Source organism: Pseudaquabacterium pictum (assembly GCF_005403045.1).
Lineage (GTDB): Bacteria > Pseudomonadota > Gammaproteobacteria > Burkholderiales > Burkholderiaceae_C > Pseudaquabacterium > Pseudaquabacterium pictum.
Genome location: NZ_BJCL01000023.1, coordinates 1 through 55,586, shown reverse-complemented (window position 1 = coordinate 55,586; position 55,586 = coordinate 1). Strand labels below are relative to the sequence as shown.

Annotated in this window: 51 protein-coding genes and 1 tRNA gene (1 of these 52 running past the window's edge); 24 read left to right on the top strand and 28 right to left on the bottom strand. The window is 71.0% G+C overall.

What is annotated here, in order from left to right; all coding sequences use genetic code 11:
* Nucleotides 1-1,765 carry the 3' portion of a bifunctional 2',3'-cyclic-nucleotide 2'-phosphodiesterase/3'-nucleotidase gene (locus FFT10_RS25585; protein WP_137735721.1) on the top strand. Its footprint begins 206 nt before the window's first position, so only the last 1,765 of its 1,971 coding nucleotides appear in the window; the start codon falls outside the window, past its left edge; it ends in the stop codon at nucleotides 1,763-1,765.
* 254 nt (nucleotides 1,766-2,019) lie between these two features.
* Here the strand turns inward: FFT10_RS25585 and FFT10_RS25580 are convergent, their stop codons facing one another.
* On the bottom strand, nucleotides 2,020-2,982 hold the full coding sequence (locus tag FFT10_RS25580; RefSeq protein ID WP_137735720.1) for a GlxA family transcriptional regulator: 963 nt from the start codon (nucleotides 2,980-2,982) through the stop codon (nucleotides 2,020-2,022).
* A gap of 108 nt (nucleotides 2,983-3,090) precedes the next feature.
* On the opposite strand from FFT10_RS25580, the gene FFT10_RS25575 reads away from it, so the two are divergent.
* Both FFT10_RS25575 and FFT10_RS25570 read left to right on the top strand, forming a co-directional pair.
* Nucleotides 3,091-3,393, top strand: coding sequence for a putative quinol monooxygenase (locus tag FFT10_RS25575; protein WP_137735719.1), 303 nt, complete (start codon nucleotides 3,091-3,093; stop codon nucleotides 3,391-3,393).
* A gap of 57 nt (nucleotides 3,394-3,450) precedes the next feature.
* Nucleotides 3,451-4,353 carry a dienelactone hydrolase family protein gene (locus FFT10_RS25570; protein WP_137735718.1) on the top strand — a complete coding sequence of 301 codons (903 nt, stop codon included), beginning with the start codon at nucleotides 3,451-3,453 and terminating at the stop codon, nucleotides 4,351-4,353.
* 255 nt (nucleotides 4,354-4,608) lie between these two features.
* Here the strand turns inward: FFT10_RS25570 and FFT10_RS25565 are convergent, their stop codons facing one another.
* From FFT10_RS25565 to FFT10_RS25540, 6 genes are all read right to left on the bottom strand, one after another.
* Nucleotides 4,609-5,634 carry an SDR family oxidoreductase gene (locus FFT10_RS25565; RefSeq protein WP_137735717.1) on the bottom strand — a complete coding sequence of 342 codons (1,026 nt, stop codon included), beginning with the start codon at nucleotides 5,632-5,634 and terminating at the stop codon, nucleotides 4,609-4,611.
* 10 nt (nucleotides 5,635-5,644) lie between these two features.
* Nucleotides 5,645-7,096 carry an exodeoxyribonuclease I gene (sbcB, locus tag FFT10_RS25560; protein WP_137735716.1) on the bottom strand — a complete coding sequence of 484 codons (1,452 nt, stop codon included), beginning with the start codon at nucleotides 7,094-7,096 and terminating at the stop codon, nucleotides 5,645-5,647.
* A gap of 42 nt (nucleotides 7,097-7,138) precedes the next feature.
* Nucleotides 7,139-7,828, bottom strand: coding sequence for a DUF6781 family protein (locus FFT10_RS25555; RefSeq protein ID WP_137735715.1), 690 nt, complete (start codon nucleotides 7,826-7,828; stop codon nucleotides 7,139-7,141).
* A gap of 98 nt (nucleotides 7,829-7,926) precedes the next feature.
* On the bottom strand, nucleotides 7,927-10,170 hold the full coding sequence (locus FFT10_RS25550) for a carbohydrate binding family 9 domain-containing protein (protein WP_137735714.1): 2,244 nt from the start codon (nucleotides 10,168-10,170) through the stop codon (nucleotides 7,927-7,929).
* A 43-nt stretch (nucleotides 10,171-10,213) separates the two neighbouring features.
* On the bottom strand, nucleotides 10,214-10,951 hold the full coding sequence (locus tag FFT10_RS25545; RefSeq protein ID WP_137735713.1) for a hotdog family protein: 738 nt from the start codon (nucleotides 10,949-10,951) through the stop codon (nucleotides 10,214-10,216).
* A gap of 12 nt (nucleotides 10,952-10,963) precedes the next feature.
* Nucleotides 10,964-12,220, bottom strand: coding sequence for an MFS transporter (locus FFT10_RS25540; protein WP_137735712.1), 1,257 nt, complete (start codon nucleotides 12,218-12,220; stop codon nucleotides 10,964-10,966).
* Nucleotides 12,221-12,304: 84 nt separating this feature from the next.
* Here FFT10_RS25540 and FFT10_RS25535 point away from each other — a divergent pair, with 84 nt between their 5' ends.
* The 3 genes from FFT10_RS25535 to FFT10_RS25525 all read left to right on the top strand — a co-directional run bounded on the left by FFT10_RS25535 (nucleotide 12,305) and on the right by FFT10_RS25525 (nucleotide 16,123).
* Nucleotides 12,305-13,087, top strand: coding sequence for an enoyl-CoA hydratase/isomerase family protein (locus FFT10_RS25535; protein ID WP_137735711.1), 783 nt, complete (start codon nucleotides 12,305-12,307; stop codon nucleotides 13,085-13,087).
* Between the two features lie 119 nt (nucleotides 13,088-13,206).
* Nucleotides 13,207-13,989, top strand: a complete 783-nt coding sequence (locus FFT10_RS25530; protein WP_137735710.1) for an SDR family oxidoreductase — start codon at nucleotides 13,207-13,209, stop codon at nucleotides 13,987-13,989.
* 16 nt (nucleotides 13,990-14,005) lie between these two features.
* Nucleotides 14,006-16,123, top strand: coding sequence for a molybdopterin-containing oxidoreductase family protein (locus tag FFT10_RS25525; RefSeq protein ID WP_137735709.1), 2,118 nt, complete (start codon nucleotides 14,006-14,008; stop codon nucleotides 16,121-16,123).
* Between the two features lie 15 nt (nucleotides 16,124-16,138).
* Here the strand turns inward: FFT10_RS25525 and FFT10_RS25520 are convergent, their stop codons facing one another.
* Nucleotides 16,139-17,278 carry an MBL fold metallo-hydrolase gene (locus FFT10_RS25520; RefSeq protein WP_137735708.1) on the bottom strand — a complete coding sequence of 380 codons (1,140 nt, stop codon included), beginning with the start codon at nucleotides 17,276-17,278 and terminating at the stop codon, nucleotides 16,139-16,141.
* 141 nt (nucleotides 17,279-17,419) lie between these two features.
* On the opposite strand from FFT10_RS25520, the gene FFT10_RS25515 reads away from it, so the two are divergent.
* The 10 genes from FFT10_RS25515 to sixA all read left to right on the top strand — a co-directional run bounded on the left by FFT10_RS25515 (nucleotide 17,420) and on the right by sixA (nucleotide 31,227).
* Complete coding sequence (locus FFT10_RS25515) at nucleotides 17,420-17,869, top strand: cache domain-containing protein (RefSeq protein WP_162520925.1); 450 nt, start codon at nucleotides 17,420-17,422, stop codon at nucleotides 17,867-17,869.
* A 67-nt stretch (nucleotides 17,870-17,936) separates the two neighbouring features.
* Nucleotides 17,937-20,750, top strand: coding sequence for a flagellar biosynthesis GTPase FlhF (gene flhF, locus FFT10_RS28785; RefSeq protein ID WP_137735706.1), 2,814 nt, complete (start codon nucleotides 17,937-17,939; stop codon nucleotides 20,748-20,750).
* Nucleotides 20,751-20,793: 43 nt separating this feature from the next.
* Entirely contained in the window at nucleotides 20,794-21,618 is an 825-nt protein-coding gene (locus FFT10_RS25505; protein ID WP_137735705.1) for a MinD/ParA family ATP-binding protein, read from the top strand.
* A gap of 21 nt (nucleotides 21,619-21,639) precedes the next feature.
* On the top strand, nucleotides 21,640-22,353 hold the full coding sequence (locus FFT10_RS25500) for an RNA polymerase sigma factor FliA (protein ID WP_137735704.1): 714 nt from the start codon (nucleotides 21,640-21,642) through the stop codon (nucleotides 22,351-22,353).
* A gap of 245 nt (nucleotides 22,354-22,598) precedes the next feature.
* A complete protein-coding gene (locus FFT10_RS25495; protein ID WP_162520924.1) occupies nucleotides 22,599-24,818 on the top strand; it encodes a S8 family serine peptidase in 2,220 nt (739 codons plus the stop codon).
* Nucleotides 24,819-25,006: 188 nt separating this feature from the next.
* On the top strand, nucleotides 25,007-27,598 hold the full coding sequence (locus tag FFT10_RS25490) for a putative bifunctional diguanylate cyclase/phosphodiesterase (RefSeq protein WP_162520923.1): 2,592 nt from the start codon (nucleotides 25,007-25,009) through the stop codon (nucleotides 27,596-27,598).
* Nucleotides 27,599-27,611: 13 nt separating this feature from the next.
* Entirely contained in the window at nucleotides 27,612-28,124 is a 513-nt protein-coding gene (locus FFT10_RS25485; protein ID WP_137735701.1) for a PilZ domain-containing protein, read from the top strand.
* Nucleotides 28,125-28,207: 83 nt separating this feature from the next.
* On the top strand, nucleotides 28,208-28,558 hold the full coding sequence (locus FFT10_RS25480; protein WP_137735700.1) for a hypothetical protein: 351 nt from the start codon (nucleotides 28,208-28,210) through the stop codon (nucleotides 28,556-28,558).
* Nucleotides 28,559-28,609: 51 nt separating this feature from the next.
* Nucleotides 28,610-30,715 carry a polyphosphate kinase 1 gene (ppk1, locus tag FFT10_RS25475; RefSeq protein WP_137735699.1) on the top strand — a complete coding sequence of 702 codons (2,106 nt, stop codon included), beginning with the start codon at nucleotides 28,610-28,612 and terminating at the stop codon, nucleotides 30,713-30,715.
* 23 nt (nucleotides 30,716-30,738) lie between these two features.
* Nucleotides 30,739-31,227 (top strand): phosphohistidine phosphatase SixA, encoded by a 489-nt coding sequence (gene sixA, locus FFT10_RS25470; protein ID WP_137735698.1) that lies wholly within the window; start codon nucleotides 30,739-30,741, stop codon nucleotides 31,225-31,227.
* A gap of 33 nt (nucleotides 31,228-31,260) precedes the next feature.
* On the opposite strand, the gene FFT10_RS25465 is transcribed toward sixA, so the two are convergent.
* On the bottom strand, nucleotides 31,261-32,793 hold the full coding sequence (locus FFT10_RS25465) for a Ppx/GppA phosphatase family protein (protein ID WP_137735697.1): 1,533 nt from the start codon (nucleotides 32,791-32,793) through the stop codon (nucleotides 31,261-31,263).
* Between the two features lie 110 nt (nucleotides 32,794-32,903).
* Between FFT10_RS25465 and FFT10_RS25460 the strand changes: the two genes are divergently transcribed.
* Entirely contained in the window at nucleotides 32,904-33,776 is an 873-nt protein-coding gene (locus FFT10_RS25460; protein WP_137735696.1) for a dienelactone hydrolase family protein, read from the top strand.
* A gap of 18 nt (nucleotides 33,777-33,794) precedes the next feature.
* Here FFT10_RS25460 and FFT10_RS25455 read toward each other — a convergent pair whose 3' ends face one another.
* A complete protein-coding gene (locus tag FFT10_RS25455) occupies nucleotides 33,795-34,229 on the bottom strand; it encodes a universal stress protein (protein WP_137735695.1) in 435 nt (144 codons plus the stop codon).
* A gap of 86 nt (nucleotides 34,230-34,315) precedes the next feature.
* Nucleotides 34,316-34,459, bottom strand: a complete 144-nt coding sequence (locus tag FFT10_RS27725; RefSeq protein ID WP_154694103.1) for a hypothetical protein — start codon at nucleotides 34,457-34,459, stop codon at nucleotides 34,316-34,318.
* A gap of 154 nt (nucleotides 34,460-34,613) precedes the next feature.
* On the opposite strand from FFT10_RS27725, the gene FFT10_RS25450 reads away from it, so the two are divergent.
* Together FFT10_RS25450 and FFT10_RS25445 are read left to right on the top strand one after the other, a co-directional pair.
* A tRNA-Asp gene (locus FFT10_RS25450) sits at nucleotides 34,614-34,690 on the top strand.
* Nucleotides 34,691-34,766: 76 nt separating this feature from the next.
* Entirely contained in the window at nucleotides 34,767-35,150 is a 384-nt protein-coding gene (locus FFT10_RS25445) for a flagellar basal body rod protein FlgC (protein ID WP_228027310.1), read from the top strand.
* Nucleotides 35,151-35,164: 14 nt separating this feature from the next.
* On the opposite strand, the gene ribD is transcribed toward FFT10_RS25445, so the two are convergent.
* The 10 genes from ribD to FFT10_RS25395 all read right to left on the bottom strand — a co-directional run bounded on the left by ribD (nucleotide 35,165) and on the right by FFT10_RS25395 (nucleotide 44,470).
* Nucleotides 35,165-36,313, bottom strand: a complete 1,149-nt coding sequence (ribD, locus tag FFT10_RS25440; protein ID WP_137735694.1) for a bifunctional diaminohydroxyphosphoribosylaminopyrimidine deaminase/5-amino-6-(5-phosphoribosylamino)uracil reductase RibD — start codon at nucleotides 36,311-36,313, stop codon at nucleotides 35,165-35,167.
* 1 nt (nucleotide 36,314) lies between these two features.
* Nucleotides 36,315-37,613, bottom strand: a complete 1,299-nt coding sequence (locus FFT10_RS25435) for a prepilin-type N-terminal cleavage/methylation domain-containing protein (protein ID WP_137735693.1) — start codon at nucleotides 37,611-37,613, stop codon at nucleotides 36,315-36,317.
* 2 nt (nucleotides 37,614-37,615) lie between these two features.
* On the bottom strand, nucleotides 37,616-38,932 hold the full coding sequence (locus FFT10_RS25430; RefSeq protein WP_137735692.1) for a pilus assembly PilX family protein: 1,317 nt from the start codon (nucleotides 38,930-38,932) through the stop codon (nucleotides 37,616-37,618).
* A complete protein-coding gene (locus tag FFT10_RS25425; RefSeq protein ID WP_162520922.1) occupies nucleotides 38,929-39,693 on the bottom strand; it encodes a PilW family protein in 765 nt (254 codons plus the stop codon). The genes FFT10_RS25430 and FFT10_RS25425 overlap by 4 nt, the downstream gene beginning before the upstream one ends.
* On the bottom strand, nucleotides 39,693-40,280 hold the full coding sequence (locus FFT10_RS25420) for a pilus assembly FimT family protein (protein ID WP_162520921.1): 588 nt from the start codon (nucleotides 40,278-40,280) through the stop codon (nucleotides 39,693-39,695). Before FFT10_RS25420 ends, FFT10_RS25425 begins: the two co-directional genes overlap by 1 nt.
* Nucleotides 40,281-40,285: 5 nt before the next feature.
* Complete coding sequence (locus tag FFT10_RS25415; protein ID WP_137735689.1) at nucleotides 40,286-40,804, bottom strand: type IV pilin protein; 519 nt, start codon at nucleotides 40,802-40,804, stop codon at nucleotides 40,286-40,288.
* A gap of 52 nt (nucleotides 40,805-40,856) precedes the next feature.
* Nucleotides 40,857-41,432, bottom strand: a complete 576-nt coding sequence (locus tag FFT10_RS25410; RefSeq protein WP_137735688.1) for a GspH/FimT family pseudopilin — start codon at nucleotides 41,430-41,432, stop codon at nucleotides 40,857-40,859.
* A 155-nt stretch (nucleotides 41,433-41,587) separates the two neighbouring features.
* On the bottom strand, nucleotides 41,588-42,031 hold the full coding sequence (gene nrdR, locus FFT10_RS25405) for a transcriptional regulator NrdR (protein ID WP_137735687.1): 444 nt from the start codon (nucleotides 42,029-42,031) through the stop codon (nucleotides 41,588-41,590).
* A 15-nt stretch (nucleotides 42,032-42,046) separates the two neighbouring features.
* Nucleotides 42,047-43,294 (bottom strand): serine hydroxymethyltransferase, encoded by a 1,248-nt coding sequence (gene glyA, locus FFT10_RS25400; protein WP_137735686.1) that lies wholly within the window; start codon nucleotides 43,292-43,294, stop codon nucleotides 42,047-42,049.
* A gap of 270 nt (nucleotides 43,295-43,564) precedes the next feature.
* Nucleotides 43,565-44,470: a lytic transglycosylase domain-containing protein gene (locus FFT10_RS25395; protein WP_137735685.1), complete on the bottom strand. Its 906-nt coding sequence runs from the start codon at nucleotides 44,468-44,470 to the stop codon at nucleotides 43,565-43,567.
* 261 nt (nucleotides 44,471-44,731) lie between these two features.
* On the opposite strand from FFT10_RS25395, the gene FFT10_RS25390 reads away from it, so the two are divergent.
* Nucleotides 44,732-46,285 carry a UbiD family decarboxylase domain-containing protein gene (locus FFT10_RS25390; RefSeq protein ID WP_137735684.1) on the top strand — a complete coding sequence of 518 codons (1,554 nt, stop codon included), beginning with the start codon at nucleotides 44,732-44,734 and terminating at the stop codon, nucleotides 46,283-46,285.
* Nucleotides 46,286-46,498: 213 nt separating this feature from the next.
* Here the strand turns inward: FFT10_RS25390 and FFT10_RS25385 are convergent, their stop codons facing one another.
* A complete protein-coding gene (locus FFT10_RS25385; RefSeq protein ID WP_137735683.1) occupies nucleotides 46,499-47,314 on the bottom strand; it encodes a YdcF family protein in 816 nt (271 codons plus the stop codon).
* A gap of 121 nt (nucleotides 47,315-47,435) precedes the next feature.
* Here FFT10_RS25385 and msrA point away from each other — a divergent pair, with 121 nt between their 5' ends.
* Nucleotides 47,436-47,969, top strand: coding sequence for a peptide-methionine (S)-S-oxide reductase MsrA (gene msrA / locus FFT10_RS25380; RefSeq protein ID WP_137735682.1), 534 nt, complete (start codon nucleotides 47,436-47,438; stop codon nucleotides 47,967-47,969).
* A 14-nt stretch (nucleotides 47,970-47,983) separates the two neighbouring features.
* On the opposite strand, the gene pdxH is transcribed toward msrA, so the two are convergent.
* Entirely contained in the window at nucleotides 47,984-48,622 is a 639-nt protein-coding gene (gene pdxH / locus FFT10_RS25375; protein WP_137735681.1) for a pyridoxamine 5'-phosphate oxidase, read from the bottom strand.
* A 197-nt stretch (nucleotides 48,623-48,819) separates the two neighbouring features.
* On the opposite strand from pdxH, the gene FFT10_RS25370 reads away from it, so the two are divergent.
* Nucleotides 48,820-49,449 (top strand): nucleotidyltransferase family protein, encoded by a 630-nt coding sequence (locus tag FFT10_RS25370; protein ID WP_137735680.1) that lies wholly within the window; start codon nucleotides 48,820-48,822, stop codon nucleotides 49,447-49,449.
* Nucleotides 49,450-49,502: 53 nt separating this feature from the next.
* On the opposite strand, the gene FFT10_RS25365 is transcribed toward FFT10_RS25370, so the two are convergent.
* Nucleotides 49,503-50,096 (bottom strand): gamma-glutamylcyclotransferase, encoded by a 594-nt coding sequence (locus FFT10_RS25365; protein WP_137735679.1) that lies wholly within the window; start codon nucleotides 50,094-50,096, stop codon nucleotides 49,503-49,505.
* Between the two features lie 115 nt (nucleotides 50,097-50,211).
* Between FFT10_RS25365 and edd the strand changes: the two genes are divergently transcribed.
* Nucleotides 50,212-52,026, top strand: a complete 1,815-nt coding sequence (edd, locus tag FFT10_RS25360; protein ID WP_137735678.1) for a phosphogluconate dehydratase — start codon at nucleotides 50,212-50,214, stop codon at nucleotides 52,024-52,026.
* A 43-nt stretch (nucleotides 52,027-52,069) separates the two neighbouring features.
* The gene (gene eda, locus FFT10_RS25355) at nucleotides 52,070-52,696 is read left to right on the top strand and encodes a bifunctional 4-hydroxy-2-oxoglutarate aldolase/2-dehydro-3-deoxy-phosphogluconate aldolase (RefSeq protein WP_137735677.1); all 627 of its coding nucleotides are present in this window, start codon (nucleotides 52,070-52,072) and stop codon (nucleotides 52,694-52,696) included.
* Nucleotides 52,697-52,702: 6 nt separating this feature from the next.
* Here the strand turns inward: eda and gloA are convergent, their stop codons facing one another.
* The 4 genes from gloA to FFT10_RS25335 all read right to left on the bottom strand — a co-directional run.
* Nucleotides 52,703-53,107 carry a lactoylglutathione lyase gene (gene gloA, locus FFT10_RS25350; protein ID WP_137735676.1) on the bottom strand — a complete coding sequence of 135 codons (405 nt, stop codon included), beginning with the start codon at nucleotides 53,105-53,107 and terminating at the stop codon, nucleotides 52,703-52,705.
* Between the two features lie 32 nt (nucleotides 53,108-53,139).
* Nucleotides 53,140-54,087, bottom strand: a complete 948-nt coding sequence (locus FFT10_RS25345; RefSeq protein WP_137735675.1) for an MBL fold metallo-hydrolase — start codon at nucleotides 54,085-54,087, stop codon at nucleotides 53,140-53,142.
* A gap of 91 nt (nucleotides 54,088-54,178) precedes the next feature.
* Complete coding sequence (locus FFT10_RS25340) at nucleotides 54,179-55,396, bottom strand: hypothetical protein (protein WP_137735674.1); 1,218 nt, start codon at nucleotides 55,394-55,396, stop codon at nucleotides 54,179-54,181.
* Between the two features lie 5 nt (nucleotides 55,397-55,401).
* On the bottom strand, nucleotides 55,402-55,586 hold a 185-nt coding region (locus FFT10_RS25335; RefSeq protein ID WP_174246149.1), incomplete at its 5' end, for an ExbD/TolR family protein.

The following is a 55,586-nucleotide window of genomic DNA, read 5'->3' as shown; positions in this document are numbered from 1 at the left end:
GAGCGCCCGGGCCGAGGTGAAGAACAGCCTGCTGTTCGACAACGGCGATCTGCTGCAGGGCAGCCCGATGGGCGACTGGGTGGCCCGCATCCAGCCGCTGCCGGTGGGCGCGGTGCACCCGGCCTACAAGGTGCTGAACGCGCTGGGCGTGGATGCCGCCAACATCGGCAACCACGAGTTCAACTACGGCCTGCCCTTCCTGCGCCAGGCCATCGCCGGCGCCAACTTTCCGTACGTCAGCGCCAACGTGCATGTGGACGATGGCGACGGCAACCCGGCCAACGACGCCCACGCCTTCACGCCCTGGGTGATCCTGGAGCGGCGCGTCACCGACGAGGCCGGCGCGCAGCACACCCTGAAGATCGGCGTGCTGGGCTTCGTTCCGCCGCAGATCCTGATGTGGGACAAGCAGCAGCTGGAGGGCAAGCTGACGGTGCGCGACATCCAGGAGACCGCCCGCCGCCTGGTGCCGCAGGTGCGCGCCGCCGGTGCCGACCTGGTGGTGCTGATCCCGCATTCGGGCTTCGAGCGGGGCGAGACGCCGCGCTTTGCCGAGAACTCGGTGGCCCGGCTGGCCGAGGTGCCGGGCGTGGATGCCATCCTGTTCGGCCATTCGCACGGTGAGTTTCCAGGCCCCTTCTTTGCCGCCTACCCCAAGGTGGACATCGCCCGCGGCACCATCAACGGCGTGCCGGCGGTGATGCCGGGGCGCTGGGGCGACCACCTGGGCGTGATCGACCTGACGCTGCGGCGTGTTGGCGGCGGCTCTGGCGAGGGCGCGGCCGCCCGCTGGCAGGTGGCCGACAGCCGCGCCGCGCTGCGCCCGATCACCGACCGCGCCACCCGGGCGCCGCTGGTGGCGGCCGACCCGATGGTGGCCCGCCTGGTGGCCGACGAGCATGCCGGCACGCTGGCCTATGTGCGCGGCGCGGTGGGCCGCACCACGGCGCCCATCACCAGCTACTTTGCCCAGGTGGCGGATGACCCCAGCGTGCAGATCGTGTCGCAGGCCCAGCTGGCCTATGCCAAACGGGCGCTGGCCGGCACCGAGTTCGAAGGCCTGCCGCTGCTGTCGGCCGCCGCGCCGTTCAAGGCCGGCGGGCGCATGGGCTGGAGCTACTACACCGACATCCCGGCCGGGCCGCTGAGCATCCGCCATGTGGCCGATCTCTACATCTACCCCAACACGGTGAAGGCGGTGCGGGTGAGCGGCGCCACGGTGCGTGAATGGCTGGAGCATTCGGCCGGCCAGTTCCGCCGCATCGATCCGGCCGGCCCGGCCACCCAGCCGCTGATCGACACACGCTTTCGCACCTACAACTTCGACACCATCGACGGCGTCAGCTACCAGGTCGACGTGACCCAGCCGGCCCGCTACGACCCCGACGGGAAGCTGATCGCCCCCGACGCGCGGCGCATCGTCAACCTGCAGCACCAGGGCAAGCCCCTGGACGACAACGCCCGCTTCATCGTGGTGACCAACAACTACCGCGCGTCGGGCGGCGGCGGCTTCCCCGGGTTGGACGGCAAGAACATCGTGGTTGACGCACCCGACGAGAACCGCGAGGCCCTGGTGCAGTACATGCGCGCCAGCGACACGCTGAACCCGGCGGCCGACGGCAACTGGCGCATCCTGCCAGTGAAGGGCGTGCGCCTGCGCTTCGAGTCCGGCGCCGGCGCCATCGCCCACCTGGCGCGCTATCCGCAGATCCGCCTGGTCAAGGACAATGGCGACGGATCGGCGACGTTCGAACTGGTGGATTGAGGGCTGGGCGGGTGGTGGGGCGGCGACTGCGCGGCGTGGTTGCGCGCTGAATCGTCATGGGGGAGTGACCGCAGTCGGCCACTACCGGCCGGTCGCCCCGCACGCGCAGTCATGGTCTCGGCGAGCTGCTGAACGACAGGTTTCCGGCGACGAGTCTGGGCATGTCTGCGGCTTGACCCGACCATCTGCAGATGTTTGGCAATGACAACTTTCGCGCTGTTCAACGCCCCAGCGCTTGCTCCGCGCGAAGCCGATCAGGCCCCCGCGCGCAACTCCCTGACGCCGCGGCCCAGCTTGCGTCGCAACAATGCACGCAGGGTCACGCCGTCCGAGTAGCCGATTTGCGCGGCGATCTGATCGACGCTGTCGTTGCTGGTGCGCAGCAGATGCACCGCGCGCTCGACGCGCAGGTCCTGAAAGTACGACAGGGGCGACTTGCCCAACACGCCCTGCAGGCGCCGCGCCAGGGTGCGTTCGCTGGCGCCCACGGCGACGGCCGCCTGGGCCAGCGAGAACCCGTGCGCGAGCTGCTTTCGGGCCCAGCCCTCAAAGCGCTCGACCAGCGGGTCTGCGTGCGCGAGGTGATCGGGGATCACAAACTCGGCTTGCGAGCCCCGTGCCTCGACCAGCAGGTAGCGAGCCGCCAGCGCCGCCAGCGTCGGGCTGCCAGTGCGCACCATGCCCAAGGCCAGATCGAGGTGAGCCAGTGCGGCACCGGCCGTGGTGAAGCCGGCCGAGTTCACGAGCATGCGGGATTCGTCGAGTGACACGCGCGGATAGCGCTGCCGAAACGCCGGCGCCAGCCACCAGGACGTCGTGGCGCGTTGACCGTCGAGCAGCGCGCTCTCCGCCAGCAAGAAGGTGCCGGTACAGGCAGCGCCGACCAGCGCGCCGGCGCCGGCCCACCGCCGCAACGCGACGGCGGCGTCGGCCACGTCCGCATGGGCCAGGCGCGCCGCGAGCGTGTCCGGCATGTTGGCGCCGAGCGCGGGCACGAGCACGGCGTCGGGGTTCATCACTTCGCCGACTGGCACCACAGGCACCGTCAAACCTTGCGCCGTGCGCACGCGCCGTCTTACACCGACCAAGGTGACCTCGATGGGTGCTGGCGCCTGACTCATCGAGCCAGCCAGTTGGTTGGCTGTGCTCAGCGTGTCGGTGAGGGCCGCGAGGCCGAGGTCGAACACGCCATCTAAAACAAGGAGATGGACTCGCATGGCAAAAATGATATCAATGTTGGCTTTCCTGCCACTCGTGATCGGGGCCGATGCCGCTTAATCTCCGGGCTCGCTCAAGCACCACCCGTCCAACCCAAGAAACAAGCCATGACCCGTTTTGCCCTGTTTGTGCGTCTCGAAGCCAAACCTGGTCAGGAGACCGCCGTGGCCGAATTCCTGGCCGGGGCGCTGCCGCTCGCCAACGCCGAGTCGGGCACCACCGCCTGGTTCGCCTTGAAGTTCGGCCCGTCGACGTTTGGCGTCTTCGACGCCTTTGCCGACGAGGCCGGTCGCCAGGCCCACCTGGACGGCCCAATCGCCGCCGCGTTGATGGCCAACGCAGTTGCCTTGCTCAGTGCGCCGCCGACCATCGAGAAGATCGATCTACTGGCAGCGAAGTTGCCAGGCTGACAAGCCGGACGCCAAACCCTTTTTCAACCCGCCATGTCAACCACGATAGGAGACTGCATGAAACTGATGGACTACGGACGCAAGCCGATCGACTTCAACCACCCCGCCACGAGTGCGGACCAAACCAATGCCGGCTTCTCGCGGCGCGGCTTCGTGATGACGTCGCTGGCGTCGGGCTTTGCCGTTGCGTCCAACCCGGTGTTGGCCCAGGCCATCACCACCGACAGCAAGGGCCTGGTGGCCGGCGAGGTCAGCATCCCAGTCGCCGACGGCAAGATCCCGGCCTACCGCGCCATGCCTGCCGGCACGGGCAAGTTCCCGGTGATGCTGGTGGTGCAGGAGATCTTCGGCGTGCACGAGCACATCAAGGACATGTGCCGCCGCTACGCCAAGATGGGCTACTACGCCATCGCGCCTGAGATGTTCGCCCGTCAGGGCGATGTCTCGAAGATGACCGACATCTCGACCATCCTGTCGCAGGTGGTGTCCAAGGTGCCCGACGCGCAGGTCTGCGCCGACCTCGACGCCACGCTTGCCTTTGCCCGCGCCAGTGGCCACGCCGACGCCAGGCGCAGCGGCCTGGTGGGTTACTGCTGGGGTGGCCGCACGGCCTGGGTCTACGCCCGCCACAACGGCAAGCTGAACGCGGCCGTGGCGTACTACGGCCTGCTCGAAGGCCTGAAGGCGCCTGAGTTGCGCCCACAGGACCCGATCGACTTTGCCGGTGAGATCAAGGTGCCGGTGCTGGGGCTGTATTCCGGCATCGACGCCTTCGTCAAGCAGGAGACCATCGCCAAGATGCGCGGCCAGATCAACCAGGGCGGCAGCGGTTCGGAGATCGTGGTCTTCCCGAACGTCGACCACGGCTTCAATGCCGACTACCGTCCCAGCTACGACAAGGCTGCGGCGACTTACGCGCAGAAACTGGCCAGCGACTGGTTCAAGAAATACCGCGTCTGAGACCCAGTCGCACGGCCCCGCCGGCGGGATTGCGGCCGGCGGCTTCAAGGCAGACAGGAATACCCGCCTTTGGCCGGGTCCCGGTGGCCACGAACGGCTGCTTTGTGGACGCCCAACCCGCAAAAGGCCGGTCCGAGCGTCCGGCGGCTTCAGGGGAGACTGACGGGCGGCTTTGGGTCGACAACAGGCGTTGCATCCTCTTCAATCCGCAACGCTCACCCAGCCTTGGCACCGCGCCAGCGGCGGCACCACCGCTCATACCGGCCGCATGCCCGCCAGCACCGCTGCCTCCCGCTCCGGCGCCAGCCCGGTGGCCGCGAACACCTGCTGCGCCGCCGGCAGCGCCTGCCACCAGGCCAACGTATCGGCCACTGTCTCGCCGATCGACCGGCAGCGCAGGCCGGCTGCCTGGGCGCGGCCCGACGGCACGGCCATGAAGGCGGCGCTGTCGGCCGCGTCGGGTCCGCTGGCCGGGATCCACAGCGGCAGTTCCATCCACGGGCCCACGCCGTGGGCCAGCAGCTGGTCATCGGGCACCCAGCGCAGATCGGGCAACACGCGCGCCGCCGCCGCACAGGCCTGCAGCAGACCACCCCAGGTGATGGCGCCGGGCGGCGACACCGCGTTGAAGGCACCCGCCGCGCCGTGGTCCAGCGCCTGCAGCAGCCAGGCCGCCAGGTCACGGGCGTCGATCACCTGCAACGGCCGGTCGGGCATGCCCGGCGCCAGCACCGGCTGGCCATCGGCCGCGGCCCGCGCCAGCCGCGCCGGCCACCATGTGAAGCGGCCGGTGGGGTCGTGCGGGCCGACGATCAGGCCCGGGCGCACCAGCAGGCAGCGCTGCAGGCCAAAGGCCTGTTGAACAGCCGCCTCGCACAGGGCCTTCAGCGGGCCGTAGGTGCGGCCATCGATGGTGGTGGTGTCGGGGTCGTCGATGGTGCCCAGCGGGGCGTCCTCGGCATTTGGCCGGGCCATGCTGGCATAAGCTGAGACGCTGCTGATGAACGCCAGCCGCCCCACCCGCCCGGCCAGCGCACGCGCCAGGCGGCCGGTGTCGGCGGGCAGGTAGCCGCAGGTGTCGATGGCTGCATCCCAGCCCGGGCCGCTGGCCAACGCCGCCAGGTCGCCGGCCCGGTCGCCCTGCAGCCAGTCCACGCCCGCGGGTGGCTGCGCCACCGACCGGCCGCGGTTGAACAGCGTCACGCTGTCGCCGCGCGCCAGCGCCGCCTCCACCAGGTGCCGGCCCAGGAAGCGGGTGCCGCCGATGACCAGCAGGCGCATGACGCTGGCCTCAGGGCGCCTCTGGCGCGATCGCCTCGGCGTGGTCGTACAGCGCGGCCAGGATGGCCTCGCCACGCTCGTCGACGGTCTCGCTCAGCACATCGATGCGCTCGAAGAACTGCGCCAGCGTCAGGCCGCCGCCCACGCCGTCGTGCAGGCGCTCCTGGCAGTGCTGCAGCCAGCGGGCCTGCTCGGCGGCGTCCAGCGTGTCGGGCCAGTTGCGGGCGCGCCAGCGGAAGAACAGCTCCTCCAGCCTGGCATCGTCGAACGCCGGCCGCTTGCCGGTCAGCGCATCGCCACCCAGGCCGCGCAGCCGGTCCAGCGTGCGCCGGTCCCCAGGGCCGATGAAGCCGCCGTACAGGTCTTCGTCCACATCCGGCGCGTGTGCCGGCGCGGGGCGCTGGAACACCACGCCCCAGGGCAGCGCATCCAGCTCGGCACCATGCGCCGCGGCCCAGGCGGCATGCTGCAGGCCCTGCGCCATGTCCAGGCCCCAGCGCTCGGCCAGCGCGGGCTGAAGCGTCTTCAGGTTGCCGATGACCACCGGGCTTTTGTTGATGTGGATGGTCTTGACCGGCAGGCGTGTCATGCCCTCGGGCAGGTCGGCCGTCTTGCTGAACATGCGCAGGCGCAGGGTGTCGGCGTCCAGCGCCAGCAGTTCGGCCGGATCATGGGCCAGGTCCCAGACGATCAGCTCGTTCTTGTTGGTGGGGTGCGGCGCCAGCGGCCACACCAGGCCCAGGCAGCCGCGCTCGGCCGGGTACATGCCGCTGATGTGCAGGAACGGTCGGCGCCCCTCGCCCAGCGGGCCGATCTCCTGCCACACCGCATCCTTCTTGCGCAGCTTCAGGCAGAAGTCGAACAGCCGCGGCTGGTGGTTGCGCACCAGGCGGGCCAGGGCCACGGTGGCGCGCACGTCGCTCAGCGCATCGTGGGCGGCTTCGTGCACCAGGCCGTTGGCCACGGTCAGGTGCTCCAGCTTGAAGGAGACGCGGCCGTCCTCGTGCCGCGGCCACTGCAGGCCGTCGGGCCGCAGGGCGTAGGCGCAGCGCACGGTGTCCAGCAGGTCCCAACGGCCGCAGCCGTTCTGCCATTCGCGGCCGTAGGGGTCGACCAAGTTGCGCCAGAACAGGTGGCGCGTCACCTCGTCGTCGAAGCGGATGGTGTTGTAGCCCACGCCCACCGTGCCCGGCGCACCCAGGGCGGCCAGCACGGCGGCGGCGAACTGGTGCTCGGGCACGCCGTGCTGCTGGCAGTGCTGCGGCGTGATGCCGGTCAGCAGGCAGCTTTCCGGGTCAGGCAACGTGTCGGCGGGCGGCTGGCAGTACAGCATCACCGGATCGCCGATCTCGTTGAGTTCGGCATCGGTGCGCACGCCGGCAAACTGCGCCGGCCGGTCGCGCCGGGGCACGCGGCCGAAGGTCTCGTAGTCGTGCCAGAAGAAGCTGAAGTCGTCGCCCATGCCGGCACGATAACCGCGCCGGCGCAGGACAGACAGACGGGCTTACTTCTTCGTGCTCTTCTTGGCCGGCGCGGCCACCTGGCGCATCGCGTCGCTCATGCCGATCAGCACGCCCGAGACCAGGGCGGTGTAGCTGTCGGCCAGGGTCTGGGCGGCTTTCAGGCTGGCGGCGCGGGTGGCGCGCATGGCCGACTGCATCTGCTCCATCTGCGCGGTCAGCTGCTCGGCGGCGCCGCTGGCCTTCAGGCCGGTCTGGGTGCCGCTCAAGTTCAGCTTCTCCAGCACCGCGGCCCAGGGGCCGGCCATCGGGTCGCCCACCGCGGCGGCGCTCTTCTTCAGCGTGCCGATCAGCGCGTCCTCGAACTTGTCCATGTCGGCCAGCGCCTTCTTCAGCTGGGTCTCGCGCAGGTCCACGCCCTTGTCGACGAACTGCTGCAGCGCCACGCGGTTGGCCTCCACCGCCTTGATCAGCGCGTCGTCCATGCCGGCCACGGCGTTGTCGAGCAGGGCCTCGGCATCGACGTTGCCCAGCGGGTTCTGCGCCGCGCCGGTGCCGGCGGCCTGAGCCACCGTGCCCAGCACGGTGCGGATGTTCTTCAGGCTCAGCTCGCGGCCCTGCAGCGCGCCCAGCGTGGTCTTGAACACCGCCTCGCGCAGCTGCGCCGTCTGCTGCGCACTGGCGTTGGCGAACAGGTCGATCAGGGCTTGCTGGTCGATGCCGGACTTCATCATGGCGGGTTCCTTTGTGCGGTGGGGGGCGGTGGATGGATGCCCGACTGTGCCACGCCAGGCCCGCACCCAGCTGACAGCCGCAGCGGCCTGGCCGCGCGCTACCAGCGGCTGCGCAGTTCGTCCACGTCCACCTGCAGCTTGACGAAGGCCTCGTTGACCCGGCGCGTGGTGCCCACGCCCTCGCGGCTGCGCGCCGCGCCCAGGTACAGCACGTTGCCGGCCGATGGCCGCCAGGCCCAGGTCAGCGAGCCGGTGGTGGCCTGGTCCAGCGTGGCGCCGCTGCGCTCGGTGGCGGTGTAGCGCACGATGGCGCGCAGCGACTGGGTGGCGCTGAAGTGCCAGCGCGCCAGCAGCTGGTGGGCCGATTCGGCATACAGCGCCCGCCCGCCCTGGCGCAGCCAGCCGTAGCCCAGACGCGGCTCCAGCTCCAGCCGCGGCAGCAGCCGGGTGTTGAGCGACAGCTCCAGCTGCCCGCCGGGCCGCGGCAGGTCACCGGCCACATCGGCCAGGCGGCCCAGCTTCAGGTCGGCCTCCAGCAGCGGCGCCCAGGTGGCCGGCGTGACCACCAGGCCCGCAGACAGGTAGCGCTGCCGCTGCAGCGGCCGGCCGGCATCGGGCCGCATGTCGGCGGTGCCGCGCACCAGGCCATGCAGGTAGGCCCAGGCCTCCAGGTTGTGGGCGCCGGTCAGCCAGATGCCCGGGGTCAGGTCCTGCAGCACCACGGCGCCGGTGGCACGGTCGGTCACCCGCTCGCCTTCCAGGTTCAGCCAGAACTCGTTGAACGGCCCCCAGTTGCCCCAGCCCGTGCCCACCCGGCCCTTGGCGCGGCGCACGCCGGCCTGGGCGATGAAGCCGGTGTCGTCGCGGAAGCCGGCGCCCACGTCTTCCAGCGTCAGGTCGGCCTCGCTGCGGTTCTCGCCCTGGTACAACAGGCGGGCATGGGCCAGGTGGCCACGGCGGGTGGCGCCTTCGGTCAGGCCGCTGCCGGCGGCATCGGGCTGGGCCGTGGTGTCCGATTGCAGCCACTGCAGCCGCGCCCGCCAGCCGCCGCCGATCGACCAGCCCAGTTCGGGACCGACCACCTGGTTGCGGCCGGCGCCGTCATAGCGGCGCAGCGCCGCCAGCGCGCCCCACTGCAGCGGGCCGTCGGCCAGCTGGGCGCGGGCCAGCAGCGTGCGCGAGGCCGGCTGCGCCACCGCGCCGGTGCCGTAGGCGCCGGGCAGCAGCACCAGGCCGCCGCCGCGGTCGTCGATGGCCATGGCGGTGCCGGCCAGCCGGCCGCCGCGCCAGGTGCTGCGCAAGCCCCAGCGCGGCGCGGTGAGGCTGCGGGTGTACAGCGCCTCGGTGGGCGAGCGCAGCAGGTCGCTGCTCTCGAAGAAGAACGGCCGCTTCTCGGGGAAGAACAGCGCGAAGCGGGTGTTGCCGGCCAGCTGCGGCTCGTCCACCGCCACTTGCGAGAAATCGGGGTTCAGCGTGGCGTCGACCACCAATTCGGCCAGCGGCCGCCACTTCAGGTCGAGCGAGGCATCCCAGGCGTTGTCGGTCTGGCGCGGGCCGGCGCCGTCGCGGCTGCGCTGGGTGCGCCAGGTCAGGCTGGGCCGCAGCGTCAGGAACTGGTGCTGTTCCGGCAGACGCACACCGTCCAGCGGCTGCAGCGTGGCAATGAAGCTGGAGGCCTCGCGCGGGATCAGCACCGAGGTGTGCAGGTAGAACTGCGCCCGCGGCACCCGGCGGCCCACCATGATGCGCCAGGGCAGGGCCGCGCCGGCCGCCGGCTCGGCAAAGCGCAGCGACGCGAACGGGATGCGCAGCACCGCCGTCCAGCCCCCAGGCTGCCGGCTGGTGGCCGCGTCGAAGTCGAAGTCGGGCGAGAAATCCTCGCTGTCGTCAGAGGCGGTGTGCATGCCGTCGGCCAGGCTGCCGGCGGCATTGACGCGGAAGAACTGCGCCGACTGGCGCAGGCCGATGGCGTCGATGTAGACCACCACGAAATCCTGCGTGCGGTTGACGCCGTCGTAGCGCACCAGCGGCGCGCGGATCTGGTCCGGCGCATCGTCCAGCGACTCCACGCCCACCCACAGCGCCTGCTCGTCGAACAGCACCCGCACCCGGGTGGCATGGCGGGGCTGGCCGCCGGTGTCGGGCGCCTTCTCGATGAACTGGTCATGCACCGGCGCGGTCTGCCAGGCCGGGTGGGCCAGCGTGCCATCCAGCACCAGGCGGGCGCCGGCAGGCACCGGCCGGGCCTGGATGGCGGCGCCATCGACCGGTGGCACGGGCTGGCCGGCAACGCCGATGGCCAGCGACAGCAGGCCAGCGGCCAGCAGGGAACGGAACGTCATGGGAGCGGGATTCTGCCTGCCCCTGCAGGCCGGGTTGGCGGCGTCAGGCCGCGTCGCGCGGCAGCAGCCACAGCTGCTGCGAGCGGGCACACACCGTGCCGGCGGCGTCGACGATGGCGGTGCCGGCGTGCAGCTTGCGCCCGTCCTGCTGCAGCGGCCAGGCCAGCACGCGGTAGCGTGCGCCGGCCACCAGCGGCTGGTCGATGGTGGCGGTCATGCGCACCGTCATGATCGGCTGCGACCGGCCCAGCCGGTGGCTCCAGGCCATGCCGGCGGGGCAGTCGAGCGCAGCCCAGGTGGCCTCGGCCGACAAGCGCCCATCCGGCCCGGCCAGCACGGCCGGCGGTACCCAGGTGGTGGCCATCAGGCCGGTGTCTTCATCGACCGGGCCGACGATCACGCCCAGGCCGTCGGGCCGGGCGAAGCCGCAGACGAAGCACTGCGCATAGGCATCGCCCAGGCCGCGCTGCTGGTGGCGCAGGCGGGCGGCCACGCCGGCGGCCTCGGCCACGGCATCAGCGGGGGCAGCGGGCACGGTGATGTCCAGCGTGGCGCTGGCCGCCTCGGCCACCACGGTGTCTCCGTCGCACAGCGCCAGGCTGCCGTCGGGCTGCTGGCGCAGCGGCAGCGGCCGGCCCAGCGGCACGGGCGCGCGCAGCGCCACCGTGGCCACCGGGCCGCCGAGGCGGCGGGCCAGCGCGCCGGCCACCCAGCCGCCGTTGCCGCTGGTGCGCGGGCCGTTGTGGCGCGGGTCGATCTGCAGGGTGTCGGCGGTGGTCATGGGCGGGTTCCGTCAGGCGGCGGGCGCGCCGGCAGCCTGGCCAGCCGGCGGTGAGCCGGCCGCGCGCCGCACCCGCCACAGCAGGAACAGCGCCACGCTCAGGTTCAGCGCATTCCAGGCCGCGCCGTTGATGAAGGCGGCGTGGTAGCTGCCGGTCAGGTCGAACACCTTGCCGCTCATCCAGCCGCCCAGGGCCATGCCGAACAGCGTGCAGCTGATCACCGTGCCCACCCGGGCACCGGCCTCGGCCGGCGGGAAGTGCTCGCGCACGATGATGGCGTAGCTGGGCACGATGCCGCCCTGGAACAGGCCGAACATCGCCGACACCACATACAGCGACACCAGGCCGTCGAACGGGATGAACAGCAGCAGCGCCACGCCCTGCAGGAAGCTGCCCAGCAGCAGGGTGCGCACGCCGCCGATGCGGTCGCAGATGACGCCCGACACCAACCGGCTGACGATGCCGCAGGCCAGCATCAGGCTGAGCATCTCGGCGCCGCGGGCGGCGCCGTAGCCCAGGTCACCGCAGTAGGCCACGATGTGCACCTGCGGCATGGCCATGGCGACGCAGCAGGCCACGCCGGCCACGCACAGCAGGCCCTGGGCCTGGGCCAGGCTCAGGCCGAAGGGCCGGTTCGACGGCACCGGCCCGCCGGCCTTGAGGGGCGCATTGGTGGCCGCCGGCGACTTGGCACGCATGGCGCTGGCCAGCGCAACCATGGTGACCACGCTGAAGACGCCCAGGCCGATGCAGGTGGGCCGCCAGCCCACGCTGTCGACGAAGTGCTGCACCACCGGCGGCCAGATCGCGCCGGCCAGGTAGTTGCCGCTGGCGCACACCGCCACCGCGATGCCGCGCCGCTTGACGAACCACAGCGAGGTGTCGGCGATCAGCGGCACGAAGGTGGTGCTGCTGCCCAGGAAGCCGATCAGCAGCCCCTGCGCCACCGCATAGCCGGTGATGCTGCCCGCCATGCCGCAGGCCACGAACCCCAGCCCCAGGCTGACCGCGCCCAGCAGGATGACCGGCACGATGCCGAAGCGGTCGGCCAGCTTGCCCATCACCACGCAGCCCACGCCGAAACCGATCATCAGCAGCGTGTAGGGCATGGACGCCTGGGCACGGGTCACGCCGAAATCAGCCTGCACCGCCGGCAGCATGACCGACACCACGTACATGCCGGCCGAGCCGATGGTCATCAGCAGCAGGGTGGCCAGGAGGCGCCACCAAGCCTGGCGGGAATCGGGTTGCGGCAGACTGGGTTGCATCGCCCGATTGTGGTGCGCCGGCCGCACCGGCCGCATCGGCACCGGCCCGCATGCCGACACGGCGCCCACGCATACTTGCACTGCATGAACCCCGACGACACTGGCGGCCCGCCGCAGCTGCAGCTGCAGGACGGCCGCGCCACCCTGACGCTGAACCGGCCTGCCCACCACAACCGCCTGCATGTGGCCGACCTGCTGGCGCTGCAGCAGCACTTCCAGGCGCTGCAGACCGATCCCGCGGTGCGGCTGCTGGTGCTCACCGGCAGCGGCCGCAGCTTCTGCTCGGGCTTCCACCTGGGGGATTTCGACCACCAGCCGGCCCAGCCCGGCGCGGGGCCGCGGCTGTTCGAGGAGACGGTCGACGCGCTGGAAGCGCTGCCGCTGCCCACCATCTGCCGGCTCAACGGCAGCGTGTTCGGCGGCGCCACCGACCTGGCCCTGGCCTGCGACTTCCGCGTCGGTGTGCAGGGCCTGGTGCTGCGCATGCCGGCCGCGCGCCTGGGCCTGCACTACTACCCCAGCGGGCTGCAGCGCTTCGTGGCGCGGCTGGGGCTGGCCACCGCCAAGCGGCTGTTCCTGCTGGCCGACACCGTGCCGGCCGACGAGCTGTTGTCCCTGGGTTACCTGGACCGCCTGGTGCCACCGGACCAGCTGGACGCCACGGTGCAGCAGCTGGCCGACGCCCTGGCCGCCGGTGCGCCGCTGGCGCTGCGCGGCATGAAGCAGTCGCTCGACGAGATCGCCCGCGGCACGTTCGACCTGGCCACCGTGCGTGCGCGCGAGGCCCGCTGCGCCGCCAGCGCCGACCTGCGAGAAGGCCGCGCGGCCATCGCCGACAAGCGGGCGCCGCGCTTCACCGGCCGCTGAGCGGGGGTGCGGCCGCCGCCGCCTGTCGCCAGTGAGACGGCCGCCAGGGCCGCTTTGCGCCGAAGCTGGGCGGCGCCCGATTGCGGGCCCCTTCCCTTCACGCAGCCAACACCACAGCCATGATCATCGATTCGAACACCGCCGCCGTCGTCACCGGGGGCGCATCCGGCCTGGGCCGGGCCACGGCACAGGCCCTGGCCGCAGCCGGCGCCAAGGTGGCCATCTTCGACGTCAACGAAGCGCTGGGCCGCGAGGTGGCGCAGGCCATCGGCGGCCTGTTCTGCAAGGTCGACATCACCAGCGAGGACAGCGTGGTTGCCGGCTTCGCCCAGGCCCGTGCCGCCCACGGCCAGGAGCGGGTGCTGGTGCACTGCGCGATGACCTCGCGCCGCGGCAAGACCCTGGCCTTCGACAAGGAAGCCGGCAAGCTGAAGCGCCTGCCCACCGCCGATTTCGACTACGGCGTGCAGGGCATCCTGGTGGCCAGCTACCGGCTGGCCTCGCTGGCGGCCGAGGGCATGGCCAACACCGAGGCGCTGGAAGACGGCGAGCGCGGCGCCATCATCCTCACCGCCTCGGTGGCGGCGCAGGACGGGCAGATCGGCCAGGTGATCTATGCCTCGGCCAAGGCCGGCGTCAACGGCCTGGTGCTGCCGCTGGCGCGGGACCTGTCCGACCTGGGCATCCGCGTCAACTCGATCATGCCGGGCATCTTCGCCACGCCGCTGATGCTGGGCGCCAAGCAGAACGTGCTGGACAGCCTGAGTGCCTCGGTGCCCTTCCCCAAGCGGCTGGGCAAGCCGGAGGAATTCGCCAGCCTGGCGCTGGAGATGGCGCGCAACACCTACTTCAACGGCCAGTGCGTGCGGCTGGACGGTGCCATCCGCATGGCGCCGCGCTGACGCGCAGGGCACGCCGATGGCCGCGCAGGTGCGCACCTTCTGCCGGGTCTGCGAGCCGGCTTGCGGCCTGGTGGCCACGGTCGACAACGGCCGGCTGCTGGGCCTGGCCGCCGACCGCACGCACCCGGTGAGCCAGGGGTTCGTCTGCAACAAGGGCCTGTACGGCGCCGACCTGCACAACGACCCCGACCGCCTGAAGGTGCCGCTGAAGCGTGTGGCCCCCGGCCGCTTCGAGCCGGTGTCCTGGGACGACGCCCTGGCCGACATCGCCCAGCGCCTGCGTGCCACGCTGGATGCCCACGGCCCCGGCGCGGTGGCCAGCTACACCGGCAACCCGGCGGCCTTCAACAGCCTGTTCGGGCCGGCCTTCGGCGGCTTCCTGGCGCAGTTGGGCGTGCGCACCACGTTCAGCTCGGGCACGCAGGACTGCGCCAACAAGTTCGCCGGCGCCGAGGCGGTGTTCGGCACCCGCACGCTGCACCCGGTGCCCGACATCGACCAGGCCAGCATGATCGTGCTGTTCGGCGAGAACCCGGTGGTCTCGCACATGTCCTTCGTGTCGATGCCGCACCCGATGCAGCGGCTGAAGGCGGCGCAGGCCCGCGGCGCACGCATCGTCTACGTGAACCCGCGGCGCATCGAATCGGCCGCCACCGCTGGCGAGGTGCTGCTGATCAAGCCCGACACCGATGTCTACCTGCTGGCCGCCATGCTGCAGGCCATCGACAGCGGCCCCGGCTTCGACAGCGCGGCGCTGCAGCGGCATGGCCGCCATGTCGATGAACTGCGCGCCTTCATCGCACCCTGGACGCCCGAGCGGGTGGCGCCGGTCACCGGCATCCCTGCGGCCGAGATCCGCGCGCTGGCGCTGGCCTTTGCCGCCGCGCCGGCCGCCTGCGCGCACATGTCCACCGGCGTCAACATGGGCCGCCAGGGCACGCTGGCCTACTGGCTGCTGCAGATGCTGGCGTTCGTCACCGGCAACCTGGGCCGCGCGGGCGGCAACTACTACGCCCAGGGCTTCTACACCCGCAGCACCGCCGCCGGGGCGCATGGCCCGCGGGCGATGGTGGACGGCCCGTTCGGCCGCATGCGCCAGCCCGGCGGCGTGGGCATCAGCCTGCCCGGCACGCTGCTGGCCGACCATGTGCTGCGGCCCGAGGCGCCGATCCGGGCGATGTTCGTCAACTCGGGCAACCCGGTGCTGTCGATCGCCGGCGAGGCGCGGCTGCGCGAGGCCTTCGCCAGCCTGGACCTGCTGGTCTGCGTCGACCTCTACCGCAATGCCACGGCCGAGTACGCGCACTACATCCTGCCGGCCGCCGGCGCCTACGAGCGCGACGACATCAACATCACCGGCCTGGGCCTGCAGGACCAGCCCTCGGTGCAGTACACGCCGGCGGTGGTGCCGCCGGCCTACGAGCGCCGGCCCGAGTGGTGGATCTACGGCAGGCTGGCGCGGCAGATGGGCCTGGATTCGCCGCTGGACGCCATCGACCAGCAGGGCGAAGCCGCCGTGCTGTGGGCCCGCACCGATGCGATGCTGCGCTCCCGCGGGCACACCATGGCCGCGCTGCGCGAGGCCGGCGTGCTGGTGTTCCCGCGCACGCCGCCCGAGACCTTCTTCGACCAGCACCTGTGCACCGACGACCACCGGGTCGACTGCTGCCCCGACAGCTTTGCCGAGGCCATCGCCCGCATGCACACGCTGTTCGACGACCTGGCGGCCGAGCCGCCCGGCCAGCTCAAGCTGATCACCAAGCGTGATGCCTACATGTTCAACAGCTGGTATGCCAACCTGCCCAAGCTGAAGGCCCAGGGCCGCGACCACAACCCGCTGTTCATGCACCCGGCCGATGCCGCGGCCCGGCAGATCGCTGACGGCGACCAGGTGCGGGTGGCCAACCGCCATGGCCGGCTGCAAGTTGCAGTGAAGCTGAGCGACCAGCTGATGCCCGGCGTGGTGGCCATGGCCCATGGCTGGGGCCAGGGCGCCAGCCCCGGCATGGCGGTCGCGCAGCAGGCGGCCGGCGCCAACTGCAACGTGCTGCTGCCGTCGGGCCCCGGCGCCTTCGAGCCGATCAGCAACCAGGCCCACATGACCGGCATCCCGGTCGAGGTGCAGCGGGCCTGAGCCCGGCTGGCCGGTTCAATCCGCCGGCCAGGACATGCCCTTGGGCAGGGCCGGCGGCGGTGCATCGTCGGCCGGCGGCGTGGTCGGCAGCGCCGCGCTGTCCACGCCACGCCACCAGGGCTGGTCCAGCGGACCGTGGGCCGGCTCCACCGGCGCGCCCAGCTGCGGCAGCAGCAGCGGCACGCCCTGCTGCGGCGCCAGCTGCAGCAGCGTCTCCACCGGCGCATCCCAGGCATGCATCGCCAGGCTGAAGGTGCCCCAGTGCACCGGCAGGAACGCACCGCCGCCCAGCCCACCACCCAACAACTGCCAGGCCTTCAGGGCATTCTCCGGGCCCAGGTGGATGTCGCCCCAGCTGGGGTGGAAGGCGCCCACCTCCAGCATCACCAGGTCGAACGGGCCCAGGCGGCGGGCGATGTCGGCGTATTCGGTGGTCAGGCCGGTGTCGCCGCTGAAGAACACCTTGTGGTCGGGCGAGGCGATCACCATCGACGCCCACAGCGTGGCATTGCGGTCCTTCAGGCCGCGGCCGCTGAAGTGCTGCGACGGCGCGGCGGTGATGTGCAGCTCGCTGCCGGGCAGGTGGTGGGTCTCCCACCAATCCAGCTCGGTGATGCGGCTGGCGGGCACGCCCCAGGCCTCCAGGTGGGCGCCCACGCCCAGCGCGGTGACGAACGGCACCTCCGTCTTGGCCAGTGCGCGGATGGTGGGCAGGTCGAGGTGGTCGTAGTGGTCGTGCGAGATCACCACCACGTCGATGGGCGGCAGCGCGCGCAGCGCCACCGGCACCGGCTGGAAGCGCTTGGGGCCGACCAGCCGCGACGGTGAGGCCCGCGTTCCCCAGACCGGGTCGGTCAGCACCCGCTTGCCGGCGATCTCGACCAGCACGGTGGAATGGCCCAGCCAGGTGGCGCGCAGGCCGCTGCCGGGCGGGCGGCGCCAGGCGTCGCGCGGGTCTTGCGCCGGCAGCGGGCCGCGCGGCACGCGGTGCGCGCCGCCGCAGAGGAAATCGGTCAGCGTGGGCCGGGGCACGCTGGCATCACGCAGGCCGGGCAGCACCGGGTGGCGGTTGCGCAGGCCCTGCGGCGTCCACAGCGGGCTGGCCTGCAGGCGTTCCAGCCGCAGGCCCTGGGGGGCTTTTCCAAAGGATTGCATGGCGTCCTGCGTGGAGAGATGTGGGGAAGTCTGCCACCGCGCCCTCAAGAACCACCGCCGCCGCCCGATACCCCTCGGATGAACGCACCCGCGGTGGGTGCGCACGGGATCGCGCGGCTGCCTGCGCGGAAAGGACACCCCATGAAGCATTGGATGAAGCTGGGCGCCATCGTGGCGCTGTCCCTGGCCAGCACGGCCCTGCGCGCCGAGACGCCCGACGAGGCCAAGGCCCTGCTCGACCGCGCGCTGGCCGAGATCAAGGCCTCGGGCCTGGACAAGGCGGTGAAGGACTTCAACGCCGGCGGCAACTGGAAGAAGGGCGGCCTGTACGTGGTGGCGGTGCAGCTGGACGGCACCATGCTGGCCCACTCGGCCAACGACAAGCTGCCCGGCAAGAACATGCTGGAGGCCAAGGACGCTGGCGGCAAGAACTTCGTCAAGGACGCGATCAGCCTGGTCAAGACCAGCGGCGGCGGCCAGATCGACATGCGCTGGGGCAACCCGGTGACCAAGCAGATCGCCGACGCCACGATGTTCGTGCGCCGCGTGCCGGGGCAGGACGTCTACCTGGGCTCCGTGGTCTTCAAGTGATGCCTGGCCGCGCCCGTGGCGCGGCCGCCGCCCTGTTGGCCTGGCCTGAGGCCGCGTTGAGGATTCAATGAACAACCTGTCGATCAAGTTCAAGCTGGCACTGGCGCCGGCAATCTGCCTGCTGCTGCTGGGCCTGACCGCCGGCCTGGCGCTGTGGGGCTTTGCCCAGCAGCGCCAGGCCCTGGTGGCGGTGCACACCGCGCACCTGCCCAGCTACACCTTTGCCACCCGCTTCGAGTCCGGCCTGCGCGAAAGCAACGGCCTGATCAACCGGCTGCTGGGCGCCGAGGCCATGGGCTACAACGCCAAGGAACTGGCCGAGATCGAGAAGGAGCTGACGGCTGCGCAGGGTGCGCTGCGGCAGGCCCTGACCGAGCGCCAGGGCCTGGGCGACGCGCTGGGCGCCGAGGAGACCCAGAGCCTGGCCGGCCTGGCCACCGCACTGACCGGCTACGAGAAGGCGGTGAAGGACGTGAACGACATGCGCGCCAGCGGGCCGGCCATCGCGTCGACCTACCTGTCGCTGGCGCAGAAGTCCTACGCGACGCTGCTCAAGGGCGTGCAGGCCATCAGCGAGGCCAAGCTGGCCGCTGCCGCCCGCGAGGTGGACGACGCGGCCCGCGATGCCCAGCGTGGCCAGGCGGCCATTCTGGCGGCGGCGGCCGTGGCCCTGCTGCTGGGCGTGGCGCTGTCCACCGTGGTGGCGCGCGGCCTGCTGCAGCGCATGCGGCGGCTGTCCGACGGCGTGGCGGCCATGGCCGCGGGCGACCTGTCCAGCCCGGTGGCGGCCGCCGGCAGCGACGAGGTGGGCCGGCTGATGCAGGACGTGGAGACGGTGCGCAGCCAGCTGTCGCAGTCGCTGCGCGCGGTGCACGAGGCAGCAGCCTCGGTGCGCAGCGCCTCGGGCGAGATCGCCGCCGGCAATGCCGACCTGTCGCACCGCACCGAGCAGCAGGCCGGCAGCCTGCAGCAGACGGCCTCGTCGATGACCGAGCTGAGCGCCACGGTGCGCAACAGCGCCGACACCGCCCAGCAGGCCAACCAGCTGGCCAGCGCCGCCAGCGCGGTGGCCCGGCGCGGCGGCGACGTGGTGGGCGAAGTGGTGCGCACCATGGACGCCATCACCGACAGCAGCCGCCGCATCGCCGACATCATCGGCACCATCGACGGCATCGCCTTCCAGACCAACATCCTGGCGCTGAACGCGGCGGTGGAAGCCGCCCGCGCCGGCGAACAGGGCCGCGGCTTCGCGGTGGTGGCCGGCGAGGTGCGGGCCCTGGCCCAGCGCAGCGCCGAGGCCGCGCGCGAGATCAAGACCCTGATCAACGACAGCGTCGAGAAGGTGGACACCGGCTCGCGCCTGGTCGCGGAGGCCGGCGGCACCATGGGCGAGATCGTGGCCCAGGTGCAGCGGGTCAGCGACCTGATCGGCGAGATCAGTGCTGCTGCCGATGAACAGACCAGCGGCATCAGCCTGGTCGGCGGCGCCGTCGACCAACTCGACCAGGTGACCCAGCAGAACGCCGCGCTGGTGGAGCAGAGTGCCGCCGCCGCCGACAGCCTGCAGCAGCAGGCGGTGCGGCTGGTGGAAGCGGTGGGCGCCTTCCGCCTGGCCGGCAGCACGCCGACGGCCGCCGTGCCGGTGGCCGCCGCAGCGGCGCCGCCGCTGCGGGTGGTGCCGCGCACCGAGCGCCGGCCCGAGCTGGGCGGCGCCGAGCGCCACCCCGGCCTGCGCGACCGCATCCAGCCGCTGGCCGGCCCGCGCCGCGAGCCGCCGGTGCTGCGCGAGGAGATCCGCCTGTCCGGCCCGGGCCGGCACGACCTGCTGGGCGCCGGTGGTGCCAAGGCCATCACCGGGCCGGTGCCGCAGCTGGCCGACGCCGCCGGCCGCGGTGCCAGCGACGAAGCCCTGGGCGGCCTGCGCGACGAACTGCAATCGGTGCGGGCGCTGATCGACGAGCGCTTCGGCATGCTGGCCTTCATGGAGCGCCTGCAGCGCGACCCGCGCCAGGCCACGCTGTCGCAGCAGCTGTTCGACGCCGGCCTGTCCCCGGCCCTGGTGCGCAAGCTGGTGCAGGGCCTGCCGGCCGCGGCCACCGATGCCCTGGGCTGGGCCACCGGCGTGCTGGAACGCAATGTGCACACCGACGAACACGATGCGCCGCTGGAAGACCACGAGGGCGTGCTGGCGCTGATCGGCCCCACCGGCGTGGGCAAGACCACCAGCACCGCCAAGCTGGCGGCGGCCTTCGCCACCAAGCATGGCGCCGCCAACCTGGGCCTGATCACGCTGGACGCCTACCGCGTGGCCGCCCACGAGCAGCTGCGCACCTATGGCCGCATCCTGGGCGTGCCGGTGCACACCGCACACGACCGCGCCTCGCTGGAAGACCTGCTGGAGCTGCTGTCGGGCAAGAAGCTGGTGCTGATCGACACCGCCGGCATGGCCCAGCGTGATGCCCGCACCCGCGAGCTGCTGGAGATGCTGCAGCACCCGGCCATCCGCAAGCTGCTGGTCATCAATGCCGCCGCCCAGGGCGAGACGGTGGACGACGTGATGGTGGCCTACGGCGTGGCCCACTGCCTGGGCGTGATCGTCAGCAAGCTCGACGAGGCGGTCAAGCTGGGGCCGGCGCTGGATGCGCTGATCCGCCACCGCGCCCGCGTGGTGGGCGTGGCCAACGGCCAGCGCGTGCCCGAGGACTGGCACCGCCTGTCGGCCCAGGCCCTGGTGCAGCGGGCCCTGCGCGGCGGCGGCAACGCGGCCTGGAAGCTCGATGCCGCCGAGGTCAACCTGGTCTTCGCGGCCATCCACGGTGCCGGTTATCCCGGCAAGCCGCCGACCGCGACGCCGGGGCAGGGCGCCCCGGTGCCGGTCTGACACCCCCTCCCCAATCCACGACTTCATCCTGCCACCACCGCCCATGCCCGCCCAGCCCCTCCGCCGCTCTGCCGCCCCGCGTGACCAGGCCCATGGCCTGCGCCAGCTGTTCGCCGGCCAGGCCTTGCGCTTCCTGCCCCTGGTGCACAACCCGCATGTGCCGGGCGCCGGGGCGGTGATGGAGCGGCTGTGCGCCGCGCTGGCCGAGCTGGGCCTGCGCACCCTGGTGGTGGATGCGGCCGATTCCGCCTCGCGGGCGCACCAGCTGGCCACGGTGGACCTGGCCGCCTGCATCGAGCGCCTGTCGCCCCAGGTGGCCTACCTGGCCGCCGGCGGCTTGCCGATGCACTTCCTCGACAGCCGGGCCACGCTGGTCGGCTTCATCGAGGCGCTGGGCACGGCCGCCGGGCAGGTGCAGGCCGATGTGGTGCTGCTGCAGGCCGGTGCGCTGGACCTGCGGCGCATGTTTGCCGGCGCCACGCCGCGGCCGCTGCTGCTGGCCGGCAGCCGCCCCGACAGCCTGACCCATGCCTACACCTCGATGAAGCTGCTGTCGCAGCGCCTGGGTGCGCTGGCCTACGACCTGGTGGTGGCTGGCGATGTGAGCCAGCGCCGTGCCCGCCGCATGGGCGACCGCCTGGCCGACTGTGCCGACCACTTCCTCGGCGCGGCGCTGCGCCAGGTGGCGGTGGTCGATCCGATGTTGCCTGCGCAGGCGCCGCTGACGGCCGACCTGCGCACCCTGGTGGCCGACCGGATGGCCACCCCCGCCAGCGGCCCTGCGGCCAATCCGCTGGCCGAATTGCCCGTGTCCTCCCCTGTGCGGCCTGCCGCACGCCGGCCCGCGCCCGCCGGCCACTTGAACTGAAATGTCCGGAGCATGATGACCATGTACACCGCCAAGGGCCGCCTCGACGCCAACGCGTTGCTCAAGCAGTACAGCCCGCTGGTGCGCCGGCTGGCCCACCAGATGATCGCCAAGCTGCCTGCCAACGTGGAGCTGGACGATCTGATCCAGGTCGGCATGATCGGCTTGTCGGACGCGCTGACGCGCTTCGACTCCGCCCATGGCGTGCAGTTCGAGACCTTCGCCACCCAGCGCATCCGCGGCGCCATGCTCGACGAGCTGCGCGGCAACGACTGGATGAGCCGGGGCGACCGCCGCCAGCAGCGCAGCATCGAGAGTGCGGTGCACAAGCTCGAGCAGAAGCTGGGCCGCGCGCCGCAGGAGAGCGAGATCGCCGCCGAGATGGGCATGAGCCTGTCCGAATACCAGGATCTGCTGGGCAAGGTGCGCGGCACCCAGCTGGTCTACCTGGAAGACATGACCGGCGACGAGGGCGACGACGACTACCTCGACCGCCATGTGGCCGACGACGAGGCCAACCCGCTGGCCATGCTGCAGGACCGCCGCATGCGCGAGGCGCTGGTCGAGGCCATCAAGAACCTGCCCGAACGCGAGCAGTACGTGATGAGCATGTACTACGAGCACGACATGAACCTCAAGGAGATCGCGGCGGTGCTGAAGGTCACCGAGAGCCGCGTCTGCCAGCTGCACAGCCAGAGCATCGCCCGCCTGCGCAGCAAGCTGCGCGCCTGGTAGGCCCGGCCAACCACCACCGCCTGGCGTGACGCTTGTCACGCCGGCGCCGCTCAAGTTCGCCGCACAGCGGCCGAGGGCCCCAGCCGCCCTGGCCGGGCGTGAATTCCTCACGCGCAAATTGACACAGGTCCGGTGGCCCCCAGGCCCCTGGACAGGCCCTTTCTGCCCATCATCCGCCCCACGCAAATGCGGGGGGTGTGCTCCCGCGGCTGTCTCTGCCAAAGGACAAGAAGATGGGTTGGATCATGCCGTTCATCGTGCTCATCGAGCGCCGCCTGCTGCGCCCGATGTGGCTCATGCTGCTGGCCACCGTGGTGCTGGTCACCGGCATCGGTGCCCATGCCGGCAAGCCCGGCAAGCCGCGCAAGCTGGCCCGCGACATGGAAGTCGCGGTCAACTCGCCGGTGCAGCCCGGCGAGCGCTGGGTGCGCAACCGCGGCGGCCGGCGCATGGTCGACGCCATCATCGTCGGCAACGCCAGCGACCGCAGCATGGCGGAGCTGCGGGCCCATGTGGAACGCCTGGGTGGCACGGTCAACGCCGCCTTCTCCAGCGTGCAGGCGCTGTCGGTCACCGTGCCCACCCGGGCCGTGGCCGAGCTGGATGACCGCGACGACGTGGTCTCGATCTCGCCCAACCGCACCACCCGCCACAGCTTCAGCACGCTGGAGACCACCACCGGCGCCACCAGCGCCAGCGTGCGGCCCTACAGCAGCGCCACCAATTACACCGGCCTGGACGGCAAGGGCATCGGCATCGCGGTGCTGGATTCCGGCGTCATGTCCGGCCACAAGCACATGGCCAACGGCCTGCTGGGCAACCGCGTGGTGCGCCAGGTCAACATGGTGGGGCAGGGCGCCAAGCTGAGCTGGGCCGCATCGCTGCCGCCGGGCAGCATCGAGCGCAACCTGTACGAGACCTCGGTCAACAACAACCTGTCGGCCACGCCCGACGGCTACGGCCACGGCACCCATGTGGCGGCCATCGCCGCCGGCCGCGGCGGCTACCGTGCGCTGGACACGACCGGCATCGCTCCCGGCGCATCGATCGTCGACGTCAAGGTGCTGGGCGACGACGGCAGCGGCAATGTGGCCGACGTGATCGCTGGCCTGGACTGGGTGCTCTACAACGCCCGCCAGTACAACATCCGCATCGTCAACATGAGCCTGTCGGCCGGCTCCACCACCTCCTGGGTGCAGGATCCGCTGGCCCAGGCGGCCCGTGCGGTGGCGGCCACCGGCATCGTGGTGGTGGCTGCGGCCGGCAATTACGGCCAGGCCACCGGCAAGACCACCATGGGCACCATCGGTTCGCCGGGGCATGACCCGTCGGTGCTCACCGTCGGCTCGTCGAACATGAAGCTCACGCCGGGCCGCAGCGACGACGTTGTCAACAACTTCAGCTCGCGCGGGCCCACCCGCGGTGCGGTGGTCCTGTCCAACGGCCAGCGCATGGTCGACAACCTGATCAAGCCCGACCTGGTGGCCCCCGGCAATGCGCTGGTCAGCGCCGCCTCCACCTCCAGTCTGGGGCAGTGGAACCTGCTGGCCTCGCGCAACCCGGCCCTGCTGACCGGCCTGACAGGCCAGACCTTCAGCCAGACGCTGATGATGCTCAGCGGCACCTCGGTGTCGGCGCCGGTGGTCTCGGGCGCCGTGGCGCTGATGCTGCAGGCCAATCCGGGGCTGACGCCGCCGCTGGTCAAGGCCATCCTGCAGTACAGCGCCCAGCCGCTGCCCGGCGCCAGCCTGGTGGAGCAGGGCGCCGGCATGCTCAACATCGATGGCGCGGTGCGCATGGCACGCGCCCTGCGCACCGACATCGCCAGCCGCGTGGCGGCCGGCACCCTGCTGCCGGGCCAGCCGATCAACCTGACCGCGCTGCCCACGCCCACCTCCACCATCAACGGCCAGACCTTCAACTGGTCGCGCACGGTGATCGTCGGCGGCCGCCACATCGCCACCGGCACCGCGCTGTTCACCCAGTACCAGCCGATCTACAACCCGCGCATGAACTGGGTGGGCAACCAGGCGCGGCAGGTGCAGCTCGGCTACTGGCCGGCCAGCCTCACCTCGCCGGCCAACAGCGTGCCGCAGTGGTTCGATGAGGTGGTGGCGCCTTCGGGCGCGCTGCTGGGCCCGGGCGTTCGCCTGGCCACCAGCCTGGTGGGCACCAGCTCGCTGATCGGCAAGACCGGCATGTTCACGCCGACCACCACCTTGTCGCAATGGCTGATCAGCGGCAGCGGCCAGACGCTCGCCAGCGGCATCGTGCTGAGCGAAGGCGTCGTGCTGAGCGAGGGCATCGTGCTGAGCGAGGGCATCGTGCTGAGCGAGGGCATCGTGCTGAGCGAAGGCATCGTGCTGAGCGAGGGCGTGGTGCTGAGCGAAGGCGTCGTTCTGAGCGAGAGCACCAGCGGCAACACCCAGGCCCGCACCGCCGGCATGCCGGTGGCCGAGCCCTGATCGACGGCCGGCGCTCAAGTTGGCCCCACGGGAGCCGACAACCAGGGGAACTGCCCCTGTGAAGGCGGCGTCACGGTGCCCGGTCGGGGCCCGTCCGCCGTGGGGCCCGAGCGATGTCGACGCCCACTGAACCATCCGCCGCCCCCCCGCCGCCCCGCCATCCCTGGCAGCGGCTGCATGCGGCGCTGATGCCCGACTACAACGCCGGCGCCGCCACCTACTGGTGGGCGCTGGTGGGCCTGGGCGCCCTGGTGCTGCTGCACAGCCTGCAGCAGCTGGCCGGGCTGGGGCTGTCGATGCAGCTGCAGGTGCTGTTCGGCTGCGCGGTGGCCATGCTGGCCGGGCTGTTCCCGGTGCGCATCCCGGGCTCGAAGAACTCCTTCGCCGCCGGCGAGGTGTTCATCATGCTGCTGCTGCTGATGCAGGGGCCGGCCGCTGCCGCGGTGGCGGCGGCCGGCGAGGCCTTCATCGGCTCGGCCCGCACCTCCAAGCGCTGGACCAGCCGGCTGGTCAGCCCGGCCGCGGCCGCGGTGTCGATGACCGCGGTGGGCACGCTGCTGCACGCCATCACCGGCCGCCTGCACGACGGCAGCGGCCTGGCCGAGGCCCTGGCCCTGCTGCTGGCCATGGGCGCGGCCATCGTGCACTTCATCTTCAACACCCTGCTGATCACCGCGGTGGTGCACCTCAAGCGCAAGGAGCCGCTGCGCCTGGTGGCCTTCCTGTCCAGCTTCGGCTGGGTGGGCACCACCTTCGCGGCCAGCGCCTTCATCGCCGGTCTGCTGGTGCAGGCCTTCAAGACCAGCGGCGTGGGCGTGATGATCGGCGCCGTGCCCATCATCGTGCTGCTGCTGGTGATGCTGCACTACCACTTCCGCCAGCGGGAATCCGACGAGCAGGCCCAGGCGGTGCGCATCGAGGCCGCCGAGCGCGAGGCCCAGCAGTCGGCCCGCCACCTGCTGGAGCTGCGCGAGAGCGAGCAGCGCTTCCACAGCGCCTTCTCGCATGCGGCCATCGGCATGGCGCTGGTCGACGCCGCCGGCCTGGTGCTGCAGGCCAATGCGGCCATGGGCAAGCTGCTGGGCTGCGCCGAGACGGCACTGACCGGGCGCAACTTCAAGCAGCATGTGCACCCGGAAGACGTGGAGATGCTGACCCGCATCTGGCGCCACCTGCAGCAGGGCGACGGCCGCGACACCATGATGGAGCTGCGCTGCCAGCGCGGCGACGGCAGCGTGGTGCACGTGGCCATGCACAGCGGCTTCTTCAGCGACCGCAACGCCAGCGCGCCGCGGCTGATCCTGCAGGCGCAGGACATCACCGCCCGCCGCGAGGCCGAGACCCAGCTGCAGCACATCGCCTACCACGACAGCCTCACCTCACTGGCCAACCGCATCCGCTTCGGCACCTGCCTGGCCCTGGCCATCGAGCGCTGCCGCGTCGACCCGAAGCACCGCTTCGCGGTGATGTACCTGGACTTCGACCGCTTCAAGCTGATCAACGACACCCTGGGCCACAGCGCCGGCGACCGCTTCCTGACGCTGGTGGCCCAGCGCATCCGCCAGCATGTGCGGCCTGTGGACACGGTCGGCCGGCTGGGCGGCGACGAATTCGCCATCCTGGTCGAGCAGCTGGCGCAGGATGCCGACGTGATGCCGATGGCCGAGCGGCTGCAGAAGTCGCTGGCCCAGCCCTACAACCTGGACGGCACCGAGGTGACCAGCAGCGCCAGCATCGGCATCACCTTCAGCAGCATCGGCTACGAGACGCCGGGCGATGTGCTGCGCGATGCCGACATCGCGATGTACCGCGCCAAGGCCGCCGGCCGGGCGCGCATCGCGCTGTTCGATGCCAGCCTGCGCGCCCAGCTGGCCGCCCAGGTCAACCTGGAGCGCGACCTGCGCCGCGCCATCCCCGCCGCCGGGTCGGCCGGCAATGCCCAGTTGAGCCTCGCCTTCCAGCCGATCTACCGGCTGTCCACCGGCCGCATCGACAGTTTCGAGGCCCTGGTGCGCTGGAACCACCCCGAACTGGGTCCGGTGCCGCCGTCCACCTTCGTGCCCATTGCCGAGGAATCGGCGCAGATCGGCGCGCTCACCGCCTGGGTGCTGAGCACCGCCTGCGCCCAGCTCAAGGCCTTCCAGCAGATGGGCATGGAAAACCACAAGCCGCGGGTGCATGTCAATGTCTCGGGCACCGACATGTGCCGCGCCAGCTTCGTGCAGCAGGTGGCCGCGGCGCTGCTGGCCAACGGGCTGGAGCCGCGCCAGCTGACGCTGGAGATCACCGAGAGCACGCTGATGCACCGGCTCGACAGCGCGCTGGCGGTGATGGCGCAGCTGCGCGAGATCGGCGTGGGCCTGAGCGTCGACGACTTCGGGACCGGCTACTCGTCGCTGGCCTACCTGTCGACGCTGCCGATCACCAGCCTGAAGATCGACCGCAGCTTCGTGCAGCGCCTGCAGGAGGGCCAGGCCGAGAGCAAGGACACCGAGGTGGTGCGCGCCGTCATCACCCTGGGCCAGGCCTTGGGCAAGACGGTGATCGCCGAAGGCATCGAGACGCCGGCGCAGCTGGCGCAGCTGCGCAACCTGGGCTGCGAGTTCGGCCAGGGCTACCTGCTGGCCCGCCCGCTCAGCCCCGAGATGGCAGCCGCCACCGCCCTGGTCGATCTGCGCCGTGCCGAGGCCGGCGTGCCGCCGCTGCCGCAGCCAGACGGCGGCGGCACGCCGCTGACGCCCTGGGCGCACACCTCGCCAGCGCCGCTGGCGCTGCACTGACCGCGCTCCTGCCATGGCCGATCCCCCCGATCCCTCCGCCACGGCGGCCTGGCCGCTGGCCGGCCCGGCCGGTGCCGACCTGGCACCGGGTCTGCTGGAGGCGCTGCGCCGCTGCGCGCTGTGCCAGCACCCGGTGGTGCTGACGGCCCAGCACGATGCCCGCTGCCCGGTCTGCCACAGCCCGCTGGCGGCACTGCCCGGCCATGATGGCGCCGCGGCGCACGACGTGCTGGGCCGCCGCGGCGCGGTGCGCCGCGACCAGAGCCATGTGGCGCTGATCCATGTCGGCTGGCCGTCGCCGCCGGTGGCGGTGCGCTGGCGCGACCTGTCGCTCACCGGCCTGAGCCTGTACGTGCCGCTGGCGGTTCCCGCCGGCCAGCGCCTGCGGCTGATCGACAGCGCCATCGACGGCGTGGCCGAGGTGGTGCGCTGCCGGCCGCAGGGCCGGGTGCAGGTGCTGCACGCCCGGCTGCTGACGGCGCAGCTGCTGCAGCCCACCGGCGTGTTCATCTCGACCACCGCCTGACTCCCCACCGGCGCGCGGATGGGCATGTGGCATCATCCGCGCCCCTGCCCAGACGGCCGCTGCAGCGGCCAGAGTGATTCCTGATGGACCTGAAACTGCCGATCACCATCCACGATGAACTGAGCGACGAGGTGATCGAATCCACCGGCGTGCTCGACCTTGCCAGCGGCGAGATCCGTGACGTGAAGTATGTCGACTTCGATGTCGAGGCCGAGGGCTTCCCGGCGGAGAGCGAAGAGTACGACTTCACCTGCGGCACCCTCAGCAACGGCAGCAAGGAGGTGGAGTTCCGCATCGAGGTGGACGTGGTCGGCCGCAAGTACAGCATCACGCCCAGCGAGCTGCTGGAGCTGAAGGGCCGCGCCGCCAAGCTGTTTTCGGCGCCGCCCGGCGGCCATCCGCCGCCCGAGCCGCCGCGCCGCGGCCGCAAATAGGGCGTCACCGCTGTCACGCTCCTGTCGTCATGCGTTCATAAACTGGAGCGCATGACTTCAGCGCCAGCCCAGCCGGGCACCATGCCGGCCCTGCTCAACCGTGAGCGGGCCATCCTGGCCTTCAACCGCCGTGTGCTGGCCCAGGCCCGCCGGCCCGACCTGCCGCTGCTGGAGCGGCTGCGCTACATCACCATCGTCTCGTCCAACATGGACGAGTTCTTCGAGGTGCGTTTCGCCGACGCCATCGGCGCGATGCGGCTGGCGATGAACAGCGCCGGCGCCGGCAGCGACCCGCAGCGCGATGACCTGCGCGCCGTGGCCCAGGAGGCCCATGCGCTGATCGACCAGAAGTACGCCGTGTTCAACGACGAGCTGACACCGGCGCTGCAGCAGCACGGCATCTTCATCGTCAACCATGAAGAGCGCACCCCCGCCCAGCGCGACTGGGTGGCCCGCTTCTTCCAGCGCGAGGTGCAGCCGCTGCTGCTGCCGGTGGGGCTGGACCCTGCGCACCCGTTTCCGCTGGTGGCCAACAAGAGCCTGAACTTCATCGTCAAGCTCGGCGGGCAGGATGCCTTCGGCCGCGAGAACTCGATCGCCATCGTCAAGGTGCCGCGGGCGCTGCCCCGGGTCATCAAGCTGCCGGCCGAGGTGTGCGCGCCCGGCACCCAGGGCTTCGTGCTGCTGACCAGCGTGGTGCGGGCGCATCTGCAGGACCTGTTCGGCGGCCGGCCGGTGGAGAGCTTCTCGCAGTTCCGCGTCACCCGCGACTCCGACCTGGAAGTCGACGAGGAGGACGTGGCCAACCTGCGCCAGGCCTTGCGCAGCGGCCTGACCACCCGCCACTTCGGCGAGGCCATCCGCCTGGAGGTGGTGGCCAGCTGCCCCGAGCCGCTGTGGCGCTTCCTGCTGCAGCAGTTCGACCTGCCCGAGGCGGCGCTGTACCTGGTCAACGGTCCGGTCAACCTGGTGCGGCTGAACCAGCTGATCGACCAGGCCGACGCGCCAGCCCTGCGCTTCGCGCCGCTGGCGCCCAGCTGGCCCGAGGCCGACCTGCCGCGCGGCAGCAACATCTTCACCCGCCTGCAGCAGGGCGACATGCTGCTGCACCACCCGTTCCAGAGCTTCGAGGTGGTGGTCGAGTTCCTGCGCCAGGCGGTGCACGACCCGGCGGTGCTGGCCATCAAGCAGACCATCTACCGCACCGGCAGCCAGTCGGTGCTGATGGAGCTGCTGCTCGAGGCGGCCCGCCGCGGCAAGGATGTGTGCGTGGTCGTCGAGCTGAAGGCCCGTTTCGACGAGGAAGCCAACATCAACTGGGCCGAGCGGCTGGAGGCGGTGGGCGCCCAGGTGGTCTACGGCATCGTCGGTTTCAAGACCCATGCCAAGCTGCTGCTGGTGACCCGGCGCGAAGCCGGCCCGCGCCGGCAGACCCTGCTGCGACGCTACGCCCACCTGTCCACCGGCAACTACAACCCCAACACCGCCCGGCTGTACACCGATGTGGGCATGCTCACCGCCGACGCCCAGCTGACCGCCGATGCCGATGCGGTGTTCCACCAGCTGGCCAGTCTGACCAAGGTGCGCAACCCGCGCCACCTGCTGACCGCGCCGTTCGCGTTGCACCGCCGCCTGGTGGCCCACATCGACCAGGTGGCCGACGCGGCCCGCGCCGGCCGGCCCGCACGCATCGCTGCCAAGTTCAACTCGCTCACCGAGCCGTCGATGATCGAGGCCCTGGTGCGCGCCGGCCAGGCTGGCGCACAGATCGACCTGATCATCCGCGGCGCCTGCATGCTGCCGCCGGGCATCCCGGGCGTGACCGACCGCATCCGCGTGCGCTCGGTGGTCGGCCGCTTCCTCGAGCACACCCGGGTGCTGTACTTCCGCTGGGGCGAGGGCGAGGCCGACGAGGCGCTCTACCTGTCGTCGGCCGACTGGATGGGCCGCAACATGTTCCGCCGCATCGAGGTGGCTTGGCCGGTGCGCGATGCCGCGCTGCGCCAGCGGTTGATCGACGAATGCCTGGTGCCCTACCTGCACGACCGCTGCGATGCCTGGGTGCAGGCCAGCGACGGCAGCTACACCCGCCCCGCCGTGGACGGCCCCAGCGCCCAGGGCGCGCTGGCGGCCCGCTACATGGCGCCCGCCCATTGACGCCAACGACAAAGGCCCCGGTGATGGACCTGATCCTGTGGCGCCATGCCGAGGCCCGTGATCTGCCGGAGGACGCCCCCTTCGACGCCGCCGCCGATCTGGCGCGCCCGCTCACGCCCCGCGGCGACAAGCAGGCCCAGCGCATGGCCGATTGGCTGAACCGCTTCCTGCCCGAGACCACCAAGGTGCTGGTCAGTCCGGCGCTGCGCACCCGGCAGACGGCCGAGGCCCTGGGCCGCAAGATCCGCACGGTGGAATCGCTGGCGCCGGGCGCCACCCACACCCAGGCCCTGGCCGCCGCCCGCTGGCCCGACAGCCGCGAGCCGGTGCTGCTGGTGGGCCACCAGCCCACGCTGGGCCAGCTGGCCGCCTACCTGATGGGTGGCCCGGCCACGCTGGACGGCCCGCCCTGGGCGGTGCGCAAGGGCGCGGTGTGGTGGCTGCGGCACCGCCAGCGCGAGGGCATCGACGAGGTGGTGCTGGTCTCGGTGCGCACGCCCGACAAGCTCTAGCGGCGCGTCAGGCGGCGTGGCGGCCGCCCGGGCTCAGACCATCTCCAGCACCAGCCGCGGCTGCTCCTGCCGCGCCCAGGCCTCGGCCTCCTCGCGCAGCAGGTGCAGCGTGCGGGGGTGGCTGTCGGCCCACAGCCGGCGGAAACCCAGCCGCGCCAGCCGGCCGTCGCGCTTCAGGCGCAGGGCCTTGGTGTCCACCAGGCCGCGGGCATGGCACTTGATGACCGCCAGCCGCAGCGCCAGCACCTGCCAGGCGAAGCGCTCGCTGCACAGCTGCGCCTCGATCTTGCGCAAGCCGCCACGCTGGCCCAGCACCAGGTCGGCCATGCGGCGCTGCTGGCTCTGCGAGAATCCCGGCGCGTCCACATGGCCCAGCAGGTAGGCGCTGTGGCGGTGGTGGTCGTGGTGCGAGACCATCAGGCCGATCTCGTGCAGGTCGCAGGCCCAGCCCAGCTCGCGCAGGGCCTCGCCCTCGTCGACCTCGCCCAGCGCCGGCAGGGCGCCGCGCAACAGGGCCATGGCGACGCTGCGCACCCGCGCGGCCTGCTCGGTGTCGACGCCGAAGCGCGCCTGCAGCGCCGCCACCGACTGGTCGCGCACATCACCGCCATGGGCCTGGCGGCGGGCGGCATGGCGCTCATGCAGGTCGATCACCACGCCCTGGCGCAGCGCGCCCTTGGCAGGCCTCAGCGCGGTGATGCCGAAGTGCGTGGCCAGCGTGTACAGCAGGGCCAGGCCGCCACCGATGATCGCCTTGCGGTCGTCGCGCAGCGAGGGCAGCACCAGCTTGTCCACGCTGCCGGCGGCCAGGCATTGGCCGATGCACCAGCGCAGGCCCTCGGGCGTGATGGTGCCGTCGGTCAGGCCGGCGGCCTCCAGGATCTGCGACACCGCGCCGGCCGTCCCCGACGAGCCCAGCGCCTCCTGCCACAGGTGCGGCGCAAACAGCGTCAGCGCCTCCTCCAGCTCGGCGCCGGCGGCCACCTGGGCATCTCGGAAGCGCTGCTCGGTGAACTGGCCGTCGGGAAACCAGCGCATCGACAGGCTGACGCTGCCGACCTTGAAGGATTCGACCACCCGCGCCGTGCGGCCCTGGCCCAGGATCATCTCGGTGCTGCGCCCGCCGATGTCGATCACCAGCCGCTCGGCCGCGCCGGGCTGCAGGAAGGACACGCCGGCGTAGATCAGCCGGGCCTCCTCGCGGCCCGAGATCACCTCCACCGGATGGCCCAGGGCGGCTTCAGCGCGCACCAGGAAGGCGTCGCGGTTGCGGGCCTCGCGCAGCGTCTGCGTGGCCACCGCGCGCACCTGCGACGGCTCGAAGCCCTGCAGCCGGGCGGCGAACTGGCGCAGGCAGTCGAGCCCGCGCTGGGCGGCGGCTTCGGTCAGGTAGCCATTGGCATCGAGCCCGCCGCCCAGGCGCACGGTCTCCTTCAGGTAGGCGATGCGGCGGTAGCGGCCCTGCTGCAGGTGCGCCAGTTCCAGCCGGAAGCTGTTGGAGCCGATGTCGATGGCTGCCAAGGGGGCGGCAGCGCTGGGGGTGCCGCTGGGAAGGCGCTGGGACATGATGGGCGGCATGCTAACGGGGTTTGCAGGCGGTCCCATCGGCGCAGCGGGCGCTGCGGCCAGAATGCCAGTGCCGACGGCATCCCGCCCCATCCCTGGAGACCCACCGCATGTTGAAAGAATCGCTCGACAGCCTCACCCCCAGCCGCGATGTCAGCCGGCGCGACTTTGTCCGTGCCTCGGTGGGCACTGGCTTTGCCGCCGCCGTGCTGCCGGTGACAGCGCAGACGGTGATCAACACCGACACCACCGGCCTGGTGGCCGGCGAAGTCACCATCCCGGTTGGCGACTTCAAGCTGCCGGCCTACCGCGCCGCGCCGGCCGGTGTGGCCAATGCGCCGGTGGTGCTGGTGGTCAGCGAGATCTTCGGCGTGCATGCGCACATTGCCGATGTGGCGCGCCGCTTCGCCAAGGCCGGCTACTTCGCCATCGCGCCGGAGATGTTCGTGCGCCAGGGCGATGCCAAGGCCTACTCCGACATCCCGCGGCTGATCGCCGAGGTGGTCAGCAAGGCGCCCGACGCCCAGGTCATGGCCGACCTGGACGCCTGCCTGGCCTGGGCCAAGGGCCAGGGCGCGGACACGGGGCGCACTGCCGTCACCGGCTTCTGCTGGGGCGGGCGCATCACCTGGCTGTATGCCGCCCACAACCCGGCGGTGAAGGCCGGCGTGGCTTGGTACGGCCGCCTGGTCGGGGCGCCGTCGGCGCTGACGCCCGCGCACCCGGTCGACCTGGCCGGCAAGCTCAACGCCCCGGTGCTGGGCCTGTACGGCGGCCAGGACACCGGCATCCCGCTGGACACGGTCGACAAGATGAAGGCCGCGCTGGCTGCGGGCTCGCCGGCGGCGAAGAAGTCGGAGTTTGTCGTCTACCCGGACGCGCCGCACGCCTTCCATGCCGACTACCGGCCCAGCTACCGCAAGGAGGCGGCCGAGGACGGCTGGAAGCGCTGCCTGGCCTGGTTCAAGGCCCAAGGCGTCTGAGCCGCCCCGGACCGCGCCTCACTTGACCACCAGCACCGGCAGCGGGCTGTGGGTCAGCACCCGGCTGGTCTCGCTGCCGATCAGCAGCGCGGCCATGCCGCGGCGGCCGTGCGAGGCCATCACGATCAGGTCGCAGCCCTGCTGCTTGGCCAGGTCGAGGATGGCTTCCCAGGGATGCAGGGCCTCGACGGTGGAGCCGGTGCATTCGACGCCGGCAGCGGCTGCGGCGGCCATCACCGCCTTCACCCGCTCGGCGGCGATGCGCTCCTGCGCGTCGTAGAACTCCTGCGGCGGCACCGGCTGCATCTCGGAAATGGCGCTGTAGGGGAAGGGCTCCTTCACGCACAGCGTGCTCAGCGTGGCACCCGACAGCCTGGCCAGGGTCACCGCGGTGTCGACCGCCTTGGCGGTGATCTCCGAACCATCGGTGGGGACAAGAATGCGCTTGTACATGGTGGGCTCCTGGTGAGGGGCGGCGGGCCGATCCGGCCGCCTCGCAGCGAGTGTGCGCCTTGCACCGGTTGGCGTCTTGTCCAACGTCAAGCCTGGCGGCGGTTGCCGCACCGCCACATCAGCGTCGCGCCGAGGCCGGCAGCCACGATCAGCGCCATCATCACGCAGCCGATCGGGCGCCGGTAGAACACGATCTCGCCCGAGCCTTGTGGCGCAGAGGCCAGCGTCACCACATCGTCGCGAACAGTGCCGAGGCGGGCACCTGCATCCAGGCCGCTTGCATCGCCGCATGGTCACTGGCGCACCAACCGGTTTTGTCCGATCGCACACGAAATGCTTGCGGGCCCTGAAAAAGGTATGCTATAGTGCTAGCTTCACTACCAGGGAGTGGTAGTTCAGTTGGTTAGAATACCGGCCTGTCACGCCGGGGGTCGCGGGTTCGAGTCCCGTCCACTCCGCCAAAATTGAAGCCCCAAGTGGTCCTGCCACTTGGGGCTTTTCTCATTCCAGCGGCAGCCGCGCCGGGAGCCGTGACCGATGTCGCAGAGGCCGATAGCGGCGTGGTCGCTGCACTGCCGACAATCGGGCATCGGTTCAGAGTGGAACGCCGCCATGTCCTCGTTGTCGCCCATCGCCTCCGTCAGCCTGTCCGGCATGCGTGCCGCCTTGGCCGGCCTCGATGCGGCCGGCCACAACATCGCGAATCTGGCGACGCCGGACTTCCGGCGGCAGCAGGTGGTGTCGTCGACGCAGGTCTCCGGCGGCGTCCAGACCAGCTTCACCCAGGCAGCGCAACGGGGCAGCAACATCGAGGCCGACATGGTCGACCAGCTGGTGGCCAAGAATGCGTTTCTGGCCAATCTCGCCGTGTTCAAGACCGGCGACCAGCTGCTCGGCAGCCTGCTCGACATCCGCCGCTGAGCGGCGGCCGGTGATCAGCCCGGCTGCGCGCCGGGTTGCAGGAAGGCGTCGGCACCCTGGCGCCGTGCCAGCAGCCGCAGGTCCTCGCCGATCAGCTGGCAATCGATGAAACGGAAGCGCCGGGCCTGGTCCAGGCCGGGCAGCAGAGGCAGGTCGGCCATCGGGCGACCTGGCCCCAGCAGCTTGGGCGCGGTGTAGACCAGCAGCTCGTCCACCAGATCGGCGTTCAGCAGCGCGGCATTGAGCACCGCGCCGGCCTCCACATGCAGCTCGCTGACGCCGTCGGCTGCCAGCCGCTGCAGCAGGGCGGCCAAATCCACCCGGCCATCGGCGCCAGGCAACAGCAGCAATTCGGCGCCGGCCTGGCGCAGCGCGTCCATGCGCGCAGGTTGCGCCTGCGCGCCCACCACCAGCACGCGCCCATCGGCTTGCAGCAGGCGGGCGGCGGGCGGTGTCTGGAAGCTGGAGTCGAGCACCACCCGCAGTGGCTGGCGCTGGGTCGGCACCAGGCGCACATCGAGTTGCGGATCGTCGGCCAGCAGTGTGCCGCTGCCGGTCAGCACGGCGCCGGCACGCCGGCGCCACGCATGGCCGTCCTGGCGGGCGGCGCTGCCGGTGATCCACTGGCTGCGGCCATCGGGCAGGGCGGTGCGGCCGTCCAGCGATGCCGCCACCTTCAGCCGCAGCCATGGACGGCTGCGCTGCACCCGCGACAGGAATCCGATGTTCAAGGCCTGCGCTGCCTCGCGCGCCGGCCCGGGCGGTGCCAGATCGACCTGGATGCCTGCCGCGCGCAGGCGCTCCACACCGCGCCCAGCCACCTGGGCGTACGGGTCGACCAGGGCCACGACCACCCGCGCCAGTCCGGCATTGATCAGCGCGTCGGCGCAGGGCGGTGTGCGGCCATGGTGGGCACAGGGTTCCAGGCTGACCCAGGCCGTGCCACCGGCCAGCGGCAGGCCGGTGGCGATGGCGGCGCGCAGGGCCATCACCTCGGCATGCGGGCCGCCGGCCTGCTGGGTGAACCCCTCGCCAGCCAGCCGGCCGTCGGCGGTGTGCAGCACGCAGCCCACGCGCGGATTGGGGTCGGACAGGCCGATGGATTGCTCGGCCAGGGCCACCGCCCTCAGCAGCAGGGCCTGGTCGACATCGGAAAACGGCATCTCAGGGCGTCGGCTGGTGCTGGCGGGTGTTGACGAAGATCTGGTTACGGTTGTCGGTGAACTGCGCCGCTTTCGGATCCACCGGATCGTCGGCATTTTCCGTGGGGCAGAAGTGATCCCCGCGGATGATCAGGAAGTTCTGGTTGATCAGGTTGGTCTTGACGCGGGAGCCCGTGCAAGCCGAGCCGGCTTCGGCGGGATTGCGCGGCCGCTCCAGGCAGTACTTCAGGGGGTGGTTGGCGTTGCGGGTGTACTGGGCATGAAGATCCGCTTCGGTCACCGACGTGGTGGCCTCGTTCTCGGCGGTCGGCACGTCCGTCGTGTAGCGGCAGCTCTTGAACGACGATGCGACGTGGCCGAACTCCAGCGGCTCGCCAGCGGCATCCATCGGCACCGGATTGAGCCGTCCACCCCAGCCGGCGGCGTCCGAGGTGAGCACGGCGCAGAAGTAGACCACCCGTGTCTCCACCACCACCGAGTAACAGCGGGCATCGACCCCGGTGCCCACGGCATCGGCCAACGCCAACGCGTTCGGGCCGCCACGCAGCGCAAACACCGGTCCCAGGGGCTTCTCCGCGTTCTCGGCGGTCGGTTGACTGTCGCCGATGTGGTACTGGACCGTGCCCGACACCAGCGTGGCCAGCGGGCAGGTGGTGTAGTCGGTCACATCGCCGGCGCACACCCGCAACACACCGCTCAGGTTGTTGAAGTACCAGCCCACGCCGGTGGCGCCCGGTGGCACGAAACGGCTGTAGCCGTCGCCCAGGTCGACAGCGCCCTCCGGGATGCTGATGTGCCGGCCGCGGTTGCGGCTGGTCGCCGAGTCGCGGTGCGGCACCACCAGCAACGCGCCGAGCGTGGGGGCCGTGCCGTTGATGACGCTGTCCAGTGTCACCCGCTGCCGCAGGTCGGTGCGGTCGGTCCATTGCACCTGCACCGACAGCACCTTCTGCGGGCTGCCGGGCAGGTCCCTGACAGTGCGCACCACCCGGTAGGTGGTGTTGCCGATGCCGTCGGGCGGCACATAGCCTTCCACCACCCTGTCGACGATCTCGTCGTACGACGTGCCCGGACGGGCGATGTCCACCTCCAACGAGGCAAAGGAACGCAGCTGTTCGATCTCCTCGCTGGCGATGCGGGTGGCTTCGGTGCGCTGCTTGGCCAGATCGCTGTTGAGCCGCATGGTGCTCTGCACGCCCACCAGGGCCAGCATGCCGATCGACATGACGGCCAGTGCCACCAGGGCCTCGACCAGCGAGACCCCCCGGGTACGGGCAGGGCGCGGAGTGGGGTGGCGCATGGTCAGAAGAGGTTCCAGCCGCCGGGCACCCGCACGAACGAGCCGTAGCGCAGGCGGATGGTGTCGAGCGCGGCCTTGTCGTAGTTGACGGTGGCCACACCGGTCGCGTTGAAGGCGGTGGCCGCGACCAGTGCGCCGTTCCAGGTGGCTGCCGGCGCTGACCAGCTGATCTGGTTGGCGTGGACGAAGCCGGTGACATTGGCATTGCCCGACACGGTCAGCGTGCCCATGACGATCAGCATCATCGGGTCGGCCGCCGTGCCCAGCACGCCGGCGTCATTGAGGTCGACATTGCCGGTGGCCCAGATGGGGTTGCGCGGATTCAGCAGCAGCGCATTGGCAATGTCGGCGCTGGTGCAACCCGCCGCGCAGTCCAGCGACACCACCGCAGGCTGCCGCCGGTAGCTGGCGGTGTCCATCACGAACAACGCGCGAAACCAGGGTTCGACACCCTCGGCCGACAGGGCGGCCAGCGTGCCGTCACCGTCGACGCGCCCGTCGGCTCCGCTGCCCGGTGGCCCGGTCAACTGGCTGCCCGGCGCCGTGATCGCACCCCCCGCATGCAAAGTCAGGCCCGAGGCGAAATCGCCGTTGCTCACCCGCAGCTGCGCCGGTGCGTCGGCGGTGATCGTGGTACCCGCAGTGATGGCGGCCTTGGGTGCGACCGGCAGCGCACGCACCAGACCGACGGTGGCGATCACCGCCGTGGTGCCGTCGACGCTTGGCAGGGCATCGTTCTGCGCATAGCAGCCGGACTCGGCGTCACCCGGGTTGGCACACCCGCGCGACACGAACTGCACCGTACCGCCACGCACCGCGCTGACGTGGAAGTAGCGGAAGGTGATGCGGAAGGCGCTGCCGATGCCGTCGGCCGGCGCGTTGATCGCTGCCGGCGCCTCGCCCAGCGCCGGGCAGATGCAGCGCGGCCGACCGTCGACGATGATGCAGGCCGGGTAGACACGATTGGCGGGAACCTGGCCCCAGGGCAGTTCAAAGGCGCCCTCGCCGTTAGTTTCGTTCGTCGATGGCACCAGGTAGCGGCTGCGGAAATCAGTGAGGCCGCCCGCGCCAGCGGCGTCCGGCACGGCGCAATTGGCCGTCGTGCGGCCGCCGTTGAGCATGGCCAATGTCCATTCGACGCCCGCATCGGCGGCCTCGAGCGCGCGGGTGGCGCGGTAGCTGTTGGCCGAGATGCGCTGCTCGAACACCAGGTTGCGGTTGGTGTAGGCCGCGACCAGCGCCATCACGAAGAACAGCACCATCACCACCGTGAGGGCAGCCACGCCGCGGTGGCGGCTGCGCAGGCGCGGTTGCGTCATGGACACTGCTCTTCCGGCACGGTGTTGCGCAGGCGAACGTTCTCGCGCAGGCTGCGCCGGACGCCCGCATCATGCACCGCCTCGGCCACGATGACGAAGCTGACATCGCGTGAGCGGACCGTCACCGGCCCGTCGCAGACCGGGCCCTTCGCCTGGCAGTCGGCTGCCGCACATGGCACCGGCAAGGCCTGCGTGTTGATCGTCATGGTGAACTGCGTGACGCGCAGCACCGCCGGATCGGTCAGAGCCTGCCAGTTTCTGTTGCCCACCAGGTAATCGATGGTGCCGTTGTCCGCGTTCCATCGGAAGCCCACGCGTTCGCGTGGACGCGTGACGATGGCGTCGACCACGCCATCGTCACGGTTGATGTCGCCGCCGCCTTCTGCGTCGGTCGAGCGGTCGTAGACCAGCTCCGTGGTGTCGACCAGACCCGGCGCATCGGCCGGCGTCATCGTGTTGTACGGATTGCCACCGGGGCAGTTCGCCATGTCCTGCACCGCCGGCCACACATTGCAATAGGCCCGGCCCCAGTAGCCGGCGCGGCGCACATCGCGCGAGATCATGTCGGCGGCCGTGCGCAGGTCCTGCTGCAGTTGCGCTTCAAGCAGCAGCCGGCGGTTGTTGTCGAGCTGGCTGGTCAGCACCAGCGTGGCGCCCGCCAGGATGAACAGCGAGATGGCGATGCCGACCATCAACTCGACGATCGACAGGCCGGCCGCCGGCCGTTGCCGGCGATCCACCAGACCGCGCTGTGCCGCCATCACGACGGGCACGCCTTGATGCTGGCGAACACGCCTGACACTGCGCACACCGCCGGAACCCCGGTGGCGTTGGTCGTGATGCGGATTTCGCCGACATCGGTGCCAGTGACGGCGATGCTCAGGGTGCGGTTGAGCCGGGGCATGGCGTTGTAGCCGAGCATGTCCAGCGAGGTCCGGTTCGACGTGATGCGCACGCCACTGTCACGCGGGATGGTCACCTGCCGGATCGGTGACGGGCGCAGCCCCTCGGCATCTGCAGGGCCGCACAGCAGGTCTTCGGCTGCGGTGCAGTCGCAGTTCTCGACGTTGTCACCCTTGACGAACAGGATGTAGCAGCTCTTGCTGTCTGTGGTGCCGAAGCCGATGGCCGTGCCCGTGTTCGGCCGGTTCTGGATCTGGTGCGACTTGAGCAGGCGCAGGTCGGTGACCAACTCCTGGGCGATGCCCTCCAGCCGCTTGCGGGCGATGAACTCGCGCATCGACGGCAGCGTGATCGCCAGCAGCACCGCGACGATGGCCAACGTGACCATCAGTTCCACCAGCGTGACGCCGCCAGCGCCACCGCGTGCAGGGCGCCTGCGCGCCATGGGCTTCAGCGTACCCAGCATGGGTCGGGTGCCGCGTTGGCGCCGGTGCCAGAGCGCGAGCTGTAGGTGATGTTGCCGCCATTGACGGTGACCTGCAGCACCTGGCAGGTGCTGTCACCACTCTGCGGCGAGCCGCTGCGCACGGTTGCCCGGACGATGTACCCGGCGGCACTGGCACTGCCATCGACCACGCTCAGGTCATAGTGGCGATCCGGCGACGTGGCGGACTGGGCGCCGGGCAATTCGGCCAACGTGCCCTGGTACGACGGGTTGTTGGCCCGCCAGCGCTCTTGTGCCTGCATGATCTTGGACACCGCGGCCATGCCATCCGACCGGCGGCTCTTCTGCACGAACTGCTGCAACGCCGGCCAGGCCAGCGAAGCCAGGATGGCCATGATCGCGACTGCGATCATCAACTCGACCAGCGTGAAGCCGGCAAGGACACGGCGGGCTCTGGGCAGTTGAGACATCGCTCGATTATCAGCAAAGGGGCGCGGCCGTCTGCGGGGCTGCGCACCGTTCATCGGCCAGGTCTGGCCGCTTGTCGCCACCCCCCGATGTGCGGGGGGGGGGGGGTCACTCGCAGGCGCGCAGTCCGCCGACCGACCCGCCCGGGCTGCAGGACCGCACCCGCCCCATGATGTTGACCACCTGGTGGATGGCGCGGCCGTCACGGGCCGTCAGCCGCAGCGTGGCGGTGGGCGTCACCGTGGCCTTGCGGCCGTCGAAGACCAGCGGTCGCGAGAGTGTCGCCAGCGACACGCCGCCGGTCGCCGGCAGGGCCTCGTGGCGCAGTGGCGCTGTGCCGGCTTCACAGCGGGCCTGACCCTCGGGCCCGCAGTCGCAGGCATCGGGCGCGCCCATGTGCAGCAGGTAGCAACTGCCGCCACCGGCCAGGGCCTGCGCCACCAGGCGCACCGGTTGACCGGTGCTGATGGCGGTGCTGCGGGCCATGTGGATGTCAGTCTCCAGCAGCGCGGCGACGGCCTGCAGGCGCTGACCCTGGCGCAGGTCGTTGAGCATCGGCAGCGATCCGCCCAGCAGCAGCACGCTGATGGCCAGGACGCCCAGCACTTCCACCATCGACAGGCCACGCCGCCGGCGGCGCGGCTGACAGGTGGCGGCAGGGCGGCGTGCGGTGGTGGCTTGCATGGCGTGCTCCAGCGGTTGGTCGATGGGCACACTCTAGAAACCGGGCGCAGGGCGCGCGTCGCCCTGGCGGGGGGGGGCGCCGGGTGGATCGCGGTGGGGCCCCGGTGGGGGGAAGCGCGGCTCTCCCACCGTGGTGGGGGGGCGCGGTTGCGGGCTCAGATGTCCCGGATCAGCTGGCGGAACTCGTCCACGTCCTCGAAGCTGCGGTAGACCGACGCGAAGCGCACGTAGGCCACTTTGTCGATGCGCTTGAGCTCGCGCATCACCAGCTCGCCCAGGCGGGCGCTGGGCAGTTCGCGGGCACCGGTGGCCAACAGCTTGTCCTGGATGCGGTCGATCGCCGCGTCCACCTGCTCGACGCTGACCGGCCGCTTGCGCAGCGCCAGCATCATCGAGCCGCGCAGCTTGGCGGGGTCAAACTCCACCCGCGCGCCGTCTTTCTTGACCACCGCCGGCAGCGCGATCTCCGCGCGCTCGTAGGTGGTGAAGCGCTTGTCGCACTTCAGGCAGCGCCGGCGGCGCCGCACCACGTCGCCCTCGTCGGATTCGCGGGTCTCGGCGACCTGCGTCTCCTGGTGGCTGCAGTACGGGCAGCGCATCGCCGGCGCGCCGGATCAGCGGTAGACCGGGAAGTCGCGCGTCAGCACCGCCACCTTGGCGCGCACCGCAGCGATGGTGGCCGCATCCTGCGGCTTGTCCAGCACGTCGGCGATCAGGTGGGCCGTCTGGCGGGCCTGGTCTTCCAGGAAGCCGCGGGTCGTCATTGCCGGGCTGCCCAGGCGGATGCCGCTGGTCACCATCGGCTTCTGCGGGTCGTTCGGGATGCCGTTCTTGTTGCAGGTGATGTGGGCGCTGCCCAGCACCGCCTCGGCTTCCTTGCCGGTCAGGCCCTTGGGTCGCAGGTCGACGAGCATCACGTGGCTCTCGGTGCGGCCGCTGACGATGCGCAGGCCGCGTTCGATCAGCGTCTCGGCCATCACCGCAGCGTTCTTCACCACCTGTTGCTGGTAGGCCTTGAAGGCCGGCTGCAGCGCCTCGTGGAAGGCCACCGCCTTGGCGCCGATCACATGCATCAGCGGGCCGCCCTGGATGCCGGGGAAGATCGCGCTGTTGACCTGCTTGGCCACCGCATCCTTCATCAGGATCAGGCCGCCGCGCGGGCCGCGCAGCGTCTTGTGGGTGGTGCTGGTCACGACGTCGGCGAACGGCACCGGATTGGGGTAGACGCCGGCGGCGATCAGGCCGGCGTAGTGCGCCATGTCGACCATGAAGTACGCGCCGACGGCCTTGGCCACCTTGGCGAAGCGCTCGAAGTCGATGCGCAGGCTGTAGGCCGACGCGCCGGCGATGATCAGCTTGGGCTTGTGTTCATGGGCCAGGCGCTCCATCGCGTCGTAGTCGATGGCCTCGTTGGCGTCCAGGCCGTAGCTGACCACCTTGAACCACTTGCCCGACATGTTCAGCGGCATGCCATGGGTCAGGTGGCCGCCTTCGGCCAGGCTCATGCCCATGATGGTGTCGCCCGGCTGGAGCAGGCCGAAGAACACCGCCTGGTTGGCCTGCGAACCCGAGTTGGGCTGCACGTTGGCATGCTCGGCGCCGAACAGCTGCTTGAGCCGGTCGATGGCCAGCTGCTCGACGACGTCGACATGCTCGCAGCCGCCGTAGTAGCGCTTGCCGGGGTAACCCTCGGCGTACTTGTTGGTCAGCTGCGAGCCCTGGGCCTGCATGACGGCCGGCGAGGCGTAGTTCTCGCTGGCGATCAGCTCGATGTGCGCCTCCTGGCGGGCGTTCTCCAACTGGATGGTCGCCCACAGCTCGGGGTCGACATGGGCAACGGTGGATTGGGTGCGGTCAAACATGGGGCAGTCCTGTGGGGTTGAGACCCGGCAGCAAGCGCTTGCACACGGTGGCACGCCACATCGGCACACCATCGGCACACGCGAGGCCCGGCTCCGGGCTGCCCAGGCGAACGGCTGTTTCGGCGGCGGCCGGTGTGGCCGCCCTTGTCAGGGCCGGTCTGCGCTCCACGGTGGTGGTCCACCTCGGGCCGGCCGGCGGGGATGGCCGGTCTGCCCTATCGCCAGTCGCGCAGGCGCCCCGATTGTAGCGGACGGACCCGCCCGCGCAGTTCAGCGGTTCATCGCCACCCGCTCGCCAGCGGGCGCAGGCGCGCTGGGACCGACAGCAGGCACGGCCGCAGGTTCGGCAGGTTCCACTGGCGCTGGGGCGGGCGCTGCGTTGTTGACCGGGCTGGCGTTGTTGGACGCATTGACCGCCACCTGGCGGCCGTCGGCCACCTGGCGCAGGTGCAACTGTTCAGCCAGCACCTTGCCGACATACCCCCCATCCTCGCCGCTGATGGCAGCGCCCACGTAGTACCGCAGACCGGCCTCCAGGCTGCCGGCGCGGGCGATGCACTCCTTGAGCACCTGCACACCGACGCGCAGATTGGCCACGGGATCGAACGCCGCCCGCACGCCGCCGTAGGCCTCGTACTTGTCGTCGTGCACCCGGGTCATCACCTGCATCAGGCCCTGGGCGCCCACCGGGCTTTGCGCAAACGGGTTGAAGCTGGATTCCACCGCCATGATGGCCAGGATCAGGGTGGGGTCAAGCCCGACGCGGTGTCCCACGGCCCAGGCCTCCTGCACCAGGCGGCTGACCGGCTCCGGCGCCACCTTGTAACGCCGCGCCAGCCAGTGGGCCACAGCCGCCTGCTGGCGGGGCAGGGCCTTGGGATCGGTGGCGGTGGCACGGGCCACGGCATCGGGTTCCGGCTCGGGTTGCACGTCGGCTGATTGCGGATCGCGCGACTCCTGGCGCGCCAGCAGCCAGTCCAGCGCCTGTTGTTCCACCGCGGTGCGGATTTCGGGGCGACCGCCGGCGAACAGGGCCACGCCCACCACCACCAGTCCCAGCAGGGCCAGGGAGTTGTGGCTAACCTCGAGCAGGCCGGCGCCCACATCGCGCAGGAACACCTGCGCCGATTCGACACAGGAGCTGGCCGCAGCGCGAATGCGTGATTTCGCTGTCATGGCAGACCCAGTTGATGACCCGTTGGTGCGCAGGGTGCCGGCGGAACCGGCGGACCCGGGAGCGGGGTCGATAATGGAAGGCTTGGCTTCTTGCACCTCGCATGGTGCAGGCAGGCCCGCCGATGTGAGCCCCCAGAACAGACCGCGTCGCGCGCATGTCGGGTCCGGGTTAACCCTCGAATGATCAGATTTGACGAATTCTAGGAAGCCTCGTCATAACCGGTCAAGCATATCAATGATCTTCTTTATGCATTTCAAAACATGAAATACAGCGATCTGCGTGACTTTGCTGCCCAACTGGAGCGCATGGGGGAGTTGAAGCGGGTGACCCAGCCGGTCTCCCCCCAACTTGAAATGACCGCCCTGGCCGACCAGGTGCTGCGGGCCGGTGGACCGGCGCTCTGGTTCAGCCAGCCCACCGGCCACCGCACCCCGGTGCTGGCCAACCTGTTCGGTACGCCGCGGCGGGTGGCGCTGGGCATGGGCGCGGCCGACGTCGGCGAGCTGCGCGAGATCGGCACCCTGCTGGCACGCCTGAAGGAGCCCGAGCCCCCGCAAGGGCTGAAGGATGCCGGCCGCCTGGTGCAGATGATGAAGGCCGTGTGGAGCATGAAACCGGTGCGCCGCCGAGATGGCCCCTGCCGCGAGGTGGAGCTGCATGGCGACGCGGTCGACCTGACCCGCTGGCCGATCCAGACCTGCTGGCCTGGCGATGCGGCGCCGCTGATCACCTGGGGCCTGGTGGTCACGCGCGGACCCCAGTCGATCGCGCGCCCGCGGCTGCGCCAGAACATCGGCATCTACCGCCAGCAGGTGATCGGCCCGAGCGAGGTGATCATGCGCTGGCTGGCCCACCGCGGCGGCGCACTCGACTTCCGCGACTTCGCCCGCGCCAACCCCGGCCGGCCGTTCCCGATGGCGGTGGCCCTGGGCGCCGACCCGGCGACCACGCTGGGCGCCGTCACGCCGGTGCCCGACAGCCTGGGCGAGTACCAGTTCGCCGGCCTGCTGCGCGGCAGCGCCACCGAACTGGTGGACTGCGCCGTGGGCGAGGGCGACCGCCTGCTGCAGGTGCCTGCCACGGCCGAGCTGGTGCTGGAAGGCCACATCCCTGTGGCCGACGCCGGCTTCAGCGGGCACAGCGCCCATGGCGTGCCGGTCAAGGAGATCAACGGCTACCTGCATGCCCTGGAGGGACCGTACGGCGACCACACCGGCTATTACAACGAGCAGGACTGGTTCCCGGTGTTCCGCATCGACCGGCTGACCCACCGGCACGACGCGGTCTACCACTCCACCTACACCGGCAAGCCGCCCGACGAGCCGGCGGTGCTGGGCGTGGCGCTGAACGAGGTGTTCGTGCCCATCCTGCAGAAGCAGTTTCCGGAGATCGTCGACTTCTACCTGCCGCCGGAGGGCTGCAGCTACCGCATGGCGATCATCTCGATCCGCAAGGCCTACCCTGGCCATGCCAAGCGGCTGATGTTCGGGCTCTGGAGCTTCCTGCGGCAGTTCATGTACACCAAGTTCATCGTGGTGACCGACGACGACGTCGACATCCGAAACTGGCAGGACGTGGTCTGGGCCATCACCACCCGCATGGACCCGGTGCGCGACACCACCCTGGTGGAGCAGACGCCGATCGACTACCTGGATTTCGCCTCGCCGGTCAGCGGCCTGGGCGGCAAGATGGGACTGGACGCCACCAACAAGTGGCCTGGCGAGACCACGCGCGAATGGGGCCGTGCGATCAGCATGCCGGCCGAGGTGACGCGGCGCGTCCAGGGCCTGTTCGACACGGTGATGGCGCGCTGACCAGCACGGCGCGTCAACTATCGCTTGCAGGTTGCCGGCGCCGGGAGTACCGTTGCACTGCCTTCACTGAAGGCAATCCACCTCGTGCAGTCTCTGCACGAAACGGGGCCCCGGACAACATTCTCCGGATCCCCACATGGCGGCCATCGGCCGCCCGCCCCCTCGGGTCGCAAGGCACGAGGGGGTTTGTGTTTCTGCGGTTGGCGTCGGGCCTCAGGCGCCCGATGCCAGGCCGATCCACTCGCGCAGCGCCTGGCGCACGCGCAGGTTGCCTTCGGCGCTGGGCACCCAGCGCTGCAACCCCGAGAGGTGGCGGTCAGCCACCAGGCCCATGGGGGCGGGCACGATCTTCACGGCCATGGCCAGGCGTTGCGCTTCCGCTTCGAAGGCGCGCTGCGCCCGCCGCATGTGCGATCCATGGGTGACCAGCAGCACCTGGGTGATGCCATCCTTCTGGAGCAGCGGCAGGCTCAGGTGGGCGTTACCGCGGGTGTCGCGTGAATCGCCTTCCACCCACCGCAGGTTGCGGCCATAGTCGCGGCTGGCGATGCGGGCGGCCACGGTGGCTTCGGCGGGATGGTCGGCTTGCGCCCAGCCGGCGCCGCCTGAAAACAGCACCGGCGCCTGCAGCTGGCGCGCCAGCCACAAGCCATAGTGCAGCCGCTCCATGGAGATGTTTTCGAGGTGCGATTCGCCGTACTCCGAGGCCAGCGCCCGCACGCCGCCGCCCAGCACCACCACGGCGGTGCGGGCATCGCCGCTGCCACGGCGCAGGTCGGCGATGCGCTGGGCCGACAGCGACGGGCTGGGCGACAGCTGGCGCTCCAGGAGCATGCCGGTCACCTGGCACTGGCTGAACCAGAGCGCCACCACCGCCACCATCAGCAGCAGGGTCGACAGCGCGGGCCGCCGCCGCTGCCACCACCAGGCCAGCAGCAGCATGCCCAGCAGGGGCACTGGCGGCAACAGCATGGCAGCCACCCAGGGTTTCCATTCCAGCAGGCCGAAGGTGGAGAAGAAGTCGTTCATGCGGAACAGGCACCGGTGCGCATCGTGCGATTCTGCATGGCGCGGCGGCGCAAACCCCTGGCGCCGCGTGCGGGCGGGTGCCGCGGCCACAATGTCGGGCTGTCAATCAAGGAGCACGGGCATGCGCGAAGAGACCATCACCCTGGGCGGCGGCTGCTTCTGGTGCACCGAGGCGGTGTACGAGCAGGTACAGGGCGTGCTGTCGGTGCAGTCCGGCTATGCCAACGGGTCCGTCAGGCAACCGACCTATGCCCAGGTCTGCGACGGTGACACCGGCCACAACGAAGTGGTTCGGGTGCGCTTCGACGCCGACCAGATCAGCCTGCGCGAGATCCTGGAGATCTTCTTCGTCATCCACGATCCCACCACGCTGAACCGACAGGGCAACGACGTGGGCACGCAGTACCGCTCGGGCATCTACTGGCACCAGCCCGAGCAGGCCGAGGTGGCCCGCGCGGTGATGGCCGAAGCCGATGCGCGTGTTGGTGGCCGTCTCGTGACTGAACTGGTGGCCGAGGACAACTACTGGCCGGCCGAGGCCTACCACCAGCACTACTTCGCCAACAACCCTGGCCAGGGGTACTGCGCCCATGTGGTGGCGCCCAAGGTGGAGAAGTTCCGCAAGACCTTCGCAGAACGGGTGCGCCGCAGCTGACTGCGGCGCCCGTCTCAAGGCGCCAGCCGTTCGCGCACCCAGGTGTCGCCGTCCAGCCGGTAGCGCAGACGGTCGTGCAGGCGGCTCTTGCGGCCCTGCCAGAACTCCCAGCGGTCGGGCACCAGGCGGAAGCCGCCCCAGTGTGGCGGCCGGGGCGGCGACAGCGCGAATTGCGCCGCATAGCGGGCGGCCTGCGCCACCAGCACGCCGCGGCCGCCGATCACCTGGCTTTGCGGCGATGCCCATGCACCGATGCGTGAATCCAGCGGGCGCGACGCGTAATAGGCATCGGCCTCGGCATCGGCGACCCGTTCCACCCGGCCCTCGATGCGCACCACGCGTTCCAGCTCCACCCAGTGGAACTGCAGCGCGGCCATCGGGTTGGCCGCCAGTTCCTGGCCCTTGCGGCTGTTGAAGTTGGTGTACCAGACCAAGCCGCGGGCATCCAACCCCTTGATCAGCACCACCCGGGTGGACGGGCGGCCGTCGGCGCCCACGGTGGCCAGGGTCATGGCATTGGGTTCGGGCAGCTGGCCGTCGATGGCCTGCTGCAACCAGGTCTCGAACTGCTGCAGCGGCAGCGGGGCGGCGGCGTGCTCATCGAGCTCGGCCTTTTCATAGCTCTTGCGGAGATCGGCGATGCGGTTGTCCATCCACCCAGTATGCCGCTGGCCCAGCCGCCAGGTGCTGTGCCGGCACAAGGCCCGTGTCAGCGTCCGGTGGCATGGTGGTTGCACCCTAAGTGATTGGCCTTAGGTACAGCTCCGACTGTCGAATGACCGGCACGGCCCCCATGCTTCAAGCCCAGAGGTGTCCGGGAGGGAGACAGAGGACCCCGACACAACGCACCATGAGACCCCAACCTGTCATCGTCGTCCTGGCGGCTGGCCGCGGCAGCCGGTTCGCCGGCACCCACCACAAGCTGGTCCAGGCGCTGGGCGATGCCAGCGTGCTGGGCCAGACCATCGGCCATGCCATCGCCAGCCGCCTTCCGGTGGTGGTGGTCACCACCGCTCCGTTGGCCGCTGAAGCGGCGCGTTGGGTGGCACGGCGTGACGTGGTGGTGCTGCCCGAGGTGGGCAGCCCTGGTGGCGGTCCGCTGGGCATGGGCTTTTCCATCGCCGCTGGCGTGGCAGCCCGGTCCGATGGCGGCGGCTGGCTGGTGCTGCCCGGCGACATGCCGCTGGTCCAGCCGTCCACCATCCAACAGGTGGCCCAGGCGCTGGGCCAGCATCCGGTGGTGTTTGCCCAGCACCGGGGCCGGCGCGGCCATCCGGTGGGCTTCGGTGCCGAGCTGTTCTCCGAACTGGTGCAACTGACGGGCGACGAGGGTGCCCGCCGGTTGGTGGCGCGCTACCCCGCGCACGGGCTGGAGCTGGACGATCCTGGCGTGCTGGTCGACCTGGACACCCAGGACGATCTGGCTGCGATCCGGGCCCGGGCAGGGTCGGCCGAGGCCGGCGTCCGTCCTGCGCCCTGAGCGCTGAGCGCTGCCTCGGCGCCAGCAGGGCCCGTGGCCGTCAGACCAGGCCGTCAGACCAGGCCGGCGCGCTGCGCCAGCGCCAGCAGGCGCTCGCTCTCGCGGTCGCACATGCGGTGCTGGCGCAGGCTCTCAGCCGTGCGCACCAGGTAGTCCAGCGTGGTGCCGTAGCGGCCCTGGGCATGGCGCAGGATGCGCAGCATCTCGTGGTCGTCGATGCGGCCAGTGAAGTTGGGGCTGCGGCGGCTCAGGGTGAAGGCCAGGGCCATCACCTCACCAGCCATGGTCTGACAGCGCAGCCAACGGGGGTCGTACACGCCGGTGGGCATTTCGCGTGACCACAGCCGGTCCAGTTCCTCGCGGCCGCGGTCCTTCGGAATGCGGTAGACCATGCCGCGGCACATGCCGCCCGACACCAGTGCATACACCAGTCCCGGCTGCGCCGGCGTGCCGCGGTTGATGCGCGAGCGCATCTGGAAGGCCCGGTGCCAGCCGCGCACCAGGGCAGGGCGGTGCTCCACCGCGTCGAATTCAGGCCGCCAGATCAGCGACGCGTAGCCGAACACCCACAGGTCGGACTGGCCGCCCCACTGGCGTTGCACCTGCGCCAGCAGGGCAGCGGTGTCGCGCACGGCCAAGGCTTGCATGGCGCCAGCATGCCAGAAACGCCGGCCCGGTTGTTGCTGCGGACCTTCTGTCGCTTGTCTTGACGATGTAACCGGGTTACTTCACAATCACTGAACCAGTTACTCGGCCACCACCATGAAGCCTCGCATCGCCGCCTTGACCGAGCGCATCCGCGCGCGCAGCGCCCCGCTGCGGCAGGCCTACCTGGCGCGGCTGCAGAAGCTGGCCGACCGACCGCCTGGCGCCCAGCGCATGGGTTGCGCCAACGTGGCCCATGCCTTTGCCGCGATGCCGGGCGACCAGCGCCTGCGCGTGGTGGCCGAGCGGGCACCGCACCTGGCGGTGGTGACGGCCTACAACGACATGCTGTCGGCCCACCAGCCCTACGAGGGCTACCCGGCGCTGATCCGCGACGAGGCGCGCCGCCACGGTGCCACGGTGCAGGTGGCCGGCGGCGTGCCGGCCATGTGCGACGGCGTCACCCAGGGTCTGCCGGGCATGGAGCTGTCGCTGTTCTCGCGCGACACCATCGCCATGGCCACCGCCGTGGCGCTGACGCACGATGTCTTCGACGGCGCACTGTTGCTGGGCGTGTGCGACAAGATCGTGCCCGGCCTGCTGATCGGGGCGTTGCACTTCGGCCATCTGCCCTGCGTCTTCGTGCCGGCCGGTCCGATGTCCACCGGGCTGTCCAACGGCGACAAGTCCAAGGTGCGCGAGCAGTATGCCCAGGGCCTGGTCGGGCGCGACAAGCTGCTGGAAGCCGAGCAGGCCGCCTACCACGGTGCCGGCACCTGCACCTTCTACGGCACCGCCAACAGCAACCAGATGCTGCTGGAGGCGATGGGGCTGCATGTGCCCGGCGCCGCCTTCGTGCATCCGCACGACGGCCTGCGCGAGGCGCTGACCCGTGACGCCGTGGGCACGGTGCTGGGCATCACCCGCCGAGCGCGCTACACCCCGATCGGCCAGCTGGTCGACGAGCGGGTGATCGTCAATGCGATGGCGGCGCTGCTGGCCACCGGGGGGTCGACCAACCACCTGATCCACTGGGTGGCGGTGGCGCGGGCGGCCGGCATCACCATCGACTGGACCGACTTCGCCGACCTGTCGGCCGAGGTGCCACTGCTGGCGCGGGTGTATCCCAACGGCAGTGCCGACGTGAACCAGTTCCAGGCTGCCGGTGGTCCCGGCTGGGTGCTGCGCGAGTTGCTGCAGGCCGGCTGCCTGCACGGCGACGTGGCCACGGTGGCAGCGGGCGGGATCGCCGCCTACGGCAGCGTGCCGCGCCTGGCCGGCGGCCAGCTGGGCTGGACACCGGTGCCCGCCGAGAGCGGTGACGACGGCATCGTGCGGACGGCGGCGGCACCGTTCTCGCCCAGTGGCGGCCTCAAGCTGCTCGAAGGCAACCTGGGCCGGGCGGTGATCAAGATCTCGGCCGTGCCCGACGACCGCCATGTGGTGGAGGCGCCCGCCCGGGTGTTCCACGACCAGGAGGCGCTGCACCGGGCCTTCCAGGCGGGCGAACTCGACCGCGACGTGGTGGTGGTGGTGCGCTTCCAGGGCCCGCAGGCCAATGGCATGCCCGAGCTGCACAAGCTGACGCCGCCGCTGGCGGTGCTGCAAGGCAAGGGCTTCCGCGTGGCCCTGGTGACCGATGGCCGCATGAGCGGCGCGTCGGGCAAGGTGCCGGCGGCCATCCATGTCAGCCCGGAAGCCCTGGCTGGCGGCCCGCTGGCCCGTGTTCGGGACGGCGACCGCGTGCGCCTGGATGCCAACGCCGGGACGCTGGTGGCGCTGGTCGATGCCGCCGAATGGGCCGCCCGCCCGCTGGCCACGCTGGATGCCGACCAGGCCGAGGACAACGCCCACGGCCTGGGCCGCGAACTGTTCGGTGGCATGCGCCGCACGGTGCGCAGCGCGGAAGAAGGCGCCATCACCTGGCTGTGAGGCCCGAACTGCCTGCCACCTGCCACTTTCCACAGGATCTGCCATGACCGACACCCTCCGCCTGGCCAGCCACGGCCCCGTCATCCCCGTCATCGTGCTGCAGCGGGTGCAGGATGCCGTGCCGCTGGCCGAGGCGCTGCTGGCCGGCGGCGTCAAGGTGCTGGAGGTGACGATGCGCACGCCAGTGGCGCTGCAGTGCATCGAGGCCATCGCCAAGGCCTTGCCCGAGGCCGAGGTGGGCGCCGGCACCATCCGCTCGGCGGCCGACGCCCAGGCGGCGCTGGACGCCGGCAGCCGCTTCGCCGTCAGCCCCGGCTACACCGCCGAGGTGGGTGCGGCCTGCCGCCGCATCGGCCTGCCGCTGCTGCCGGGCGTGGCCACCGCCAGCGAGGTGATGGCCGCCCAGGCCGACGGCCTGTCGTTCCTGAAGTTCTTCCCGGCCATGCAGGCCGGCGGCATCCCGATGCTCAAGGCCCTGGGCGGCCCGTTCCCGGATGTGGTGTTCTGCCCCACCGGCGGCATCAGCCTGGAGACGGCGCCGCAGTTCCTGGCGCTGCCCAATGTGAAGGTGTGCGGCGGCTCGTGGCTGACGCCCACCGATGCGGTGGCCGCCGGTGACTGGGCCCGCATCACCCGGCTGGCGCGCGAGGCCCAGGCCCTGCGCGCCTGACCGTCCTCAGAGGTTGCGGCGCTCGATCAGTTCGATCTTGTAGCCGTCGGGATCGGTGATGAAGGCAATCACCGTGCTGCCGCCCTTCACCGGGCCGGGCTCGCGGGTGATGGCGCCGCCCAGCGCCGCGGCCTTGTCGCGCAGTGTGGCGCAGGTGGCGGCCACGTCCGGCACGCCGATGGCGATGTGGCCGTAGGCGGTGCCCAGCTCGTAGTGGTCGACGCCGTAGTTGTAGGTCAGCTCGATCTCGGCCTGGCCGGGGTTGCCGCCGGCGTAGCCGACAAATGCCAGGTCGTACTGCTGCTCGGGCCGTTGCGTGGTGCGCAGCAGGTCCATGCCCAGCACCTGGGTGTAGAAATCGATCGACCGCTGAAGATGGCCGACCCGCAGCATGGTGTGCAGCAAGCGCATGGTGTGTCCTTGTGGTTGGAAACGGGGTGTCTTCAGCGGGTCTCGCGGTCGAGCCAGACGCCCAGGCCCTGGGCATTGAGCTCGATGTCCAGCGCCAGGCTGGCCACGGCGGCGTCCAGATCGGCCACGCCATGCTGCTGCAAGCGCTGGCGGGCCTGGGCCTGCAGGCCGGCTTTCAGCGCGTCATGGCGCTGCGGGTCCTCCCGCAGACGGTTGGCCAGCAGCACCATGGCGTCCACCTGCTCAAGCAGCAGGGTGGCCAGGCGCGGCACGTCACCCACGGCGCCGAAGTGCGTCAGGTACATCTGCTGCGGCTGGGTGGCCAGCAGGCGCTGCACCGACTGCCGCAGCGGTTCCGGCTCGAACTGCACCGGGCTGGACGTGGGCAGCACCCAAGGCCCGGAGGCACTGTCGGTCTCGCGGTAGCTGAGGCCGAAGGTGTCACCGGTGAACCAGCCGGCGCTGCGTGCGTCCCAGATGCTGTGGTGGTGGCGGGCATGGCCCGGCGTGTCGATGAACAGCAGCGGCCGGCCGGCCAGGTGCAGGGTTTCGCCGTCCTGCGGACTGTGCACCCGCTCGGCGGGGACCGGGACGAGCTGGCCGTACTCGCGGTCCATCACCGCCTGGCCATACACCGCCAGTGCGCCCTGGTAGAGCGCCTGCGGGTCGACCATGTGGCGCGCGCCGCGGGGGTGCACCAGCAGCCTGGCCTGCGGCAGCTCCTGCATCAGCAGGCCCACGCCACCGGCGTGGTCCAGGTGCACATGGGTGGCGATGACGAAGTCCACCGCGTCGCGGGCCAGGCCCAGGTCGTCCAGCGCGGCCAGCAGGCGCGGCACGGCGAAGTTGGTGCCGGTGTCGATGAATGCGGCGCGGCCGTTCTCCACCAGCAGGTAGGCCGCATCGAACTGCGGGCGGTGGAAGCCGGTGTCGATGACATGGATGCCGTGGGGCAGGGTGTGGACGAAGGGCAGGGCCATGGTGGGGCGCGGCAAGTGCCGGCTGGAATGAAAACGGGGCAGGAAAACCCGCCCCGCGATTGTGGCCGAGCGCCTGCGCGCCCGTTGCCGGTCAACCCTGCGTGTTCGCGTACAGCGCCCAGAGACGGCCGAGGTCGGCTGTGCCGTCGGTGCCCTTGACGGCCCGCAGCACCTGCACCGCCTTGGCCTTGTGCTTGGCACCGGCCTGCAGCAGCGCCATGCCCAGCCGCAACTGTGCATCATCGGGCCGCTTCAGGCCGCCCTTGGCAATGCCCTGCTCGATCAGGGCGATGCCCTTGTCCGCCTGGCCCATGGTGGCGTAGGCATAGCCGATCTGCACCAGGTCGTTGCCATCCTTGGCCGCGGCGGCAGCCGTGGCGCGCTGCTCGATCGAGGCCTTGCCCTCGGCTTCCTGCTTGTTGGCGAGGTCACGCAGGCGCTTGTGGCGTTCGGCCTCGGCGCCGGTGCCCAGGGCGCCGCTGGCAAAGCCCTTGTCGACGATGGCCTTGCCCTCGGCCGGGTAGCCCGCCTGCAGTGCCAGCTGCGACATCTCCATGAAGTCGTCCGTCTTCTCCAGCGAGCCAGTGGCCAGGCGCAGGCGCATCAGGTCGAGGTTCAAGCGGCTGGAGAAGCCGGCCTTGCGCGGCAGACGACCCAAGTAGATGGACCAGTAGTCCTTCTTCGGGTAGCTGAACAGCAGCTTCTCGAGTGTGGCGGCGTGGCCCGCGGCATTGTTGGTGCGCGCCTGGGCGTCAGCCAGGCGCAGCAGGTCGGCCTCCTCGGGCCGCTTGCCGGCCTGCTCGGCCGCGGCCACGGCAGCCGCGGCTTCCTTGGCGATGGCCGCGAAGTCGCCACTGCTGCCCTGCAGGTAGGCCTGCAGCTGCTTCAGCGTGGCGCTGTTGTTGCCGGCGGCCTGGGCCTTCTGCACCCACTGCGCAGCCTTGGCGTTGTCGCGGGCGCTGGCATAGGTGCTGGCCAGCTGTTCGGCGATCTGGCCCTGCTCGGCACCGCTCACCTTGCCATGCAGCGCCTCCAGCGCCTGCGCGGCAGTCGCGGTGTCGCCGGCACGCTGGGCGGCGGCAGCCTTCATGCGCTCGACCATCAGCGCCTCTGCGGCGGTCTTGCCGCCGACGGCCTCGGCCTCGCGCACCTTGGCCAGGGCTTCCTTGCCCTTGCCGGCCTTCAGCAGGTCGGACGCGGCCTGCAGCGGCTTGCCCACCTCGGGGCGCATCGCCTGGGCCTGCACCAGGCTGGCCGACAGGCCGAGCACCAGCGCCAGCGCCAGTGCGGACAAGGACTTGGTCTTCATGGCGGTCATTGCATGAACTGTTCGTTGCCCACGAGGCCGATCTTGGTGACGCCCAGGCGCTGAGCGCTGGCCATGACCATGGCGACGACCTTGTAGGAGACGAGCTTGTTGGGGCGCAGGTGCACCTCGGGCTGGTCGGGCAGGGCGGCGACCTGGCTGAGCTTGTTCTCCAGCGTGGCGCGGTCGGGGA

Coding starts and splice junctions, on each gene's coding strand:
- FFT10_RS25580 (WP_137735720.1), bottom strand. CDS start 2,982: ATGCGAGTCCATCTCCTTGTTTTAGATGGCGTGTTCGACCTCGGCCTC.
- FFT10_RS25575 (WP_137735719.1), top strand. CDS start 3,091: ATGACCCGTTTTGCCCTGTTTGTGCGTCTCGAAGCCAAACCTGGTCAG.
- FFT10_RS25570 (WP_137735718.1), top strand. CDS start 3,451: ATGAAACTGATGGACTACGGACGCAAGCCGATCGACTTCAACCACCCC.
- FFT10_RS25565 (WP_137735717.1), bottom strand. CDS start 5,634: ATGCGCCTGCTGGTCATCGGCGGCACCCGCTTCCTGGGCCGGCACCTG.
- sbcB (WP_137735716.1), bottom strand. CDS start 7,096: ATGGGCGACGACTTCAGCTTCTTCTGGCACGACTACGAGACCTTCGGC.
- FFT10_RS25555 (WP_137735715.1), bottom strand. CDS start 7,828: ATGATGAAGTCCGGCATCGACCAGCAAGCCCTGATCGACCTGTTCGCC.
- FFT10_RS25550 (WP_137735714.1), bottom strand. CDS start 10,170: ATGACGTTCCGTTCCCTGCTGGCCGCTGGCCTGCTGTCGCTGGCCATC.
- FFT10_RS25545 (WP_137735713.1), bottom strand. CDS start 10,951: ATGACCACCGCCGACACCCTGCAGATCGACCCGCGCCACAACGGCCCG.
- FFT10_RS25540 (WP_137735712.1), bottom strand. CDS start 12,220: ATGCAACCCAGTCTGCCGCAACCCGATTCCCGCCAGGCTTGGTGGCGC.
- FFT10_RS25535 (WP_137735711.1), top strand. CDS start 12,305: ATGAACCCCGACGACACTGGCGGCCCGCCGCAGCTGCAGCTGCAGGAC.
- FFT10_RS25530 (WP_137735710.1), top strand. CDS start 13,207: ATGATCATCGATTCGAACACCGCCGCCGTCGTCACCGGGGGCGCATCC.
- FFT10_RS25525 (WP_137735709.1), top strand. CDS start 14,006: ATGGCCGCGCAGGTGCGCACCTTCTGCCGGGTCTGCGAGCCGGCTTGC.
- FFT10_RS25520 (WP_137735708.1), bottom strand. CDS start 17,278: ATGCAATCCTTTGGAAAAGCCCCCCAGGGCCTGCGGCTGGAACGCCTG.
- FFT10_RS25515 (WP_162520925.1), top strand. CDS start 17,420: ATGAAGCATTGGATGAAGCTGGGCGCCATCGTGGCGCTGTCCCTGGCC.
- flhF (WP_137735706.1), top strand. CDS start 17,937: ATGAACAACCTGTCGATCAAGTTCAAGCTGGCACTGGCGCCGGCAATC.
- FFT10_RS25505 (WP_137735705.1), top strand. CDS start 20,794: ATGCCCGCCCAGCCCCTCCGCCGCTCTGCCGCCCCGCGTGACCAGGCC.
- FFT10_RS25500 (WP_137735704.1), top strand. CDS start 21,640: ATGTACACCGCCAAGGGCCGCCTCGACGCCAACGCGTTGCTCAAGCAG.
- FFT10_RS25495 (WP_162520924.1), top strand. CDS start 22,599: ATGCCGTTCATCGTGCTCATCGAGCGCCGCCTGCTGCGCCCGATGTGG.
- FFT10_RS25490 (WP_162520923.1), top strand. CDS start 25,007: ATGCCCGACTACAACGCCGGCGCCGCCACCTACTGGTGGGCGCTGGTG.
- FFT10_RS25485 (WP_137735701.1), top strand. CDS start 27,612: ATGGCCGATCCCCCCGATCCCTCCGCCACGGCGGCCTGGCCGCTGGCC.
- FFT10_RS25480 (WP_137735700.1), top strand. CDS start 28,208: ATGGACCTGAAACTGCCGATCACCATCCACGATGAACTGAGCGACGAG.
- ppk1 (WP_137735699.1), top strand. CDS start 28,610: ATGACTTCAGCGCCAGCCCAGCCGGGCACCATGCCGGCCCTGCTCAAC.
- sixA (WP_137735698.1), top strand. CDS start 30,739: ATGGACCTGATCCTGTGGCGCCATGCCGAGGCCCGTGATCTGCCGGAG.
- FFT10_RS25465 (WP_137735697.1), bottom strand. CDS start 32,793: ATGTCCCAGCGCCTTCCCAGCGGCACCCCCAGCGCTGCCGCCCCCTTG.
- FFT10_RS25460 (WP_137735696.1), top strand. CDS start 32,904: ATGTTGAAAGAATCGCTCGACAGCCTCACCCCCAGCCGCGATGTCAGC.
- FFT10_RS25455 (WP_137735695.1), bottom strand. CDS start 34,229: ATGTACAAGCGCATTCTTGTCCCCACCGATGGTTCGGAGATCACCGCC.
- FFT10_RS25445 (WP_228027310.1), top strand. CDS start 34,767: ATGTCGCAGAGGCCGATAGCGGCGTGGTCGCTGCACTGCCGACAATCG.
- ribD (WP_137735694.1), bottom strand. CDS start 36,313: ATGCCGTTTTCCGATGTCGACCAGGCCCTGCTGCTGAGGGCGGTGGCC.
- FFT10_RS25435 (WP_137735693.1), bottom strand. CDS start 37,613: ATGCGCCACCCCACTCCGCGCCCTGCCCGTACCCGGGGGGTCTCGCTG.
- FFT10_RS25430 (WP_137735692.1), bottom strand. CDS start 38,932: ATGACGCAACCGCGCCTGCGCAGCCGCCACCGCGGCGTGGCTGCCCTC.
- FFT10_RS25425 (WP_162520922.1), bottom strand. CDS start 39,693: ATGGCGGCACAGCGCGGTCTGGTGGATCGCCGGCAACGGCCGGCGGCC.
- FFT10_RS25420 (WP_162520921.1), bottom strand. CDS start 40,280: ATGGCGCGCAGGCGCCCTGCACGCGGTGGCGCTGGCGGCGTCACGCTG.
- FFT10_RS25415 (WP_137735689.1), bottom strand. CDS start 40,804: ATGAACGGTGCGCAGCCCCGCAGACGGCCGCGCCCCTTTGCTGATAAT.
- FFT10_RS25410 (WP_137735688.1), bottom strand. CDS start 41,432: ATGCAAGCCACCACCGCACGCCGCCCTGCCGCCACCTGTCAGCCGCGC.
- nrdR (WP_137735687.1), bottom strand. CDS start 42,031: ATGCGCTGCCCGTACTGCAGCCACCAGGAGACGCAGGTCGCCGAGACC.
- glyA (WP_137735686.1), bottom strand. CDS start 43,294: ATGTTTGACCGCACCCAATCCACCGTTGCCCATGTCGACCCCGAGCTG.
- FFT10_RS25395 (WP_137735685.1), bottom strand. CDS start 44,470: ATGACAGCGAAATCACGCATTCGCGCTGCGGCCAGCTCCTGTGTCGAA.
- FFT10_RS25390 (WP_137735684.1), top strand. CDS start 44,732: ATGAAATACAGCGATCTGCGTGACTTTGCTGCCCAACTGGAGCGCATG.
- FFT10_RS25385 (WP_137735683.1), bottom strand. CDS start 47,314: ATGAACGACTTCTTCTCCACCTTCGGCCTGCTGGAATGGAAACCCTGG.
- msrA (WP_137735682.1), top strand. CDS start 47,436: ATGCGCGAAGAGACCATCACCCTGGGCGGCGGCTGCTTCTGGTGCACC.
- pdxH (WP_137735681.1), bottom strand. CDS start 48,622: ATGGACAACCGCATCGCCGATCTCCGCAAGAGCTATGAAAAGGCCGAG.
- FFT10_RS25370 (WP_137735680.1), top strand. CDS start 48,820: ATGAGACCCCAACCTGTCATCGTCGTCCTGGCGGCTGGCCGCGGCAGC.
- FFT10_RS25365 (WP_137735679.1), bottom strand. CDS start 50,096: ATGCAAGCCTTGGCCGTGCGCGACACCGCTGCCCTGCTGGCGCAGGTG.
- edd (WP_137735678.1), top strand. CDS start 50,212: ATGAAGCCTCGCATCGCCGCCTTGACCGAGCGCATCCGCGCGCGCAGC.
- eda (WP_137735677.1), top strand. CDS start 52,070: ATGACCGACACCCTCCGCCTGGCCAGCCACGGCCCCGTCATCCCCGTC.
- gloA (WP_137735676.1), bottom strand. CDS start 53,107: ATGCGCTTGCTGCACACCATGCTGCGGGTCGGCCATCTTCAGCGGTCG.
- FFT10_RS25345 (WP_137735675.1), bottom strand. CDS start 54,087: ATGGCCCTGCCCTTCGTCCACACCCTGCCCCACGGCATCCATGTCATC.
- FFT10_RS25340 (WP_137735674.1), bottom strand. CDS start 55,396: ATGAAGACCAAGTCCTTGTCCGCACTGGCGCTGGCGCTGGTGCTCGGC.